Raw genomic sequence first — 43,218 nt, 5'->3', positions numbered from 1 at the left:
CTGGCTCTGGCTCTGGCTCTGGCTCTGGCTCTGGCTCTGGCTCTGGCTCTGGCTCTGGCTCTGGCTCTGGCTCTGGCTCTGGCTCTGGCTCTGGCTCTGGCTCTGGCTCTGGCTCTGGCTCTGGCTCTGGCTCTGGAGGAGTTATCACCTCAGCAGGGGTCTCTTCAACCACTTTTTCTTCAACAGGCGCCTCAATCAGCTCATCTTCAACAACCTCTTCAGCAAGAGCATTCACCTGTTCTTCAACAGGCGGCTCAGCTTCCTTTTTGCGCCCGAAAGAAAAGATTCGTTTAAAAAAACCTGGTTTTTTCTCAGCCATTCACAACCCTTATCATCACCACGCTTATGCGTTTGTGATTAATTCCCCGATTAATTCATTATGCGAGCGTCCAGTGATCTGAGCAGAGATAATTTCACCCTCATCACCACAATCCAAGCGCACAAGCGTAAATTGCTCAGTGCGGCCCAGCCGCGATCCATCATCAAAAGCCCGCTCAATCAAAACTTCCGCCCTTTGGCCAATAGCCCCATCAAGATGCTGATTCAACCGTTCAACCCCTTTTTCACGCAAACGCTTGGCGCGTTCTTTAATCACCGCGCCATTCACCTGCGGCATTTTGGCAGCAGGTGTGCCGGGGCGGGGCGAATAGGGGAAAATATGCAAATGAGTGAGCCCGCACTCATCAACGGTCTTTAATGAATTTTCAAACATGGCATCTGTCTCGGTTGGGAAGCCTGCAATAATATCGGCCCCATAAACAATATCAGAGCGCACACGGCGCACATCATCACAGAAGCGAATGGTGTCATCGCGCAGATGGCGACGCTTCATGCGCTTTAAAATCATATCGTCGCCCGATTGTAGAGAGAGATGAAGATGCGGCAAAAGACGGTGATCGCTGGCAATGGCCTCCATCAAGGGTTCATCCACTTCGATAGAATCAATCGAAGAAAGCCTCAAGCGCTCCAAATCACCCACTTCATTCAAAACCGTCTGCACCAAAGTGCCAAGGGTGGGTCTTCCCGGCAAATCCCCACCATAAGATGTAATATCCACGCCAGTAATCACCACCTCACGAAAACCATTACCCACAAGGCGCTTGATCTGATCAACAACGCCTCCCATTGGGACAGATCGTGAATTACCTCTACCATAAGGAATGATGCAAAACGTGCAGCGATGATCGCAACCCGTTTGAACCTGCACAAAGGCGCGGGTGCGGTCTCCCATCGCATCCACCATATGCGGCGCAGTTTCGCGCACACTCATAATATCATTGACGATGATTTTTTCTTCTGCGCTCACACCAAAATCAGGCAATTGCTGATAAGAGGCGCTTTGCAGCTTTTCCTCATTGCCAAGAACCGCATCTACCTCATCCATTCCCGCAAATGTTGCAGCTTCTGTTTGAGCGGCGCACCCGGTTACCAAAATACGGCGACCGGGATGATTGCGCTTTGCCTTGCGAATCGCTTGTCGTGCTTGACGCACGGCCTCACCAGTGACCGCACATGTATTGACCAGAAGCGTATTTTCAAGCCCAGCTTCTTTTGCCGCACGCATCATGACTTCGCTATCAAGCGTATTAAGCCTGCAGCCAAAAGTCATCACATCAAGGTCTGGTTTATCGCTCATCTCTTATAACTTTTGCGCCTATATGGTTTGGGCAAGAGCAAATGGATCATTGGTTTCCACCATTTCCCACTCAAGCGTATCAAGGCTGACAACGCCCACGGCCTCATAAGCCACAGGCCCCGTCATTAAAATACGGTCTTCATCTGTCCATTCTATGCTCAAGGTACCCCCAGGCAAATGCACATCCACTTTGCGACCAGTGCGGCCTGTACGTGCACTTGATGCTGCCGCCGCACAGGCAGCTGATCCACAGGCAAGCGTCAATCCAACACCTCGCTCCCAGACCTTCAAGTTCATCTCTGTATGTGAGATCACCTGCGCCACAGATATATTGGCGCGTTCTGGAAACAAGGGGTGATTTTCAAGCAAGGATCCAAATCGCTCAAGCTCATAGGACTCTACATCATTTTCGACCCAGAAAATCGCGTGAGGATTGCCGATATTTGCAACAGATGGAGAATGTAAAACAGGATCATCAATTGGCCCTACCTGTAATTCAACTTGACGGGTATCGCGGAACTCTTCTGCTAGAGGAATATCCTGCCAACCAAATTTAGGCACACCCATATCCACGGTCAAAAGCCCGTTATGATGACGTATAACATCCAAAACACCCATCGATGTTTCCAACCCTAATTGGTCACCCCCGGCCCCATTCAACAACACATCGGCCACACAGCGCGTACCATTGCCACAGGCCTCAGCCTCAGATCCATCAATATTATAGATTTTCACATAGGCACCCGTTCCAGATGTCGCGGAATTTTCAATCAACATCAATTGATCAAAATGCAACATATCATGTGCGCCCAAATTAGCCGCCATTTTCCCCGTGAATGGTTTTGATTGACCGCGCGCGTCTGCCACGAGAATTTTATTCCCCGCTCCGTTCATTTTAAAAAGTGGTATAGCATTGTCACTCATCGGTCTTCTCTAACAGCTAGCGTATAGATTTTAAGACTATATGGCGGAAAATAGTACAAATTACCAGAGTTTTAGTCCCACCAACCCCATTGCAGCACTCATAGACAACAAGACGATACATTCGTTTGAAAGAGCCACTTTCGGGGGCGGCGGATGTAATATTACCCGCTTAGTGAGCATTGGTTTTTGTTTCAAGCATCGTACGCATTTGCTGTAAAGCCGCATCCACTTTCAATTTAACCATCTTGCGGCCAATGGACTTACTTGCCTTTTGAGGGTTTCCCGACACGCCAGATGATGTCCCCTGTGGATTGACCACATAATATTTATGGACTGCGGAAGGGGCTATATAGAGCAGTTCAGAGGTATCACGCATCCCCGCATGATAGCCAATTTCTGCCTCAGAATATCCGGCTTCTTGCAAATAACTAAATTGCCCATTTTGCGCATAATAATCACCCACATGACCAACAATCACCTTTTCATCTTGCCAAAGCTCTGAAAGGTGCTTGGCAACTTTTTCTTGAGCTTTTTGATTGCCGCCGCTGTCACCAATAAAAAAGATATTTTTAAAACCATGGGCTTTCATGCTGCTTGCGGTGGCTTCAAGCACCTGTTCAAACACCGCCTCAGGTATACTGATGGTTCCAGCAAAGGCCATATGACCATCCGGCTTAGGCTCGATAGCGCCTTCCGGCACATAATCGATCACCGGCGCAACAAGAGTGTTACCAAGGGCCCGGGCAATTTTTTCTGCCGTATAGGTGATAACCATATTATGTTTTCCAAGCACAACATGCGGTCCATTTTGCTCAATACCACCTGTAGGAATGAGAATCGTGTCATAGCCATCATCAAGCGCCTTATCGACTTCCGTCCATGTTAATTGCGCAAGGTGAACGCTTAACAACTGGCTTTGTGCTAGCTGTCCGTTAATGCGGTCTGAAAAATTGTGATACCCAAGGAGCACCATGCAAAAGATAAGACCTGCTATTATTTTACGCCGAGGATTACCAAGCGCTTTCGATATAATCCCGCCAGCCCAGAGAAACGGCTTATAATAAATCTCAGCAATCGACTTAAATGGATTTGGTTCGTCATGATTCAGACCAAAAGTGAGTTTTTCAAAACCACGCGGAATATAATGACTACGACCCAACTGATCCCAAATCGAGAAAATAAGACCGAAATTACGATCAAAATGCTTCGGATCTGTGCTGTGATGAATCTGATGCTGAGCCGGACTAATCAAAATTTTGCTCAACCAAACCGGATAATTTAGCCAAATATGCGAATGGCGCAGGTTATAACCGGCAATATAAAACACGAAAACAATAATATTGAGGCCAAACAACGTCAGCGCCTGCGGCTTTTCTCCTGTGAGATAAAAAAGGCCCGCAAAGGCAAGTCCGCCCAAAAATGATGCAGTTAGTGCCGTGATAAACAAATCAACCGGATGCATCCGAAAGAGTGTAATCGGCGTCATTTTCTCAGCAGAATGATGTACCTTGTGGAATTCCCATAAAATTGGAATCGCATGCTGCGCCCGATGGCTGATGTAAACACCCAAATCGAGTGCAATAACACTCAAGATGGTATAAACAACAAGTCCGAGTTCATTAGTAATAATGGGTGCCTGCACTTCGCCAAAAACACTAGAAAGACCATTATTAAAAAACAACGCAAAACCATGCGTACCTATAAGGAACTGGGTCACCACGCCATAATAAACAATCGCGTTTATCGCGAAATATTTCACATCCTGCCAAGTGGAACGATGCAGATAGACGTCTTTATCAAATAAAAAAGCCAGAAAGCTTTTTTTAGGCGTTACCTCTATTTCTTCGTCATCCTCATCATGGCCATGATTGAACTGAAGATAAGCAACAAAGGCCAGTACGACCGCACAGACAAGATATAACCAATAAACACGGGAACTTGGTAAGAAAACAGATAGATATTGTCCGAGCGTATTTAACTGAATTTGTTCAAAATCCATAAGCAACAACCTTAAAAAGAATGTCGTCCATAGTAGTTATAAAATTGATAGATTCAGTTAATGCACTCCAGCAATAATTGATATCTCACGCTACAGGCGCCCTGCGCGAATGCTGATTGGCCAGCGAATACTCATCGTTCCATCATCACCCAAAATATCTTTTAAGTCCGCCGCAGCATTTTTCATAATATCACTACGCCCAGCCGCTTTCGCCCGTTTAGCCGCTGACCACGTCTCGCAATAATTGATAAAATGATCCACCCCCCATTCCCTCTCTATATTAAGGCGTGGCGTGGCAATTTTCTCAAATGGAAAATTAAAGTCCCGATATCCATTTTCTACATTTTCACGCCCCTTTGGCCAAAAAGAGTGAATATCCTCCCAATAAAGGCGGTTCACCCGCGCACTTGCCGGGCCTTCAACCTCAAAAACGCCATAGGTTACCAGCGCGATGGCAGCTCCCTCGCGCCCGATCCGTCGCGCCTCATTATAAAAGGCAGGCAGGTCAAACCAATGCGCAGCCTGAGCCGCTACAATCAAATCAGCGCAATTGTCCTGCACATCAATTTTTTCAGCTGATCCTATTTTATAAGTTATATTTGGTCGCTTCACCGCATTCTTAAGTTGATCAGAGCTCACATCACACCCCACGATCACCTCAAAATGGTCAGCCAAAAGTGCCGTAAGCTGTCCCGTACCACAACCCACATCAAGGGTAAGGCTCCTATTTGGCGAAATCTCAGCTAAAGATTCGGCAAGACTACTCGGATAGGTCGGACGATAAAGCGCATAATCGCAGCCGCCCTCCTGCCAATGACTTTTTTCCATAATTAGCTCCATAAAATTATACGACTTTCGTCGATTCAAGCATAAAACAAGCCGATTCGTGCAATAACAGGTAGTAACCTTATTGCGTCGACAAATTTGCTGTGCTACGAAAACGCGAATTTGCGAAAATGCTGTTTCATTTAGAGAAAAATATAAATTTTTCTTGTTAAAAAACAATTAGTTAATGATTTAGCCCTTCGCGAATATATGTTAAATTCAAACGAATAGGGTCCACGTGACTGCATCTTCTCCTCTTTCCGGCATTGCAGATCGATATGCAGGCGCATTATTTGAGCTTTGCACCAGTGCTGCTAAAATAAAAGCCGCTGAAAAAGATCTTAACGGTCTTGAAAAGGCGCTAGCAGAAAGCACCGACTTAACGCGCCTGATTGAAAGCCCGGTTTTTTCAAGCGACGATCAAATTAAAACCATCGACGCTATCTTGAAAAAAGCTAAAATGGGCGCCCTTACAGCTAACTTCATTCGTGTAGTTGCTTCAAATCGTCGCCTATTTGTATTGCCAACCATGATCGATAGTTTTCGTGATATGGTGGCGGAATCACGCGGCGAAGTTGCTGGTGATGTAACATCAGCAAAAAAATTAACCGCAGAACAGCGTAAAGAACTTAAAGCGGCACTCAAAGCCAAAATAGGCAAAGATGTGACGCTTAATGAAATTGTCGACCCATCCATTCTTGGTGGTCTCATCGTCAAGGTGGGCAGCCGGATGATCGACACGTCCATTCGGACAAAACTTAATTCCCTTAAAACGATGATGAAAGAGGTTGGCTGATGGAAATTCGGGCCGCGGAGATTTCCGCAATCCTCAAAGAGCAAATCGCAAATTTCGGCAAAGAAGCAGAAGTTTCTGAAGTCGGACAAGTGCTTTCCGTCGGTGACGGTATTGCCCGCGTTTATGGTCTTGATAATGTACAGGCCGGTGAGATGGTCGAATTCCCTGGTGGTATTCGAGGCATGGCACTTAACTTGGAAAGTGACAATGTTGGTGTCGTGATCTTCGGTGCTGACCGTGATATTAAAGAAGGCGATACCGTTAAGCGTACGGGCGCCATCGTGGATGTGCCTATCGGCAGAGGTCTTCTGGGTCGCGTTGTTGACGCTCTTGGAAACCCAATCGATGGCAAAGGTCCAATCGAAAGCGATACTCGCTCCCGTGTGGACGTGAAAGCGCCGGGCATTTTGCCACGCAAATCCGTACACGAACCAATGTCTACAGGTCTTAAAGCGATTGACGCCTTGATCCCAGTTGGTCGTGGTCAGCGCGAACTTGTTATTGGTGACCGCCAAACAGGTAAAACAGCGATTATTCTTGATACTTTCCTCAATCAGGCGCCTCTTAATGCGGGTGATGATGAAAGCAAGAAGCTTTACTGTATTTATGTTGCTGTTGGTCAAAAACGTTCAACTGTTGCTCAATTCGTGAAAATTCTCGAAGAGCGCGGCGCACTTGAATATTCAATCATCGTGGCAGCGACCGCCTCTGATCCGGCACCGATGCAGTATCTTGCACCGTTTACCGCTTCAACAATGGGTGAATATTTCCGTGATAACGGCATGCACGCTTTGATCGCCTATGACGATCTTTCCAAGCAAGCTGTTGCTTATCGCCAAATGTCACTTCTTCTTCGTCGTCCTCCTGGGCGTGAAGCGTACCCAGGTGACGTGTTTTATCTTCACTCTCGTTTGCTTGAGCGTTCTGCGAAACTGAACGAAGATAATGGTTCAGGTTCCATGACAGCGCTTCCTGTGATTGAAACACAGGGCAACGACGTGTCAGCCTTTATTCCGACAAATGTGATTTCGATTACAGATGGTCAGATCTTCCTTGAAACAGACTTGTTCTACCAAGGTATCCGCCCAGCCGTGAACGTTGGTTTGTCTGTGTCACGTGTGGGTTCATCGGCTCAAATTAAAGCCATGAAACAAGTCGCCGGCTCTATTAAAGGTGAATTGGCTCAATATCGTGAAATGGCTGCTTTTGCGCAGTTTGGTTCCGACCTAGATGCCGCAACACAGCGTTTGCTTAATCGCGGCGCACGTTTGACAGAACTTTTGAAACAGCCACAGTTCGCTCCGCTTAAAACGGAAGAGCAAGTTGCTGTGATCTATTCTGGCGTTAAAGGTTATCTTGATGATCTTGAAGTGTCACAAGTTGGCCCATTCGAGCAAGGTTTGCTGGCAAGCTTACGTGGTGAACATGCATCACTGCTCAATCAAATCCGTAAAGATGAGAAGCTGACAGATAAGAGCGAAGCGATGCTGAAAGATGCTATTGAAGCTTTCGCTAAAAGCTTTTCATAATTGAAATTAAAGCGCGGCCATAGCCGCGCTTTTATATCTATCATAAGGAATTAAGGGACCTCGATGGCGAACCTTAAGGATTTAAAAAACCGGATCGCGTCTGTTAAAGCAACGCAAAAGATCACGAAAGCCATGCAGATGGTGGCCGCTGCTAAATTGCGTAAAGCGCAAGAAGCAGCTGAAGCCGCACGTCCTTATGCCGAGCGCATGAGCAAAGTAATGGCAAATATTTCCGCAGGCGTTCAAGGCAACGACAATGCGCCGAAACTGATGGCTGGCACAGGTAAAGATGATGTCCATCTTCTTGTTGTTATGACAGCAGAACGCGGCCTTTGTGGTGGATTTAATTCATCAATCGCCCGTCTTGCACGCATGAAGGCAATGGAACTACAAGCCAGCGGCAAAACAGTGAAAATCTTGTGTGTTGGTAAAAAAGGCTTTGACGCACTGAGATTTCAATTCGGCGATATCATTATCGACACCGTTGATCTGCGCGAAATTAAACGCGTAGCCTTCAAAGATGCTGCCCCAATTGGCGCGCGCATTATCGATATGTTTGATAATATTGAATTTGATATTTGCACGATTTTCTATTCTGAATTCCAATCTGTTATCAGCCAAATTCCAACGGCTCAGCAGATTATTCCCGCCGAAGTGCCAGAAGCAACGGACGACGCGGAACAGGTTCATTATGAATATGAGCCGGAAGAAGAAGAAATTCTCGAAGACTTGCTGCCGCGCAATATTGCAATGCAGGTTTTCCGTGGCCTCCTAGAAAATGCCGCCTCAGAACAAGGCGCACGGATGAGTGCTATGGATAATGCCACACGTAATGCCGGTGAGATGATCGATAAACTAACGATCAGCTATAACCGTCAACGTCAGGCCCAGATTACTAAAGAATTGATCGAAATTATTTCCGGTGCAGAAGCACTCTAATCCGGGACCTTATAAGACCCATTAATGGCTCCATTAATGGATATGAGTTTGAAGACCGAAAGGGACGAAAAAATGGCTGGTAAAGCTGCAAAAGCAGACGGAAAAGTCACTCAGGTTATTGGCGCGGTTGTGGACGTTCAATTTGACGGACACCTACCCAAAATCCTGAACGCACTTGAAACAACAAATGGTGGCAATCGCCTTGTTTTGGAAGTCGCACAACACTTGGGTGAAAACACCGTGCGGACCATCGCGATGGACGCAACAGAAGGTCTTGTGCGCGGTCAAGAAGTAACCGACACAGGTGAACCGATCTTGGTTCCTGTTGGCGATGAAACACTTGGCCGCATCATGAACGTGATTGGTGAGCCGGTTGATGAAGCGGGCCCAATTAAAACAAAAGCAAAACGCGGTATCCACCAAGATGCGCCAGCCTATGTTGAGCAATCAACAGAAGCTGAAATCTTGGTTACAGGTATTAAAGTTGTTGACCTTCTGGCCCCTTACTCAAAAGGTGGTAAAATTGGTCTCTTCGGTGGTGCTGGTGTTGGTAAAACCGTTTTGATTATGGAATTGATCAACAACATCGCGAAAGCGCACGGTGGTTACTCTGTGTTTGCGGGCGTTGGTGAGCGTACACGTGAAGGTAATGACCTTTACTGGGAAATGGTCGAATCTGGTGTGAACAAAGAAGGCGGCGGCGAAGGTTCTAAAGCTGCCCTCGTTTACGGTCAGATGAATGAGCCTCCAGGAGCGCGTGCTCGTGTGGCTTTGACTGGTCTTACAATCGCGGAAGATTTCCGTGACAAAGGCCAAGACGTTTTGTTCTTCGTGGATAACATTTTCCGCTTTACACAGGCTGGTTCTGAGGTGTCTGCGCTTCTTGGGCGTATTCCATCTGCTGTGGGCTATCAGCCAACACTTGGTACCGATATGGGCGGCATGCAAGAGCGGATTACAACAACGACTAAAGGTTCAATTACATCTGTTCAGGCCGTTTATGTGCCAGCCGATGACTTGACTGACCCGGCGCCTGCCTCAACCTTCGCTCACTTGGATGCGACAACCGTGTTGAACCGTTCGATTGCTGAAAAAGGTATCTACCCTGCGGTTGATCCACTTGATTCAACATCACGTATTCTCGACCCATTGGTTGTTGGTGAAGAACACTATGAAGTTGCCCGTCAAGTTCAGGAAATTTTGCAGCGTTACAAAGCGCTACAAGACATCATCGCGATCTTGGGCATGGATGAGCTATCTGAAGAAGATAAAATGACTGTGGCGCGTGCTCGTAAGATTGAGCGCTTCCTGTCACAGCCATTCTTCGTGGCGGAAATCTTTACAGGCTCACCAGGTAAACTGGTACCACTAGAAGATACAATCAAAGGCTTTAAAGGTCTTGTGAACGGCGATTACGATCACCTACCTGAAGCTGCTTTCTATCTCGTTGGCGACATTGATGAAGCCATGGAAAAAGCACAGAAATTGGCCGCAGAAGCTGCCTAACTGAAAATGCATCCTTTGCTGGTTGAAAGATCAGCAGAGGTGCAAAACAAAGAGAACTTGAATGGCTAACGCTTTCACATTCGAACTCGTTTCACCAGAAAAGCTTGTCTTTTCAGGTAATGCAACTGAAGTTATGGTGCCCGGAACAGAGGGCTATTTTACGGTAATGAAAGACCATGCGCCTTTCATATCTACTGTAAAGCCTGGTGTTGTTGAGGCAAAACTGGAATCCGGCGAAGACATGAAAGTTTTCGTCCCCGGCGGTCTTGCCGATGTTTCCCCATCTGGCTTCACGCTACTTGCGGAACTTGCAACGCCTGTTGCTGATATCGATGCTGATTTTATCACAAGTCAAATTGATGCTGCCGAAGAAATATTGGCAAGCGCGAGCGATGAGAAAAAACAATCAGCCCAAGAAAAAGTAGATCAGCTCAAAGAAGTAAAAATGAGCCTTGGTCTTTAAGAGCCTTAAAATCTGATTTCTATCGCATATCAAGCCGAAAGAATATAATATCTGCTTGTAGGCGTCCCTTTGAACTTGGGCGATAAATAACCGCCCTAATTCATAAATCCTTTTTCCTGCAGCTGGCCGATAATGATATCAGCAGCCTCATCCGCAGACTGACTTACAGTGTTGATTGTAATTTCTGGATTTTCAGGCGCTTCATAAGGGCTGTCTATGCCCGTGAAGTTTTTAATCTCACCCGCTCTCGCCTTCTTATAAAGGCCCTTCACATCACGCTCTTCGGCAATAGATAAAGGTGTGTCGACAAAGATTTCAATGAACTGTCCATCCCCTATACGTTCACGCGCCATGTTACGCTCAGAACGAAAAGGCGAGATAAACGATACCAGGGTGATAAGACCGGCTTGTAGCATTAGTTGAGAGACCTCGCTGACACGGCGCACATTCTCCACTCGATCGGCTTCTGTAAAACCGAGATCTCGATTGAGACCATGACGGACATTATCGCCATCAAGCAACATCGTATGACGTCCCATAGCAAAGAGCTTCTTCTCCAAGGCATTGGCTATTGTAGATTTACCGGACCCAGAAAGTCCCGTAAACCATAGCACTGCTGGCAATTGATTTTTCTGTTCAGCGCGCGCCGCCTCATCCACATCGAGCGCTTGCCAATGAATATTAGCCGCCCGACGAAGCGCAAATTCAATAAACCCCACAGCCACAATTTGATTTGTCATCTGATCAATCAGATTAAAGGTCCCCGTTGAACGGTTCGCATTATAAGGATCAAAAGCAATTTTTTGATCAAGCGAAAGATTGCAAGAACCTATGGCATTCTTAACCAATGTATTGGCAACCAGTTTTTCTTGATTGGTGACATCCAGAACATAGCGCGGCGACGCAACATTTGCTTGTACTGTGCTTGCACAAGTTTCAAATAGATATGCCCGTCCCGGCAACATTTCATCTTCACTCAACCACACAAGAGTTGCGCGAAATTGATCAGAAACTTCGCAAGCATTGCCTTTATGGCAAAGAATACTACCCGGCGAGATATCAATTTGATTACTCAGGGTAATCTGAGCTAATTTCTGAGCCCGCGTAGGACTCCCGCCTTCACCAACATCATCAACGAGCACGATTGATTCAACACGACTGATCTCACTAGAAGGCAGGACCCTCACTTCATCACCTGGCTCTACACAGCCGGCCAGCATATGGCCTGAAAGACTGCAAAAATCACGATCAGATCTCTCCACAGTTTCGACACTCATCCGAAATGGTTTCGCGCTCGCCACATCATCAAAGCTGACCGCCTCTAAATGTTCCATAAGACTTGGACCTTGATACCAATCCATCATATGGCTCTTCTTAGCGACATTATCACCTTTGTCTAAGGACATAGGAATTGTCATAAGCCGAGCCTCATCAATGCCTAGCTCCTTAGCAAGTATTTGATGAGTTTTGACAATCTCTTCGAAGCTTTCTTGAGAGTAATCAACAAGGTCCATTTTGTTGATCACGAGCACCAGCTGCTGAATATTCAACAGGTTCATTACATACAAAATACGCCGTGTATTGCTTATCATTTCACAGCGCGCATCAATCATCAAAACACAAAGATCTGATACCAAGCCAGCCGCAATCATTTGTCCTGTTTGTTGTTCATCAACACTTACATTGGATACAATAAATCGTCTTTTCTCAGTTGAAAACGTCCTATGCAAAACATTTGGCATGATGTCATGCTCAGCCATTGGCGCAGAGTTGTCTGTTAATGCCTCTTTATTTTCATCAATAAATTGACCCAATAAGGATGAAAAAAATTTATCCCCCCATCCACATGTAATGCAGCGTAACAAGGGTTTATCTTGATCAATATCATTGTCACAGGGCTTGAGATTGTTCATTTATATTAGATTCCCATAATAAAGCTGATAAAAAATTCAATAATAGCTTCACAATCCATGGCTTAGTTTATTTATATATCATGGCAAGGAATGGTGTTCTAATTTACATTAATTAACACCCTAATACAGTCGATTAATGATTGCTTATACAATCACGTCAATCATCATAGAACCGAAACACAGCTAGACTTTAGCTAGAAACATTGGTTAGTAATACATAAAATAATATGGGTGCTTAAATTTTTATGCCATCAGAAAAAATCTCCACAATCACCCCTGTTATACTATGTGGCGGTTCCGGCACACGACTTTGGCCATTGTCCCGTCGCACAGCACCCAAACAATTTATGTCACTCGGTGAGGAACCAAGCTTATTTCAGCAAGCATTGAAACGTCTTGATGACAATGACATATACGGCCCACCTGTCATTTTAACCAACAGTGATTACCGCTTCCAAGTCGCCGAACAGGCACACCAAATAGGAGTTAAACTTTGCGGCATACTGTTGGAACCGACAGCTCGCAATACCGCGCCCGCAATAGCAGCCGCAGCTAAATATATTCAAACATTGAATCAAGCAGACCTTATCCACGTTCTACCATCCGATCATCTTATAGTGGATGATGAAGCCTTCCGTTCAGCGATCGAAACAGCCGCAAAAACTGCGATGAATGACTATCTCGTTACCTTCGGTATAAAACCAAGCGAACCCGCAACAGGCTATGGATATATCAAGGCTGGCGAAACACTCAACTCAGGCGCCCACCGTGTCGCAAAATTTATAGAAAAACCTCCTATTGAAAAAGCAAAAGTAATGCTCAGTGAAGGTGGCCATTCATGGAATTCTGGCATGTTCCTGTTTAAGACGGATGTTTTTTTAAGGGAACTTCAAGCCTTTGAACCAAACATTATCAAAGCAGTTAGTACAGCAGTTGACGAAGCCGTCATTGATCTAGATTTTGTTCGTCTTGATCCTGTTAGTTTTGACAAAAGCCCTAATATTTCTATTGATTATGCTTTATTTGAACGCACTCAGAAAGCTGCAGTGATACCCGCTGCCATCCAATGGTCGGATATTGGTTCTTGGAAATCTTTATGGGAAAACCGACCGGCAGATGAAAATGGCAATGTGGTAAGTGGCTCAGCAACTTTCAGTGAATCTAAAAACAATATGATAGTGACAGAAAGCCAACACGTGGCTCTTAATGGCGTATCAGACCTCACCGTGGTTGCTACAAATGATGCGCTTCTTATTTCAACGATGGAGCGATCTGAACAAGTAAAAGATATAGTAAGCTTACTCAAAGAAGACCCAGATACGCGAATTTTAACTGAAGAGCATAAAACAATCTACCGCCCATGGGGGGGATATACCTCTATACTCAATGGTGAACGGTACCAAGTAAAACGGCTCTTTGTAGCACCAGGCAAAAAACTCTCACTGCAAAAACACAAATACCGCTCAGAACATTGGGTAGTCGTGAGCGGTACTGCAGAAGTCACATTGGATGAAAAGCTCATCATACTTGTAGAAAACGAATCTGTATACATACCCCTTGGGGCGGTTCATCGCCTTGCCAATAATGAGGAAAAGCTTCTGGAGGTAATTGAAGTTCAGTCCGGCTCTTATCTCGGCGAAGATGACATCATACGTATTGAAGACGATTTTGGACGTGGGCGGACTTACTAAAATACCCACTTCTGAATTACAGCCTATGTGCTGGGTATTGAGCCTCTATCAATTGGCACTTGATAACCTTTCTGCACAGCTGGGCGCTCTTTAATCCGATTATACCAAGCAAGTACATTAGGATATTTCATAATATCAACCTTATGCCACTCAAAACGAGAGGCCCATGGCCAACAAGCCATATCCGCAATACTATAATCATCAACGATATAATCACGCCCCTCAAGACGTTTATCTAGAACGCCATAAAGCCGATTAGCCTCATTATGAAACCGTTCTTCTGCATAGTCAGATTTACCAGCATTAAAATGCAGAAAATGATGCCCTTGACCAAGGATTGGACCATATCCACCCATCTGCCACATCAACCATTCCACCACGCGCCAACGATCATCCCCACTAGCAGGTATAAACTTTGAATATTTATCGGCTAGATACATCATGATGGCGCCGGACTCCATCAATGTTAGTCCATTATCATGATCCACGATGGCTGGAATTTTATTATTAGGACTGATTTTCAAGAAATCCGGCTGAAACTGATCGTCCGAGCCTATGTCAATGGCGTGGGCGGTATAAGGCACACCCAGCTCTTCCAAAAGGATAGAAACCTTTCGTCCATTTGGTGTTGTCCATGTGTAAAGATCAATCATTTTAAAACCTCATACTAGATGAAAAAACAGCGCCTCCTTACAAGAAGCGCTGTTTCATTTACTAACCATATATGCCGCGTTGAAATCTAGATTGCCAAATATTCGCGGCGTAGATCTTCGTCATCAAGCACTTGCTGAGCCGTGCCTTCAAATACAATGTTTCCAGTGTCGAGAATCAAAGCACGGTCAGCGAGTTTTAAGGCTGCCACAGCATTTTGTTCCACAATAATGGTTGTAATACCAAGCTCTCTCACACCTTGGAGAATGCGCTCAATTTCCTGTACGATCACAGGCGCCAAACCTTCATATGGTTCATCAAGAAGCAGAAGCTTCAAATCCCGCGACAATGCCCGAGCAACTGCAAGCATTTGCTGCTCACCCCCAGACAATGTCGTAGCAACTTGTGTTTTACGCTCAGCAAGACGTGGAAAATGCTCGTAAACTCTCTCAATTTCCCAGCCAATGTGGCCATCAACCTGACTGAGGATCAAATTTTCCTCAACCGACAAACCACCGATGATACGGCGGTCCTCAGGTACCAATTGAATACCTGCACGTGAGGCTTGAAAAGACTTCATCGTGTGAACAGCTTCGCCATTCAAATAAATTTCGCCTTGTTTTAATTGCGGGTCATCAAGTCTAGCAATGGAACGTAATGTTGATGTTTTCCCAGCGCCATTACGGCCAAGCAAGGCTAGAATTTCACCTTCTTTAACATCAAAAGACACACCCTGAACGATGTAGCTTTCTCCGTAATACGAATGCATATCGCGTACCGAGAAATATGGCATCTCTTCAGTATTGTCCATCTGCTCTTTTGTAGGTTCAGCGTTCATTAATGAGCCCCCCCAAGATAGGCTTCCTGTACTTTTGGATTTCCACGTACTTCTTCAGGTGTTCCTTCAGCAATAATCATACCTTGGGCCAAAACAGAAATTTTATCAGCCAGCGAAAACACAACATGCATGTCATGCTCGATGATAACTTTGGTCATACCACGTTCTTTCAACTTTTTAAGAAGATCAATCGTGCGATTGGTATCATGTCGCGCCATGCCAGCAGTTGGTTCGTCAAGCAAAAGAAGCCTTGGTTTTTGAATCAAACCCATCGCAAGCTCAAGTCGCCGCTTGTTACCACGTGATAAGCTTGAAGCAATTGTATGACGCTCATCTAATAAATTAACATCTTCAAGAGTGTGTTCGGCCATTTCACGCAATTCAACTTCGCGCTCAAGACCACCCCATGCATTGAAGGTAAATGACCCATCACGCTTTGCGAGCGCTGGAAGCATCACATTGTGCAACAAACTCAAGTCCGGGAATATTTCCGGCGTTTGAAAAACACGAGCAACACCTAATTGATTGATGTCATGTGGTGAATGATTATCCAAAATTTCACCATCAAAAATAACATGGCCTTCATCAGGCTTGATGCGACCAACACATACATTGAGTAATGTTGATTTACCGGCGCCATTCGGCCCAATAATCGCGTGGACTGTACCTTCTTCAATTTGAAGATCGACATCACTAAGTGCCTTTAAGCCACCAAAACGTTTGCTTACATCAGCAACATTCAAAACTATATTATTTGTCGACATTTATTTACTCCGCCGGTTGGGCTTCGCCGGCAAGCGGCTTGTTATCGGTAGGTTTTTTACGGAAAAGCCCGATTAGACGACTCATTATTTCCATGATCCCACCGGGAACAAAAATCACGACAATCATAAACATTAAACCGAGGGTTAGCTCCCATCCTTCACCAACAAACAATGAGGTTATCCCAACAAAGAAATGCTGCAGTGTTTCCGGTAAGAAAGAGAACGTTGCTTCCAGAATTTGTTCATTGATTGATGAGAAAATCTGTTCCAAATATTTAATCAAACCGGCCCCTATAAGCGGTCCAATCAAAGTACCAACACCACCAAGGATGGTCATCAGTACCACAAGGCCAGACTCTGTCCATTGCATTCGTTCAGCACCAGCAAGTGGATCAGTCACGGCCAGAAGCGAACCTGCCAGACCCGCATACATACCAGATATAACAAAGGCCACAATCAAATAGGGGCGCGTGTTAATGCCTGTATAGTTCAAACGGTTCTGATTAGATTTAATCGCTCGCAGCATCAGCCCAAAATCAGATCTAAAGATGCGCAATGATATATAAAAAGCAATAATTAGAAGAATCGCACAGAAGTAGAATCCTTCCCAGCCACTCATCTTAAGCCCGAAAAAGTTTGAAATCGGCACGCTGGTTTCCGTGACGCCAAAAAACCCATCTACAACGCGAATATCGGCATCAAGAAGACTACGGCTTTCATCCGCTTTGGCCAAAGCCCGCACTTGAAGACCAGTTTCACCATTCGTTATAGGCGTCAGTACGGAATAAGCCAGACTGTAACACATCTGAGCAAAAGCCAGAGTTAGAATAGAGAAATAGATACCTGATCGGCGTAGACTTATAAAACCGATAACAACAGCAAATAATCCTGCAATTCCGATACTCAAAGCCATGGCCGGCACCACATTCATGGTGAACAGTTTAAACGACCAAACCGTTGCATAAGAGCCAACACCCAAGAAGGCAGCATGACCAAAAGACAGATAGCCTGTCAGACCAAACAAAATATTGAATCCTATGGCAAAAATTCCATAGATGGCAAATTTCTGCAACAGATCAGGATAGCCAGCACCAATCGGTGCAAAAATAATCGGGGCACACAAAACCACCGCTATGAAGACAAGCATTAAAAGCCGGTCATTTCGTTCTGAAGATAACATAATTAGTCCTCCATCACGCCAGCACGACCAAGTAGACCACGCGGCAGGGTTAGAAGAATCACAACAGCCACCAGATAAATGATAACCTGATCAATCCCCGGGAAGAAAACCCAGCTATCGATGAAATTCAAAATATTATAGAAAAAGCCTGAATGGTCGGCCGGATTTGGGAACACAAGCGAGGCATATGAGGCAACGGCCGCAAAACTCTGCATAATCCCAAGTAAAAAGCCTGAAAGAACAGCACCAGGTAGAGAGCCCATGCCACCAACCACAACAACCACAAAGGAAAGAACAAGAAAGTCCATACCCATTCGGTAATCAGGCGGCAATGTAGGCGTATACATAGCGCCTGCCAGACCAGCAACAACAGCGGCAAGACCAAAGATGACGGTGAAACGACGCTCAATATCTATCCCGAGAATGCCAACAGTTTCCCGATCATTCATACCTGCCCGCACAACCATCCCGTAAGTTGTAAATTGCAAGAAGCTGAATACGGCAGCAATGACGACAGCAGCAAAACCGAAGTAAATCAAACGCCACCATGGATAAACAAGATTTTCACTAACACCCAGCCATGTACCAATATTCGCGCTACCACTGACAATTTCAGGAGCTGATTGTGGCAATGGATTTGCACCAAAATAATGTTTCACTATTTCTTGTAAAACGATAGCAAGCCCGAATGTCACCAAAATCTGGTCTGCATGAGCACGTTTATAGAAGTGTTGGATCAGGCCACGCTCAACGATAATACCTACCAACAACATAAAGGGTATAACAAGAATGATCGATAGAGGCACTGAATAACTCGTAATGAGCGACCCCATTTCCTCACCAAACCATATGTCAACATAGGGAACAACTTCTGGTGGAGGGGCAAATCCTAGGCCTGTGTCTTCAGAAGGTTTTTCAACACCAAGCTGCAACATTTTGTTAAAAACAACAGCACAAAATGCACCTAGCATAAACAGTACACCGTGGGCAAAATTGACCACACCCAATGTACCAAAAACAAGCGTTAAACCCAGTGCAATCAAAGCATAGGCACCGCCCTTATCAAGCCCATTCAAGAGCTGAAGAAGGATAACGTCCATCTTATAGAACCTTAAATTTTAAAATGTGACATTTGTAAAATACAGGCTGTCCCACAAAGCCATAAAATCTCAAAACCGGCCGCCTTTATAAAGGCGGCCGGGTAACAGTTTAATGTTGCTTACGCACCATCGTTGTAAGGACCAAGATCGCCCTTAACATCAGGATCAGTATGAGCATACTCAACCTGCGCACGTGGTGTAACTTCCACAACTTCAAGAACGTCAAATTTCGATGTTGGGTTTTCTTTACCCTTCACAACGAGCACGTCTTTGAAACACTGGTGATCTTCAGCACGGTACTCAGTTGGACCATTGCCGAGGCCATCAAACTTGAAGCCTTCGAGAGCGGCGCCAACACCTGATGGTTTGAACGTACCAGCACGCTGACATGCATCAGCATAAAGCAGAGCCTGACAGTAAGTTGTATGAGCAGCCTGTGATGGCGGGAAGCCATACTTGGAACCAAATGATTTAACGAAAGCTTTTGAACCTTCGTCTTTCAAGGACCAATGCCAGTTTGTTGAACCGTAAATACCTTTAACGTTTTCACCAGCACCTTGAGCCATAAGGCGTGAGTACAATGGAACAACGATTGCAAAGTCTTTACCGTTTACTTGCTTGTCACGAAGACCAAACTGAACAGCTTGTGTCAGTGAGTTCACCATATCTTTGCCGTAGTGGTTCAACACGAGAACGTCAGCACCAGAATTCAACACTGGAGTGATGTACTGTGAGAAGTCACCAGCGCCAAGTGGTGTTTTAACAGCTGCTGCTGTATTCCAACCAATTTGCTCTGTGTACTTCTTGATTGAACCTTCTTGAGACCAACCCCAAGTGTAGTCAGCTGTAAGGTGATATGCTGTACGTTCTGTACCGAACTGGTTTTTCAACACTGGACCAAGTGCAGCACCTGTCATTTCTGTATTAAAGAAGTGACGGAAGCCGTTTGCACGACGGTCTTTACCAGTTGTGTCATTTGAGTGTGTCAGACCAGCCATAAAGATTACGCCAGCTTCCTGACATAGGCCTTGAACAGCAATAGCAACACCCGAAGATGAACCACCAGTAATCATAACAGCGCCATCTTTTTCAATCATGCGCTTCGCAGAAGCACGTGCCGCGTCAGATTTTGTCTGTGTGTCACCTGTTACAAAGGCAACTTTCTTGCCGTTGATGCCGCCTTTAAGCGCTTTTGATGAGAATGTGTTTAACATTCCGCCATCGCCTTCACCGTTGATATGCTCAACAGCAAGCTGATAAGCACGCAGTTCATCTGCACCCTCATCAGCATAAGCACCAGTTTGTGGCACGTTAAAACCAAATGTTACCGTGTCACCCTTAGGCTCATTGGTATAGGCATTGGCTGTGTTTGAAAAAAACATAGGTGTTGCAAGCGCTGAGCCGGCAACTGCACCCGTCTTCAAAATTGAACGACGGCTAATTTTTGATCGATTGTCAGTCATTAAGGATCCTCCCAAAAATGCAGCTTTCCTCCTGAAAGCCGCAGACAACCCGCACTATGAAGACTATTTTTGACACTTTTTAAGTTAAAGCAGCAAAAACACGGCGGGCGATACCTTATTATTAGAATCCTTCAGTCGCTTTCCACAATACAACTTTCTGTGCATGTGCGCTGCACAATAAATTTAATTAGCATTACAGCCAGGCTCGAACCCCGCCCTGAGCGGCAGTTTGTTCCAATGAATAGATGAAGCTTCATTTCAAAATATTGAAGGCCCTATGCAGGACGATTCTTCTCCAGCATGAACTGGCACCGCTTCAAGCTTCTTGACAAGGATGGGATATATTTCGTGAATGTCCCGCGCAAAAGCGCCAGATATCAAAATTAATGAAATGCACATAGCTAAAATAAATTTCAAAAATTCCCATAAAAATACGCCTCATTAGACTATGTTAAAATTTGTGGTTTTAGCAAATTTGTGATCGAATTTGGTTGTATCTGAGCCATTTTTAACCCATACACTCAACAGCCTATACTTTGATATGTGGGAGAGATTGGTAGCATTCACATGTTCACCAACGCCGAAGGAGCAACACCCCGGAAACTCTCAGGCAAAAGGACCGCATATTGCATCAGGCATCTGGAGAGAGGCAACATGTCACGTGTTGCCCACCGAAGGCGAAAGCGATTAGGCTGTGAAGCACGCAGTTTAATGCCAAACGCTCAGGTCCCAAGACAGAGGGGTTCGCTGGTCAGCACATGTTGGCCATCCGGATCAACTATGTGAGGAGGGACCTAAAATGCCTCAAGAAATGCAAAAAATTGCCGTCATCGGTGCCGGTATCACGGGTATCACCACGGCTTACTCTCTTTTAAATCGCGGCTTTGAAGTCACCGTATTTGACCGCAACCGTTATGCAGCCATGGAAACATCTTTCGCCAATGGTGGCCAGCTTTCAGCTTCTAATGCCGAGGTGTGGACAAGATGGTCGACAATCGGCAAAGGCATGAAGTGGATGTTCGAGCGCGGCGCTCCGCTGCTCGTTAATCCAAAACCAAGCTGGCACAAGTATTCATGGATGGCGGAATTCATGGCCAGCATCCCAGATTATGAGAAGAACACCATTGAAACCGTCCGCCTTGCAATTTCAGCGCGCGAGCATCTTAAAGCCCATGCCGAAAAAGAAGGCTTCAGTTTTGATTGCGAAGATCGCGGCATTCTTCATATCTATACGGATAAAAAAGAATTCGACCACGCAACACAGGTAAATAAGCTCTTAGCCAAAGGCGGACTTCAACGACGCGCCGTGACCCGTGAAGAAATCCGTGAGATTGAACCCAGCATCCATGGCGATCTTTATGCTGGCTACTACACCACAAGTGACTTCACCGGTGACATTCACCGTTATTCACGCGGCCTTTCAAAGGCCTGCGAAAAACGTGGGGTTCATTTCAATTATCACACAAAGGTCAGGGACATTAATCATCATAGTCAAGGCGTTACATTGAGTTTTACAAACGATGAAAGTGGTATCCAAAGACAAGATTTTGATGGTGTCATGATTTGCGCCGGTGTTCAAAGCAAACGACTGGCCAATATGGTTGGCGACCGTGTGAATATTTATCCAGTCAAAGGCTATTCCATCACCGTTGAGCTTGGCGACAAAGAGAGCCAAAAAGCAGCCCCATGGGTCAGCCTTTTAGATGACGAAGCTAAACTGGTTCTTTCCCGTCTTGGGGATGACCGTTTGCGCATAGCCGGCACTGCTGAATTTAATGGCTACAGCCTCGACATACGCGATGACCGCATAAAGCCGTTGATTAAATGGTGTGAACGGCTATTTCCAGATGTCTCAACCGAATATGCCGTGCCATGGGCAGGGCTTCGCCCAATGATGCCAAGCATGATGCCGAAAGTCGGTGCTGGCAAAAGGCCGGGAATTTTCTACAATACTGGTCACGGTCATCTTGGTTGGACATTGGGAGCTGCAACAGCTGAAATCGCCGCTGAAATCGTGCTTTCAAAAGCGCGATCAAATAAGCAAATATACTAAACGCATATTTTCAGTAATCACTTTGAAAAGAAATGGAGCGGGCGATGAGATTCGAACTCACGACCTAAACCTTGGCAAGGTTTCGCTCTACCCCTGAGCTACGCCCGCATCCATTGAGACCATCCATTTACTGCATGGTTCTTTCAAGAGGCTTATATGCCGAAAGCTATCTCACATTGCAAGCAGCTTTTTTGAAAATCTTGCAGCACAGCCACAATAAGATTATGAAGCGACTAATTAGATTGACAAACCCAAGACCAATAACCCTTAAATTAAGTTACTGCCTGCTGGCATGAACCAACGATCATGACTCTTGCTGATACTGGCAAAGTCTAAACTAACGGAGATCAGGAATGAGCGAATTCATGCAATATGGCACCGGACCAATAAATAGTGCGGGCGACAACCTGATTAAAGACACAACAACAGATACCTTTGTTGTTGATGTGATTGAAGAATCAAACAAACAGCCAGTCATGGTCGATTTCTGGGCCCCGTGGTGTGGGCCATGTAAACAATTAACCCCCATTATCGAAAAAGCAGTCAATGAAGCCGGCGGGCGGGTCAAACTGGTCAAAATGAACATTGACGACTATCCAGAAATTTCAAACCAAATGGGCGTTAAGTCAGTTCCAGCGGTCGTGGCATTCAAGGATGGTCGACCCGTTGATGGTTTTATGGGCGCCATACCGGAAACACAAATTAAAGAATTCATCGACAAAATTGCAGAACCCGCCGGACCATCGCAGGAAGATCTACATCTGGCAGAAGGTGAAAAACTGCTCGAGACAGATGACTTTAATGCGGCAGCTGGCCATTTCAGTGCCGTTTTGCAAATGGATAGAACAAATTTAGCCGCCCTTTCAGGTCTGGCGCGCTGCGCCCTTGGCCTTGGCGACAAAGAACAAGCAGAGAAAATTCTAGATATGATCCCGGAAGAAAGTCTGGAAAACCCCGCGATCAAAACAGTTGTTGCACAATTAATGCTTTTGAAAAAAGCCGAAGATACTGGTGAAATCGACACTCTAAGGGATAAAGTCACCAATAATGAAAATGATCATCAAGCACGATTTGATCTTGCAATTTCTCTTAATGCAGCGGGTCATCGTCAAGAAGCCGCCGATGCCCTACTTGAAATTTTTCGTCGTGACCGTACTTGGAATGATGAGAGTGCTCGAAAAGAGCTTTTGACTTTTTTCGAAGCTTGGGGACCAAAAGAACCAGCAACAAGCACATCACGCAGGAAGCTGTCTTCTTTGATGTTTTCGTAAACCCGTGCAAAGAATGCAAGCTTTCAAACAAATATGCGGGCCACGATAAAGGGATAATGGAAATGATGACTGGCAATAGAAACTACGAAGGCATCGATGACCTTCCAACATCTATACCTATTTTCCCCCTGACCGGTGCTTTATTACTTCCTCATGGACAAATGCCATTAAATATTTTCGAACCCCGCTATCTGGCAATGATCGATGCTGCAATAGCTGGTGATCGCGTGATCGGGATGGTTCAGCCATCGCTTAATGATGATAAAGCGGAAGACAGCGGACTGTGTAAAGTAGGCTGCGCAGGACGTATTGTTTCATTAAGCGAGACAGGAGATAATCGCTATCTTATCTCCCTAATTGGAATTTCACGCTTCACAGTCCAGCGCGAACTTAAAGTCACCACACCCTATCGACAAATCCTTGCAGACTGGAGACCCTATCAAAATGATCTCCAAACTGACAAAAGCGGAGATGACGTTGATCGTGATGGATTATTGAAAACGTTTAGGTCTTATCTTGATGTCAACAATTTAGAAGCTGATTGGGAAAGCATTGAAGAGACGCAAACGCATATTCTTGTTAATGCGCTTTCTATGATGAGCCCTTATGGTGCCGCAGAAAAACAGGCCTTACTAGAAGCGAACAATCTCAAGATACGCGCAGAGACTCTCATTGCCATTACTGAAATGTCGCTTGCCCAACAAGATACTAATGGCAACGCGATCCTCCAATAGTTTCACCTGAAATCACGAAAGCCGATCATGACTGATATATCAAAGACGAAAACACCTTTCATTGATCGCAAGCTATTGGAAATTCTTGTCTGCCCTTTAACAAAAGGAACGCTTGAATATAAATGCGTTGAACAGGAACTGATTAGCCATTCTGCAAAACTTGCCTATCCAATCCGTGATGGTATCCCCATCATGTTGCCGGATGAAGCGCGGACACTGGATGATAACGAGTGACTCCTCCAAGCCAAATAATAGCACCAGCTGGCGCCTTTTCATCGGATGAACGTGCCGCTGTTTATCGGGCCATTGAAACACGACGCGATGTACGCAATGAATTCCTGCCCGACCCTATACCCCAAGATGTCCTCACCCGCATTTTAAAAGCAGCCCATGCAGCCCCTTCCGTTGGCCTGATGCAGCCGTGGAATTTTATTCTATTGCGAACACTAGACGAAAGGCGCGCAGCGCATCAGTTGTTTGAAAAAGCAAACCTTGAGGCTGAAGAACAATTCACAAATGAGAAAAAGAAGCTTTACTCCAGCCTCAAACTTGAAGGCATTTTAAAAGCCCCTTTGAACATCTGTATAACCTGTGACCGCACACGCGGCGGCGATGTGGTTCTAGGTCGCACCCATCAAAATGATATGGACCTCTATTCAACCGTCTGTGCTGTCCAAAACTTATGGCTTGCAGCGCGCGCAGAAGGCGTTGGTGTAGGATGGGTCAGTATCTTCCATGAAGAAGAAATGAAAGACCTACTCCACATCCCCAAACATGTCTCAATCATTGCTTATTTATGTATAGGGCTTGTCAGTGAACTCTACACAAAACCAGAGTTAGAAGTAAAAGGTTGGGGAAAAAGACTGCAGCTAGAAGACCTTATATTTGAAGGACACTGGGATAATAAAAATGGCGAGAAAATCTGATAAACGCGAACGCCTCCTTGATGCTGCTGCCGAAGCTTTCTGGATAGATGGCTATGCCGCAACCTCTCTTGCTGACATAGCAGAGCGTTCTCAAGTGCCTGTTGGCAATATCTATTATTATTTTAAGACAAAAACCGCCATTGCAGAAGGTGTCGCAGATATTTTCCTTGAATCTTCTCTGCAATCACTGAGTAATATTGATATCACTTTTAATACCCCAGCAGAAAAATTGCGCGCCTTTATCTCGCTGCTCAAAGAAAGCGCAGTGCCACGTGCACAGCGCGGATGTCCTATCGCTAATGCCATTCGGGATTTTTCACCAAACGTGCCAAAAGCTGCCGAGAAAACAAATGAAGTCTTTGACACATTAATCGGTTGGATCAGCCAAGTTCTAAATAAGAGCGGCGACCGCAAGGCCATTCGTCACGCCCGAACAGCCATAACCCGCTGGCAAGGGGCGATTGTTCTTGCCCAAGGCGCGGGCGACCCCAAAATTCTGCTTGAGGCCCTCAATGAACTAGAAGCTGATTTGCTTCTATGGGCCAAAGCCGACAGTTAAACCATTAATCAATGTTATATGGCTTCCCCGACGAGAAGTTTTGGCTGGTTCGGCAGCGAGGTACCCGCCGCCTGTGAGATAAAATAAGATTTTACGCGTGGGAGGCGATCGACCACACCAAGTCCAATGGTGCGCATCAACCGCAAGGCATCACTTCGATTAGAAAACAGTCGATTTAAAACATCCGTGGTAAAACCCATCAACCATGTATCAAACCGGCGCCATTGCTCATAGCGCTCCAATACATCTTCCGTCCCAAAATCCTGCCCCAAACGATCCGCTTCTACAATCGTCTGCGCAAGGGCGGCCACATCTCTAAAACCGAGATTCAAACCTTGGCCCGCGATGGGATGAATACCGTGGGCAGCATCGCCCACAAGCGCGAAACGAGATTTCACAAAATTCTTAGCAAGCGTCAAACTCAAAGGATAGGCCCGCCTACCGCCAATGACCTCAAGCGCCCCCAGGTGATGACCAAACCGACGCTCCAGCTCCAGATCAAATACAAAATCATCCCCCGCAACCATCTTCGCCGCATCGCTTGTGCGTTCCGTCCATACCAACGATGAACGGTTTTCTGTCAGGGGCAAAATCGCAAAAGGACCGGCTGGCAAAAAATGCTCAACCGCTTGTCCATTGTGTGGCTTTTCATGTTTTACAGTCGTCACAATGCCAGATTGGCCATAATCCCAGTGCACCGTTTTGATGCCTGCTATGGAGCGTAAGCCAGATTTTACACCATCAGCACCAACAAGAAGTTTCGTACTGACTTCGCCACCCGACCTCAACCAAATATTCATATGCGCGGGCTTTTCTTCAAAATCCAAAACACTATCACCATAGCGAATATCAACACCAAGCTCACGCGCGCGCGCTTCAATCGCTCCAACCATCGCGCCATTCGGCACCATATGAGCGAAAGGCCTGCCCTCCTCAACAGCTTCAGCAAAAGTCAGATAAACAGGGCGCACAGCATCACCCGTTTTAGAATCTGTAATCACCATATCGTTGATTGGCTGGGCATGAGGGATCAATTTTTCCCAAACCCCCAATTGATCGAGCATTTTTTGTGCTGCAAGTGCAATTGCTGACGCCCGCATATCAACACCCTTGCGCTCAGATAGCGGTGGAGCTGGATCAGCCAATAAAACTGACAGATGCGGTGCGGCTGATTTGATGGCCAAAGCCGAGGAAAGCCCCACATAGCCACCACCTGCAATTACGATATCAAATTGTTCCATCAAAAAGCCTTTTAAACTTAATCTGCTTGTCTCACTTATATAAAGCTAACCTACACTGGGGACAATCTTTGTCTCTAAAATGGAGAACTTCAACGACAAACTCATTCTTTAACCTCTGGCCTTAGCCCCTGGCCTTGACCTCTAGGTCAATATTGCTATTTCCTTATCTAACCCAAATTTAAGGAGAGAATGATTTGTCCTATGGTGTTGATGATCTGTTGGAAATTCTCAATCTTGAAACCCTTGAACACAATCTTTTTCGTGGCAAAAGCCCGAATGTCGGATGGCAGCGGGTTTTTGGCGGTCAAGTAATCGGGCAAGCGCTTGTTGCAGCCTCTCGCACGGTTAAAGATCGCAGCGTTCATTCCTTACATTGTTATTTTATGCGACCGGGGGACCCCAAGGTTCCAATCATTTATGATGTCGATAAAATTCGTGATGGCCGAAGCTTCACAACCAGACGCGTGGTCGCAATCCAACACGGCAAACCTATCTTCTCCCTTTCCGCCTCTTTTCAAATTGCTGAAGACGGATATGACCATCAAATTGACATGCCGGATATTCCACAGCCGGAAGATCTACCAAATGAGGCAGAGCTCAAAGAAAAATATTTGGCTTTCGCGCCCCAAAACGTCAAAGACTACTGGAGCCGTCCACGCCCTATTGAGGTGAGGCCCGTATCACTTGAACATTATATCTCAAACAAAAAGCTTGAACCTGCCCAACATATCTGGATACGCACAACAAGCCCTGTCCCTGATGACCAGCTCCGCAGTTCTGCCGTCTTGGCTTATTTTTCAGATATGACATTACTGGACACATCACTATATGCCCATGGCACCAGTATTTTCGACCAACAATTACAAGTAGCAAGCCTCGATCACGCCATGTGGTTCCATCGCAAAGCCGATTTTTCAGATTGGATTTTATACACCCAGGACAGCCCAAGCGCTTCAGGAGCGCGGGGCTTCACACGTGGTTCCCTCTATACCCGTTCAGGCACATTAATTGCCTCCGTTGCCCAAGAAGGACTCATTCGCCGTCGGGAAGGCGAGGAAAATATACGCAGTTTTACAACACAGCAAGATCCCGAAATCACATCTGGCTAAAATTTAATCATCTTTTTTATAGCTGCACAATTATTAAACAAATATGTGACGTGGCGTTTATAGCATCTTGCCATGATGTATAAATATTCAGTTAATACAATAACTTATCTTTTTTCTCAAAACTGGCACAATCCTTGTAATCAATTTAGAGATTCGGACAATTTAATACCGGATTTGTAACACCCAACGGGGGAAACCGCAGTTAGAAGATATCTTCGTGTCTGCGAGATAAACAGGATAGTCAAATGAAAATCATTATGGCCATTGTTAAACCATTCAAACTCGATGACGTGCGCGAAGCGCTCACTGGGATCGGCGTTCAAGGTTTGACAGTTAGTGAAGTTAAAGGTTATGGGCGCCAAAAGGGGCATACAGAAATATATCGCGGAACAGAATATGCGGTAAGTTTCCTGCCAAAGATCAAGGTCGAAGTCGCTGTCAGTGATGACTTAGTAGATAAGGTCGTGGAAACGATCTCTTCATCTGCTCAAACAGGTCAAATCGGCGATGGCAAAATCTTTGTCTACAATCTCGAAACAGCTGTTCGTATTCGTACCGGCGAAACTGGTGGTGAGGCACTTTAACAACCTCACATCTTTTAGTATTTCAGTATATCAAGGAAATCAAAATGAAACTCTTATTCTCTCGTGCTAAGGCCTTACCTCTTGCCTTTGTGCTCAGCAGTGTCGCAGCACCTGCACTGGCACAAGATGCGCCAGCGGTTCACCCTGAAGTGGCCTATATCTTCAACACTCTTTTATTCCTAATCGGTGGCTTTCTGGTCATGTTCATGGCCGCAGGCTTTGCCATGTTGGAAGCTGGGCTTGTGCGTTCTAAAAACGTCTCAATGCAATGCCTGAAAAATATCGGCCTTTACTCAATCGCCGGCATTATGTTCTGGATTATCGGCTATAATCTTATGTACAATAATGTCGATGGCAGCTTCTTGCCTAATTTTGTTGGCAATCCAGGCGCCTATGGCTGGGATGCTGTCGGTGGCAACGCCCTCGACACAGGCTACTCAACGGCATCTGACTGGTTCTTCCAGATGGTTTTCGTGGCAGCAACCGCATCCATCGTTTCAGGCACCGTAGCTGAACGTGTTAAAATTTGGCCATTCTTCATCTTTACAGCCATTCTAACAGGTGTCTTCTACCCAATCACTGGCTCATGGCAGTGGGGCGGCGGCTGGCTTGCAGATATGGGCTTCTCTGATTTTGCTGGTTCAACAATCGTCCACTCTGTTGGTGGTTGGGCTGCTCTTGCTGGTGCCATCGTTATTGGCGCTCGTTATGGCAAATATGGAAAAGACGGATCTATCACAGTAATGCCTGGTTCTTCAATTCCGCTAGCAACCCTTGGAACATTCATTCTTTGGCTCGGTTGGTTTGGTTTCAACGGCGCATCACAGCTCGCTATGGGTTCAATTGGTGATGTATCAGATGTATCTCGCATCTTTGCCAATACAAATCTCGCTGCTGCCGGTGGTGTTGTTGCAACAATCATCCTGACACAACTTTTGTATAAAAAGATTGATGTCACAATGGCGCTCAATGGCGCTCTTGCAGGCCTCGTATCGATCACAGCCGAACCTCTTAATCCAACACCGTTGCTGGCAATCCTTATCGGTGGCGTTGGTGGTGTTATCGTTGTCTTCGCTGTACCTCTTCTCGATAAACTAAAAATCGATGACGTGGTTGGTGCCATCCCTGTCCACTTGTTTGCAGGTATTTGGGGTACACTCATCGTGCCACTGTCAAACTCTGATGCAAGCTACGGTATTCAGATTATTGGTATTATCTCTTATGGTATATTCACCTTTATTGCCTCATTCATTTTGTGGACAATCCTAAAGGTTACAATTGGCGTTCGCGCTTCTGATGAAGATCAGATGGTCGGACTCGATAAAGCAGAAATTGGTATAGAAGCCTATCCAGAATTTGGAATGTCTAGATAAATCTGCATTTCATTGAAACCATTAAACCCGGCTTTCGAGCCGGGTTTTTCTTTGCCTAAAACAATAATTCACATTTATACCGACAATCCAGTTTGCTTAATAAGAGATTAACCACCAACATTTAAACTCCGGTGAAATCTTTCATTCATTGAAGCAAACTGGGCAATCATGACAGACACCGCCAATTTTAATGACCTTTCCCATAAGCTTAGCAGCGGAAACTCTCTCAGCAAACTTGGCTGCCAAATTATTGGCTTATTGATTATCATAGCAAGTGTGCTGACCTGTATCGCCCTCGCCAGCTGGAATGTAGAAGACCCAAGCCTCACCCATGCAACCAGCCAGAGCAGTAGTAATTTGTTAGGCTTTATTGGCTCATCTCTCGCAGATATTTTGCTTCAATTCTTCGGTATAGCTGGCGTTATCTTAGCGCTTTTACCCGCAATCTGGGGTTGGCAAATGTTTCGGCTACGCCTTAGAAGAGTACGTTTAAAACAAATCACATACTTTTTTGTCATCATACTTCTAACGTCTGGTTTTGCCGCCTGTTTACCAGTTCCTGAAACATGGCCCATGCCAACCGGCTTAGGTGGAATTACTGGCAATGGCATCGTCGCCATTCCATTCCTATTTTTCAGCGATGCCCTCTCAGGTTATCTGTCACCCATACTCGCCATACTACTAGCCTTGCCTGTGCCTTTTTTATTCCCAAAAGCCTTTTATGTTGCCAAAATGCAAAAAGAAATTGTTGAAGCCCATGAGGTCAAAATTAGCAAAGCGGATCATAAAAAAATAGACAAGCCGAAAGAGGCTGTCGTTTTACCTATGATTTTAGGGGCGGTAACCCACACAGCTTATTCAATGCGGGCTAAGGCAAAACATCAACTCGCTAGCAGACGCACAAAAATGCAGCGTGAACATGTACCCCAGCACGATCTAACGATGGATGATGGCAAAAACTCAAGCCATTTATCAGGTGCCCTTTCCGCTCTTTCGACCCTCAAACGTAAACTTATAGATGAGCCCGTTGCCGATGACGGACTAGGTGAATATCTAGATGGTTCTGAAAACTTGGACAAACAATATGAAGAGCCCGCAGTTGTCGCACCAATCGCACCAGAAACAGCACAGCCCCAACCTCAAGGCATCGCAGCACCACAGCATGAAAAAATAGCCAACCCGTCAACATCGACACGCGTCTCACCACCCGCAGAAAAACCAAAACCTAGTAAAGCGGCACTTGCTCAAATACAAAAAAATCTCCCGGGCATTAAAGACCCTTCAGACTTTGAACTTCCACCGCTGCATCTTTTAACAGAAGCACCAGATGATATAGGCCAACATGGCCTATCAGAAGAAGCACTGGCACAAAATGCACAACTGCTTGAAGGCGTATTAGATGATTTTGGTGTTAAAGGCGAAATTGTCCATGTGCGCCCAGGTCCTGTTGTCACCCTTTATGAACTAGAACCAGCGCCTGGTATAAAATCATCCCGTGTTATCGGCCTTGCCGACGATATAGCCCGCTCAATGAGCGCTATTGCCGCTCGGGTCGCCGTTATTCCCGGTAAAAATGCAATCGGTATTGAATTGCCAAATGCTAAACGCGAAACAGTTTATTTTCATGAAAGCGTTGCTTCTGACACATTTGAAACTAACAAGGGCAAACTTCCTATCTGCCTTGGTAAAACGATTGGCGGCGAGCCCGTCATTGCCGATCTTGCCGGTATGCCACATTTGCTCGTGGCTGGTACAACAGGCTCTGGTAAATCGGTTGCCATTAACACGATGATCTTATCGCTTTTGTTCCGCATGACTCCGGAAGAATGCAAATTGATTATGATCGATCCAAAAATGCTAGAACTTTCGATCTATGACGGTATCCCACATCTTTTAACACCTGTTGTGACAGATCCCAAAAAAGCTGTTGTGGCCCTTAAATGGACAGTCCGGGAAATGGAAGATCGCTATCGCAAAATGTCAAAAGTCGGTGTGCGTAATATTGATGGTTTCAACACGCGCGTAAAACAAGCGGTAGAAAAAAATGAGCCAATTGTTCGCACAATCCAAACTGGTTATGATCAAGAAACTGGTGAAGCAATTTATGAACGCGAAGAACTAGATCTATCGCCCCTACCATATATCGTTGTTCTCATCGATGAGATGGCTGACTTGATGATGGTAGCAGGCAAAGATATTGAAGGCACTGTCCAACGCTTGGCACAAATGGCTCGTGCTGCAGGCATCCATGTAATCATGGCAACACAGCGCCCATCGGTGGATGTAATCACCGGTACAATCAAAGCTAACTTCCCAACCCGCATCTCTTTTCAAGTCACATCAAAAATCGACAGTCGCACTATTCTGGGAGAACAAGGCGCGGAACAACTGCTTGGTATGGGTGATATGCTTTATATGGCAGGCGGCGGTCGTATCCAGCGAGTTCATGGTCCTTTCGTATCCGATGAAGAGGTAGAAGAGATCGTCAACCACCTTAAAGATCAAGGTATTCCTCAATATTTGGGCGCCGTCACTGAAGACATTGAAGAAGACGAAGGCACATCATCAAATGATGGAAGTGGTAATGTGACTGATTCTTCCGATCCCTACGATCAAGCAGTAGCCATCGTTTTGCGCGACAAAAAAGCATCTACAAGCTACATCCAGCGCAGATTAGGTATTGGCTATAATCGGGCCGCAACCATCATTGAGCGCATGGAAGAAGAAGGTGTTGTCGGGCCTGCCAACCATGCGGGCAAACGTGAGATACTCGTGGGCAGTGATCCGGAAGACGACTTCAATTTTTCTGAATAAAGCAAACAAAGTTTAATCCGAATCATATGTTCATGATACAGTCAGCGACAACATTCTAATATAAGATACGGCTGACAGAGTTTTGCCACGAAACGAGCTTAAAACAAGCCCACAATAATGACTTCAAATGGAAAAATCATATGAGCATTCTCAAGCGTCATTCACCACACTATAATATGAGTCAAGCAAGCCTAAGGACGATACTAACCGTTGTCTTACTCACTCTCTCAACACTCATTATCCTCTCATCATTCAACACCATTGCTCATGCAGCACTTGATGATAACCAAAAGCGGGTATTGAAAAATATATCTGAGAAAATGAACAGCAATAAAACGCTGGCAGGTAATTTTATTCAAACAGGCCCCAATGGGGATACAGCCAAGGGTGATTTTTATCTCAATAAACCTGGTAAAATCCGCTTCAAATATAAAAAACCGGCAACAATCGATATAATTGCAGACGGAAAAAGTGTCGCTATTATTAATACAAAGCTTGAAACTCAAGACCTATTGCCCATCAAAAAGACACCGCTGCGTTACCTTCTACGTAAAAAGCTTAACTTAAACAAAATCAAAGGCATCAAAAATGTGGGCTTGTTAGGCAATGCAATTGTGGTCATCATCGAAGATCCTGAAGCTTTCAATGAAAGCCAATTACGCCTTTTCTTCCACAAAGACACATATGCGCTGGAACAATGGATTGTAACTGACGCCCAAGGTCTTGATACCTCTGTTCAACTTTTAGATACGAAGAAAAATACCAAATTGAAATCTGAATTGTTCAAAATCAAATATCCGGGCAGATAAATTAAACACCAAGAATCAAAAAGCCAGCGAATAAATCGCTGGCTTTTTTGTTTAGAACCATCATTCCCCATCGCAAGCCCTCAACCTTTCCGATAGTGTCGCAGAAAATTGCACTCTATGTCGGGACACACAATGACCACCTTCAAACTTATCACTTGGAATATAAACTCTGTGCGTTTACGGATGCCGCAGGTGGAAAGACTTTTGCTAGAACAAGAACCCGATGTTTTGTGCCTTCAAGAAACCAAATGTCCGAATGACAAATTTCCAGAAAATGCCTTCAAAAAAGCTGGATATCCTAACATCGCCAAACACGGCCAAAAAGGCTACCACGGTGTAGCTACCGTATCACGGCACCCTTTCACTGAAAGCTTTTCGCGTGATTTTTGCGAAATGGGCGACGCACGTCATATAGCAACGGATTTTAAAATCGGTCCTGGCATCCGAATTCATAATTTTTATGTTCCAGCTGGTGGCGATGAAGCTGACATCGATAAGAATCCTAAATTTGACCATAAAATGAAGTTTCTTAATGAAATGAATGAGTGGATAGGCGGCGAAGAATCCAACCGCCCCGCCATTCTTGTTGGCGATCTCAACATCGCGCCCTATGAAAGCGATGTGTGGTCACACAAGAAAATGCTGAAAGTCGTCAGTCACACACCTATTGAGACCGAGGGCCTTGAAGCAGTGAGAGCCAAGGGACGCTGGATAGACACGCAGCGTCTTCTTATACCAGAACCAGAAGAACTCTTTACATGGTGGAGTTATCGCTCACCCAATTGGGAAGCGGCGAATAAAGGCCGCAGGCTTGATCATATTTGGGCGACAGAACATCTTGATGGCACAATCGCCAGAACCAAGGTTCTCAAACATGCCAGAAGCTGGGAGAGACCTTCAGACCACGCCCCTGTATTGACTGAATTTGAGTTTTAGAAATAAGACTAATTACGACAACTTTGTTTAAATCAATTAATATAGTCCAATCGGGAAGCAACATTAGATAGAGATGATGCAACGCGCGTAATATCATCAGACAAATAATCTTGAACCCGTTGCGCGAGATCAGGATAATTAGTCATCGCCTTCATAAAGGTAGGGCGATCAAGCAGCATATAAGACAAATCACCAACTGCTTTAGCTGTAAAAGAGCGACGAATGTCTGAAATCAAAGCATAAGGATCAACAATTGATCCAGCTTTTAAACGTCTGCGCTCTTTCAATTCACCATTGACAAGTTCCATTTGCGATAAGGAACCGCCAGTAATGAGTAAGGCGCCAAGTGCTTGTTCCCCGTCAAAAAAAACAGTTTGCGCATCACTCAGTGATTCATGCTCAGCGTTAAACGCAATCAACCGCAAACACTCATCATCAAGAACACTTAAAAACGAAACACGCCTTAAGCGATCAATATCATCTGGTAAGCTCATTGCAGCCCCTGTTCATTGCGCGCTGATTCTAAGCAGCGAAGCAGCGCGCAGCCCATTATGGATTTAACTTATAACCACCACTTTCAGTCACAAGCAATTCTGCATTAGAGGGATCCCGCTCTATTTTTTGACGAAGGCGATAAATATGTGTTTCCAGTGTATGTGTTGTCACGCCGGAATTATATCCCCAAACCTCTTCAAGCAAAATATCTCGCGTGACTGGTTTATCGCCAACACGGTATAAATATTTCAAAATAGAGGTTTCTTTTTCAGTCAAGCGGACTTTAGCGCCAGTTTCATCTGACAAAACTTTGGCGCTGGGGCGAAAAACATAGGGGCCAATCGTGAAAGTCGCATCTTCACTTTGCTCATGCTGGCGCAATTGTGCGCGAATTCGAGCAAGCAGCACAGCAAACCGGAAAGGCTTCGTGACATAATCATTAGCACCAGCTTCAAGACCCAAAATAGTATCAGAATCAGTGTCATGTCCGGTTAGCATAATAATAGGTGCTTTAAAGCCACCTTTACGCAATATCTTAACAGCCTCACGACCATCCATATCAGGCAAGCCCACATCCATAATTAAAAGATCGCAGTGACCATCCCTCGCTGATTTAACACCTTTTGTCGCATTTTCCTGATGCTCAATATCAAATTCTTCATAAAGGCTAAGCTGCTCCACAAGCGCCTCACAAAGATCAGCATCATCATCAACAATCAAAATTTTCCGAGCGGTCATGTTTAAACTTTCTATTATTTTTATATCTATTTCAGCTTCAACTGAATAATTTTAAACTATAAGAGACAAAATCCGACAAAGGACTTTTAAGCTTTTTCACATCTCTGGTAAACTGCACTTATCACAGATATATGAGGTATTGCTATGAACATCGTGTACATAAGCTCTAACTGGAAATCACTTTCACATGGCAATTTTGTGATGGGCACGCGATCAAGCGCCATCATTGCACCCTGCGCCCTTGGTCGTAGCGGCATCAAAAGCATCAAACGCGAAGGAGACGGCGGCACCCCTATTGGGAGCTTCAAGGTTATAGAAGCTTATTATCGACCTGACCGAATAAGCCGCCCCAACACAAGCTTACCCCTCCATCCGATCGTTAAGAATCTTGGCTGGTGTGATGCTCCTAACGACAAAAACTATAATAGAAAGATCAGGTTACCCTATATCCCATCTCATGAACGGCTTATGCGTAAAGATCACCTTTATGATTTGATGGTTGTGCTTGATTACAATATTTCACAACGAAAGCGTGGCGCGGGAAGTGCTATATTTTTTCACCTCGCACACAAAGATTATCGGCCAACCGAAGGCTGTGTTGCCGTTCACAAGAATGTCATGCTCAGGTTTTTGGAACGTGCAAATTCGAACACGCGCTTCATCATCAAACAGTGATTTAATTCACAATTTCTACTGTTTAGCGCGCGAACCAAAGATCGCGCTGCCAACGCGCACGCAAGTCGCACCCGCTTTTATGGCTTGTTGATAGTCACAAGACATACCCATCGATAACTCTTCCAAACCATGTTTTGACGCCATTTCAGATAAAAGTTGAAAATGAGGCTCTGGGTTTGCATCAAAGGGCGGAATACACATAAGCCCCACCACATTCAATCCGTGATGCTCAATGCATCGAGCAATAAAGGCGTCTGCTTCTTTGGGTAAAACACCTGCCTTTTGAGGTTCCTGCCCTGTATTGACCTGAATATAAACATCCAGAATACGATCTTGTTTTTTCATTTCACTCGCAAGGTTTTTTGCAATTTTCTCACGGTCAACTGTGTGAATGACGTCGAAAAGTTCAACCGCGTCTGCTGCTTTATTTGATTGCAGTGGCCCGATTAAATGCAGCCGAGTATTAGGATATTTTTGCTTAAGGCCTGGCCATTTTTTCTGGCTTTCTTGAACCCTATTCTCCCCAAAATGACGATGTCCTGCCACCAGCGCCGGCTCGATATGATCGCCTTCAAATGTTTTCGAAACAGCAATGAGCGTCACTTCTTTCTCGCCCGATGACTCAGCTTTTATTGTGTCAAGAACGCTCAACAGTCTCTTGTCAACGTCACTCATTTTACTCTTCCTTTAGTCAAAACCCGCATCACCAACGACCAACAGCATCATTCTGTCGCAAAGCAATAGCCAATAAGGTTGACCAACTTCACATTTTCTGGTGAGTGTCACACCAATTATTCTATTCCACCTGTTTGAAAGTATAGTCCTAAAACAAATGGCACCTGAACGCTACAATCCACGTGATGCGGAACCTCGCTGGCAATCATATTGGTCTGAAAAGAAAATTTTCGAAACCGATAACAACGATTCACGACCAAAATACTATGTGCTGGAGATGTTTCCCTATCCATCGGGTCGCATTCATATGGGCCATGTACGCAATTATACGATGGGCGATGTGGTTGCGCGCTATAAACGCGCTAAGGGATTCAGCGTTCTCCATCCTATGGGCTGGGATGCCTTTGGAATGCCCGCTGAAAACGCGGCAATGCAAAACAATTCCCATCCAAAAGAATGGACCTATCAGAATATCGCAACCATGCGCGATCAGCTCAAGGTCATGGGACTATCTCTTGATTGGTCTCGAGAGTTTGCCACTTGCGATGTTGATTATTATCACCGCCAACAACAAATGTTTCTCGACTTCCTCGCTAAGGATTTGATTTATAGAAAAGAATCTAAAGTAAATTGGGACCCTGTTGATCACACCGTGCTTGCTAATGAGCAAGTTATCGATGGCTGCGGTTGGCGCTCTGGCGCACCTGTGGAACAGCGCGATTTAACGCAATGGTTTTTCAAAATCACTGACTTTAGTGAAGATCTGCTAGAAAAATTAGACACACTAGAAGATTGGCCTGAAAAAGTACGCCTCATGCAGCGCAACTGGATTGGAAAATCTGAAGGACTGCGTCTGCATTTTGAATTTGCTGGCCAAGCCCCTGAGAGCTCAAAAACACTAGAAGTCTTTACCACAAGACCAGACACATTGTTTGGTGCAAGCTTCATGGCAATTTCAGCACAACATCCTCTCGCTGCTGAATTAGCTAAATTAAATCAAGAACTTAGTGACTTCATAGACGAATGCCAGCGTATGGGAACAAGCCTTGCGGCTGTCGAAACTGCTGAGAAGAAAGGCTATGCAACAGGATACAGTGTTGCTCACCCATTCATTGAGGGGCACAAACTGCCAATCTATGTGGCGAATTTTGTCCTCATGGGATATGGCACTGGTGCTGTTTTTGGTTGTCCTGCCCATGACCAACGCGATCTCGATTTTGCCCGTGCTTATGATCTCCCCGTTAAACCTGTAGTCCTGCCGCATGGAGAAGATGCCGCAACATTTTCAATCGATACCGAGGCCAACACGAATGACGGCCTACTTTATAATTCAGACTTCCTTGATGGGCTAACAGTTGCACAGGCAAAAGAAGCAGTCGCAGCAAAGCTTGAAGGCACAATGCTTAATGGCGAACCGATAGCAAAGCGCCAAATCAACTACCGCCTTCGCGACTGGGGCATTTCACGTCAACGCTATTGGGGGTGCCCGATCCCAATCATACATTGTGATGAGTGTGGTGCCGTGCCTGTTAAATCAGATGATTTGCCCGTGAAGCTTCCTGATGATGTGACATTCGACAAGCCAGGAAACCCACTCGATCGCCATGAAAGCTGGGGTAAAGTTGCTTGCCCTTCATGCGGCAAGATGGCGAAACGTGAAACAGACACCATGGATACATTTGTTGATTCGTCATGGTATTTTGCCCGTTTCACCGATCCCAAAGCCAACACTCCCACCACACCAGAAATCGCGGATGCTTGGCTCCCTGTAGATCAATATATTGGCGGCATCGAACACGCGATATTGCATCTGCTTTATTCTCGTTTTTTCGCAAGAGCAATGAGTGTCGCAGGACATTTGAACACAGATGAACCATTCAAAGGCCTGTTTACACAGGGAATGGTAACCCACGAAACCTACAAAGCTCTTGATGGAGGCTGGAAGAATCCAACTGATCTGCGGTTTGAAGAAAATGACGGAAAACGCAAAGCCTTTGACCTTGAAACAGGTGAGGAAGTTGCAATTGGTGGCATCGAAAAAATGTCCAAATCGAAACGCAATACAGTGGATCCTACAGACATTTTGGAAACCTATGGAGCTGATACCGCCCGCTGGTTTATGCTTTCAGACACACCGCCTGAGCGTGATCTAGAATGGACCGCATCTGGTGCAGAAGGTGCGTTCCGATTTATTCAACGTATTTATCGTTTATTTGCTGACTATCAATCTCATGGTTTTGAAAAAAGTTTCGTACCCGAATCAATCGGAAGCAGTGCACTTAATATTCGCAAAGCTGCACATAAAGCAGTTCATTTAGTTGAAGGTGATATTGAAAAACTGGGCTTCAACCGCGCAGTTGCACGAGTTTATGAACTTGTGAACCTTCTGGCCAAAGAGAAACTCACTAAAGAATCTTCGGCTGATATGATCAGCGTATATGGTGAGGCGCTCAGTTTTCTCGCCTCCATCATCGCCCCTATGATACCCCATCTAGCTGAAGAGTGCTGGGCTTTGCTAGGTAATGATACCCCACTGGCACTCAGCGACTGGCCCTTGTATTCCCCTGATCTACTCGTTGAAAGCACCATTACGTTACCGATTCAAATCAATGGCAAAAAACGCGCAGATATTACGATTGCTGCTGATGCCAGCCAACAAGAAGTAGAAGCAGCCGTGCTTAAACTTGATCCTGTACAAAAAGCTTTAGATGGAAAACAGCCCCGCAAACTTATTGTTGTACCAAAACGCATAGTAAATGTGGTTATATAGGAAAATCCACAGCAAAATGAGGATAAGCATGCCGAAGATTGCCAACCCTACAGCGAGTATTTTATGCGTATTTCTATGCATATTTATGGCTTCGTGTCAGATACAGGCCTTACATTCTACTAGCCCACAAGCAACTGTGGACACTGATTCCATTCCGGCTGTCTTACGATCTATTGAAATTGATGACCCTAAAACCCGTTTTGATCAACTGGTGCGTAATGAACTTCAATTTGCTATCGCTGGTGGCTCAAAAAGAACGGGTGACCTGCCCTATACGCTTAGTCTGAGTAGCAGTAAATCCGTCCGCTCAATTGGTATCAGTGATGTTGACTTTGGACCGCGCGCTTTCTTCGTTACCATCTCATCTAAATATGTATTGCGCGATGTCCGCAAGGCCGCACCGCTTGCCCAAGGTTCACAACAAGGAACAGCAAGCTATGACCGAGTTGACCAGGAATTTACAAACATCCGCTCCGAACGTGACGCAGAAATACGAGCCGCAAAAGCTGCAGCCCTTCGAATACGTCAAGCTCTAGCGATTGCCATTGAAAAATCGCTTTAATATCGAGGATTTATTTTGCAGCTCAAGGCAAGAGATATTGATCAATACATAAATAATCCAAATCAATATAGCCCAGTCATCCTCGTCTATGGACCTGATCAAGGCTTGGTATCAGAACACTGCACGACATTGATAAAAAAGAAACTAGAAGGCAATGATGATCCCTTTGCCCTTCAATCTTTTGACTCTGATGAAATCGCTAATGATCCAGGGAAACTAGCCGACGAAGCATCTGCTATAGCTCTCTTTGGTGGCGATCGTGTCATACGACTAAGACTGAATAGCAATAGAATTATCACCAAATCCGTAAAAGCAGTTCTTGAGGCGCCCTCAGATACTACCACACTTATCATTGAAGCTGGTGATTTGAAGAAAACAAATCCTGTGCGCTCTTTAATTGAAAAATCCAAAAAAGCCATGACAATTCCGTGTTACGCAGACGACACACGAAGTCTTCAAACGCTCATACAAGATGAACTGGCAAAGGCCAATTTAAAAATATCTAATGAAGCAAGAGAAATGCTGCTTTCGCTCATTGGGGAAAATAGACAAACCACCCGCAATGAACTTCGCAAACTCACCCTTTACGCCCATGGAAGAACTGAAATCACTTTGAACGATGTTGAAGAGCTTATTGGTGATGCTGCCGCGTCTCTCAGCGATACAACCATCGATCTCACTATGAGCGGCAACACGAAAGAAGCCCTGACTAATTTTAATCGCAGCCTAACCATGGGTACAGCCGCATTCCAAACAGCGCATACATTACAACGACATTTAACGATGCTCCAATTGCTGCGCTATCAACTTACAAATGACAGTCAAATACGTGACATCATAGACCGTGCACGCCCGCCAATTCACTTCAAACGCAAAGCTATTATCACAACACAGCTTAATTTATGGGGCCCAGAAGACATAGTTCGAGCACAAGATCATCTCTTAACAGCCATAAAAGAAACGCGCCTCAAGCCACAGCTAGCGGACACAATCATTCATAGCGTGTTGATGAAACTTGGTCAAAATGCCGCACGCAATAAACGCAGAAGAAATTACAACTAAGCCTGTAAAAGTTTGATAATTTCATCAAGCTGTTCAAGCGTTTTGTAGCGAATACGAACTTCGCCGCGCTCACCGCTCCCTTTACCGTCAACAGAGACAATAAGCCCCAAATGATTGGTAAGTCGCTCTTCAAGTGCACGCGTATCGGCATCTTTTTCAGGCTTAGCACTACCTGCAGGTTGCCGTCCCGCAGATGTCGCCGACAGAGCTTCAGCATTCCGCACTGTTAATCCGCCTTGAACAATTTGCTCAGCAAGAACTTCAGGGTCCTTTGCTGTGATCAATGTCCGCGCATGCCCCGCTGTCAATTTACCCTCAGCAATGTAACTTCTGACAGAAGACGGAAGTTTCAATAAACGCACCATATTAGCTACATGCGATCGGCTTTTACCGATCACATCCGCGAGCTCTGCCTGACTATAATTATACTCTTGCGCCAATTGATCATAACCAAGCGCCTCCTCAATGGCATTGAGATCTGCACGCTGAACATTTTCAATAATGGCAATCTCAAGAGATTCCTTGTCGGAAACTTTGTGGATAAGTACGGGGATTTCGTGCAGCCCGGCCATTTGAGCCGCACGCCAACGGCGCTCACCTGCAATAATTTCATATTTATTTTGCTCACCGGATGGATCAGGGCGAACAATGATTGGCTGAAAAATACCGCGCTCTTTAATGGATGATGAAAGATCGCGAAGATCCTCCTGGGCAAAGGCCTTACGAGGGTTGTTAGGGTTTGGCGCCAAAAATTCAATAGGCACCCGGCGCTGATTACGTGCTGCCTCTAGCGCACCAGCTTCCTCTGTATGGATCTCACCAATAAGAGCTGCAAGCCCACGCCCTAATCGTTTCTGTCCCGAATCTTTTCTCTGTTCAGCATCCGCCATGCCATCAGTCCTATCTTTAATACTAAGCCGCCCGCAAAACACGTTCGCGCTGAATCACCTCCGAAGCAAGCTTCAAATAAGCCTGACTTCCTGAACATTTAAAATCATAAAGCAAAGCCGGCTTACCATAAGACGGCGCCTCAGAAACCCGAACATTACGCGGTATGACAGTTTTATAAACCGTATCACCCATATAATCGCGAACATCCGCCATTACCTGGCCAGAAAGATTATTACGACTGTCATACATCGTCAAAACGATGCCATGAATAGAAAGATCTGGATTTACAGACTGCTTTACCTGCTCAACAGTCGTTAAAAGCTGACTCAAACCTTCAAGCGCAAAAAACTCACACTGAAGTGGAACCAAAATAGAATCTGATGCCGCCATTGCATTAATGGTCAGCAAATTTAGCGAGGGAGGACAATCGATCAATATATAATCAAAAGCCACAGCTTCATTATCAACGACACCGCTACGAATACTATCACGAATACGGTAAGCACGATCTTCACGATCCGCTATCTCCATCTCAGCACCCAGCAAATCAAGAGTTGATGGCGCAACACTCAAACGAGGCACATCTGTTTGCACAACAATGTCAGAAAGCGCATTTTCACCAATAAGAACATGATATGTCGACAACTTACGAGACGCACGATCAACCCCAACACCTGTGCTGGCGTTACCTTGAGGATCCAAATCAACAATCAAAACCCGCTCA

General features: G+C 45.3%; 40 protein-coding genes, 1 tRNA gene and 1 riboswitch (1 of these 42 running past the window's edge). Of the genes, 22 read left to right on the top strand and 19 right to left on the bottom strand.

Annotated elements, in window-relative coordinates:
• The 5 genes from ABJ081_03380 to ABJ081_03360 all read right to left on the bottom strand — a co-directional run.
• Positions 1-319: signal recognition particle-docking protein FtsY (locus ABJ081_03380; protein MEP6355701.1), on the bottom strand; the 319-nt coding region annotated here is incomplete at its 3' end.
• A 24-nt stretch (positions 320-343) separates the two neighbouring features.
• The gene (mtaB, locus tag ABJ081_03375; protein MEP6355700.1) at positions 344-1,636 is read right to left on the bottom strand and encodes a tRNA (N(6)-L-threonylcarbamoyladenosine(37)-C(2))-methylthiotransferase MtaB; all 1,293 of its coding nucleotides are present in this window, start codon (positions 1,634-1,636) and stop codon (positions 344-346) included.
• Positions 1,637-1,654: 18 nt separating this feature from the next.
• On the bottom strand, positions 1,655-2,560 hold the full coding sequence (gene dapF, locus ABJ081_03370; GenBank protein MEP6355699.1) for a diaminopimelate epimerase: 906 nt from the start codon (positions 2,558-2,560) through the stop codon (positions 1,655-1,657).
• Positions 2,561-2,729: 169 nt separating this feature from the next.
• The gene (locus ABJ081_03365; GenBank protein MEP6355698.1) at positions 2,730-4,559 is read right to left on the bottom strand and encodes a creatininase family protein; all 1,830 of its coding nucleotides are present in this window, start codon (positions 4,557-4,559) and stop codon (positions 2,730-2,732) included.
• A 90-nt stretch (positions 4,560-4,649) separates the two neighbouring features.
• Complete coding sequence (locus ABJ081_03360; GenBank protein MEP6355697.1) at positions 4,650-5,387, bottom strand: class I SAM-dependent methyltransferase; 738 nt, start codon at positions 5,385-5,387, stop codon at positions 4,650-4,652.
• Between the two features lie 235 nt (positions 5,388-5,622).
• Between ABJ081_03360 and ABJ081_03355 the strand changes: the two genes are divergently transcribed.
• From ABJ081_03355 to ABJ081_03335, 5 genes are all read left to right on the top strand, one after another.
• On the top strand, positions 5,623-6,180 hold the full coding sequence (locus tag ABJ081_03355; GenBank protein ID MEP6355696.1) for a F0F1 ATP synthase subunit delta: 558 nt from the start codon (positions 5,623-5,625) through the stop codon (positions 6,178-6,180).
• Positions 6,180-7,709, top strand: a complete 1,530-nt coding sequence (gene atpA, locus ABJ081_03350; GenBank protein MEP6355695.1) for a F0F1 ATP synthase subunit alpha — start codon at positions 6,180-6,182, stop codon at positions 7,707-7,709. The genes ABJ081_03355 and atpA overlap by 1 nt, the downstream gene beginning before the upstream one ends.
• 63 nt (positions 7,710-7,772) lie before the next feature.
• On the top strand, positions 7,773-8,648 hold the full coding sequence (locus ABJ081_03345) for a F0F1 ATP synthase subunit gamma (GenBank protein MEP6355694.1): 876 nt from the start codon (positions 7,773-7,775) through the stop codon (positions 8,646-8,648).
• 42 nt (positions 8,649-8,690) lie between these two features.
• Positions 8,691-10,154 (top strand): F0F1 ATP synthase subunit beta, encoded by a 1,464-nt coding sequence (gene atpD / locus ABJ081_03340; GenBank protein MEP6355693.1) that lies wholly within the window; start codon positions 8,691-8,693, stop codon positions 10,152-10,154.
• 61 nt (positions 10,155-10,215) lie between these two features.
• Entirely contained in the window at positions 10,216-10,617 is a 402-nt protein-coding gene (locus tag ABJ081_03335) for a F0F1 ATP synthase subunit epsilon (protein MEP6355692.1), read from the top strand.
• Positions 10,618-10,712: 95 nt separating this feature from the next.
• Here the strand turns inward: ABJ081_03335 and cysC are convergent, their stop codons facing one another.
• Positions 10,713-12,530: an adenylyl-sulfate kinase gene (cysC, locus tag ABJ081_03330; GenBank protein MEP6355691.1), complete on the bottom strand. Its 1,818-nt coding sequence runs from the start codon at positions 12,528-12,530 to the stop codon at positions 10,713-10,715.
• Positions 12,531-12,775: 245 nt separating this feature from the next.
• On the opposite strand from cysC, the gene ABJ081_03325 reads away from it, so the two are divergent.
• Entirely contained in the window at positions 12,776-14,221 is a 1,446-nt protein-coding gene (locus ABJ081_03325; GenBank protein MEP6355690.1) for a mannose-1-phosphate guanylyltransferase/mannose-6-phosphate isomerase, read from the top strand.
• Between the two features lie 23 nt (positions 14,222-14,244).
• Here the strand turns inward: ABJ081_03325 and ABJ081_03320 are convergent, their stop codons facing one another.
• The 6 genes from ABJ081_03320 to ABJ081_03295 all read right to left on the bottom strand — a co-directional run bounded on the left by ABJ081_03320 (position 14,245) and on the right by ABJ081_03295 (position 20,217).
• On the bottom strand, positions 14,245-14,874 hold the full coding sequence (locus tag ABJ081_03320) for a glutathione S-transferase N-terminal domain-containing protein (GenBank protein MEP6355689.1): 630 nt from the start codon (positions 14,872-14,874) through the stop codon (positions 14,245-14,247).
• 86 nt (positions 14,875-14,960) lie between these two features.
• A complete protein-coding gene (locus ABJ081_03315) occupies positions 14,961-15,710 on the bottom strand; it encodes an ABC transporter ATP-binding protein (GenBank protein ID MEP6355688.1) in 750 nt (249 codons plus the stop codon).
• Positions 15,710-16,474 carry an ABC transporter ATP-binding protein gene (locus ABJ081_03310; protein ID MEP6355687.1) on the bottom strand — a complete coding sequence of 255 codons (765 nt, stop codon included), beginning with the start codon at positions 16,472-16,474 and terminating at the stop codon, positions 15,710-15,712. The genes ABJ081_03315 and ABJ081_03310 overlap by 1 nt, the downstream gene beginning before the upstream one ends.
• A gap of 4 nt (positions 16,475-16,478) precedes the next feature.
• Positions 16,479-17,657, bottom strand: coding sequence for a branched-chain amino acid ABC transporter permease (locus ABJ081_03305; protein MEP6355686.1), 1,179 nt, complete (start codon positions 17,655-17,657; stop codon positions 16,479-16,481).
• Positions 17,657-18,754, bottom strand: a complete 1,098-nt coding sequence (locus tag ABJ081_03300) for a branched-chain amino acid ABC transporter permease (protein ID MEP6355685.1) — start codon at positions 18,752-18,754, stop codon at positions 17,657-17,659. Before ABJ081_03300 ends, ABJ081_03305 begins: the two co-directional genes overlap by 1 nt.
• 119 nt (positions 18,755-18,873) lie before the next feature.
• A complete protein-coding gene (locus ABJ081_03295; protein ID MEP6355684.1) occupies positions 18,874-20,217 on the bottom strand; it encodes a substrate-binding protein in 1,344 nt (447 codons plus the stop codon).
• A gap of 534 nt (positions 20,218-20,751) precedes the next feature.
• Positions 20,752-20,849, top strand: a riboswitch (glycine riboswitch).
• Between the two features lie 179 nt (positions 20,850-21,028).
• Here ABJ081_03295 and ABJ081_03290 point away from each other — a divergent pair.
• Entirely contained in the window at positions 21,029-22,270 is a 1,242-nt protein-coding gene (locus tag ABJ081_03290) for a D-amino acid dehydrogenase (GenBank protein ID MEP6355683.1), read from the top strand.
• A 33-nt stretch (positions 22,271-22,303) separates the two neighbouring features.
• On the opposite strand, the gene ABJ081_03285 is transcribed toward ABJ081_03290, so the two are convergent.
• Positions 22,304-22,378 (bottom strand) — tRNA-Gly (locus tag ABJ081_03285).
• Between the two features lie 245 nt (positions 22,379-22,623).
• Between ABJ081_03285 and trxA the strand changes: the two genes are divergently transcribed.
• The 5 genes from trxA to ABJ081_03260 all read left to right on the top strand — a co-directional run bounded on the left by trxA (position 22,624) and on the right by ABJ081_03260 (position 25,760).
• A complete protein-coding gene (gene trxA, locus ABJ081_03280; GenBank protein MEP6355682.1) occupies positions 22,624-23,541 on the top strand; it encodes a thioredoxin in 918 nt (305 codons plus the stop codon).
• A gap of 62 nt (positions 23,542-23,603) precedes the next feature.
• Positions 23,604-24,275, top strand: coding sequence for an LON peptidase substrate-binding domain-containing protein (locus ABJ081_03275; protein ID MEP6355681.1), 672 nt, complete (start codon positions 23,604-23,606; stop codon positions 24,273-24,275).
• 27 nt (positions 24,276-24,302) lie between these two features.
• Positions 24,303-24,509 (top strand): Trm112 family protein, encoded by a 207-nt coding sequence (locus ABJ081_03270; GenBank protein MEP6355680.1) that lies wholly within the window; start codon positions 24,303-24,305, stop codon positions 24,507-24,509.
• Positions 24,506-25,201, top strand: coding sequence for a 5,6-dimethylbenzimidazole synthase (gene bluB, locus ABJ081_03265; GenBank protein MEP6355679.1), 696 nt, complete (start codon positions 24,506-24,508; stop codon positions 25,199-25,201). The genes ABJ081_03270 and bluB overlap by 4 nt, the downstream gene beginning before the upstream one ends.
• Entirely contained in the window at positions 25,185-25,760 is a 576-nt protein-coding gene (locus ABJ081_03260) for a TetR/AcrR family transcriptional regulator (GenBank protein MEP6355678.1), read from the top strand. Before bluB ends, ABJ081_03260 begins: the two co-directional genes overlap by 17 nt.
• A gap of 14 nt (positions 25,761-25,774) precedes the next feature.
• On the opposite strand, the gene ABJ081_03255 is transcribed toward ABJ081_03260, so the two are convergent.
• Positions 25,775-27,001 (bottom strand): ubiquinone biosynthesis hydroxylase, encoded by a 1,227-nt coding sequence (locus tag ABJ081_03255; protein MEP6355677.1) that lies wholly within the window; start codon positions 26,999-27,001, stop codon positions 25,775-25,777.
• Positions 27,002-27,195: 194 nt separating this feature from the next.
• Between ABJ081_03255 and tesB the strand changes: the two genes are divergently transcribed.
• The 6 genes from tesB (at position 27,196) to xth (ending at position 34,626) form a co-directional block, all read left to right on the top strand.
• Complete coding sequence (gene tesB, locus ABJ081_03250) at positions 27,196-28,110, top strand: acyl-CoA thioesterase II (GenBank protein MEP6355676.1); 915 nt, start codon at positions 27,196-27,198, stop codon at positions 28,108-28,110.
• 245 nt (positions 28,111-28,355) lie between these two features.
• Positions 28,356-28,694 carry a P-II family nitrogen regulator gene (locus tag ABJ081_03245; GenBank protein ID MEP6355675.1) on the top strand — a complete coding sequence of 113 codons (339 nt, stop codon included), beginning with the start codon at positions 28,356-28,358 and terminating at the stop codon, positions 28,692-28,694.
• Between the two features lie 44 nt (positions 28,695-28,738).
• On the top strand, positions 28,739-30,067 hold the full coding sequence (locus ABJ081_03240) for an ammonium transporter (protein ID MEP6355674.1): 1,329 nt from the start codon (positions 28,739-28,741) through the stop codon (positions 30,065-30,067).
• Between the two features lie 168 nt (positions 30,068-30,235).
• Positions 30,236-32,881, top strand: coding sequence for a DNA translocase FtsK (locus tag ABJ081_03235; GenBank protein MEP6355673.1), 2,646 nt, complete (start codon positions 30,236-30,238; stop codon positions 32,879-32,881).
• Positions 32,882-33,021: 140 nt separating this feature from the next.
• Positions 33,022-33,690 carry an outer-membrane lipoprotein carrier protein LolA gene (locus ABJ081_03230; protein ID MEP6355672.1) on the top strand — a complete coding sequence of 223 codons (669 nt, stop codon included), beginning with the start codon at positions 33,022-33,024 and terminating at the stop codon, positions 33,688-33,690.
• Positions 33,691-33,822: 132 nt separating this feature from the next.
• Positions 33,823-34,626 carry an exodeoxyribonuclease III gene (gene xth / locus ABJ081_03225; protein MEP6355671.1) on the top strand — a complete coding sequence of 268 codons (804 nt, stop codon included), beginning with the start codon at positions 33,823-33,825 and terminating at the stop codon, positions 34,624-34,626.
• A gap of 32 nt (positions 34,627-34,658) precedes the next feature.
• Here the strand turns inward: xth and ABJ081_03220 are convergent, their stop codons facing one another.
• Entirely contained in the window at positions 34,659-35,120 is a 462-nt protein-coding gene (locus ABJ081_03220) for a cyclic nucleotide-binding domain-containing protein (protein ID MEP6355670.1), read from the bottom strand.
• Positions 35,121-35,175: 55 nt separating this feature from the next.
• Positions 35,176-35,859: a response regulator transcription factor gene (locus ABJ081_03215; GenBank protein MEP6355669.1), complete on the bottom strand. Its 684-nt coding sequence runs from the start codon at positions 35,857-35,859 to the stop codon at positions 35,176-35,178.
• Between the two features lie 144 nt (positions 35,860-36,003).
• Here ABJ081_03215 and ABJ081_03210 point away from each other — a divergent pair, with 144 nt between their 5' ends.
• Complete coding sequence (locus ABJ081_03210; protein ID MEP6355668.1) at positions 36,004-36,534, top strand: L,D-transpeptidase family protein; 531 nt, start codon at positions 36,004-36,006, stop codon at positions 36,532-36,534.
• 15 nt (positions 36,535-36,549) lie between these two features.
• On the opposite strand, the gene ABJ081_03205 is transcribed toward ABJ081_03210, so the two are convergent.
• Positions 36,550-37,209, bottom strand: coding sequence for a YggS family pyridoxal phosphate-dependent enzyme (locus ABJ081_03205; GenBank protein ID MEP6355667.1), 660 nt, complete (start codon positions 37,207-37,209; stop codon positions 36,550-36,552).
• 157 nt (positions 37,210-37,366) lie between these two features.
• Between ABJ081_03205 and leuS the strand changes: the two genes are divergently transcribed.
• Genes leuS through holA form a run of 3 tightly spaced genes read left to right on the top strand, consistent with a single transcriptional unit; the run spans position 37,367 to position 41,603 of the window.
• Positions 37,367-39,979 carry a leucine--tRNA ligase gene (gene leuS / locus ABJ081_03200; GenBank protein MEP6355666.1) on the top strand — a complete coding sequence of 871 codons (2,613 nt, stop codon included), beginning with the start codon at positions 37,367-37,369 and terminating at the stop codon, positions 39,977-39,979.
• Positions 39,980-40,007: 28 nt separating this feature from the next.
• On the top strand, positions 40,008-40,541 hold the full coding sequence (lptE, locus tag ABJ081_03195; GenBank protein ID MEP6355665.1) for an LPS assembly lipoprotein LptE: 534 nt from the start codon (positions 40,008-40,010) through the stop codon (positions 40,539-40,541).
• Positions 40,542-40,556: 15 nt separating this feature from the next.
• Positions 40,557-41,603: a DNA polymerase III subunit delta gene (gene holA / locus ABJ081_03190; protein ID MEP6355664.1), complete on the top strand. Its 1,047-nt coding sequence runs from the start codon at positions 40,557-40,559 to the stop codon at positions 41,601-41,603.
• On the opposite strand, the gene ABJ081_03185 is transcribed toward holA, so the two are convergent.
• Positions 41,600-42,493 (bottom strand): ParB/RepB/Spo0J family partition protein, encoded by an 894-nt coding sequence (locus ABJ081_03185; GenBank protein MEP6355663.1) that lies wholly within the window; start codon positions 42,491-42,493, stop codon positions 41,600-41,602. The genes holA and ABJ081_03185 overlap by 4 nt on opposite strands.
• 22 nt (positions 42,494-42,515) lie before the next feature.
• On the bottom strand, positions 42,516-43,218 hold the 3' portion of the coding sequence (locus tag ABJ081_03180; GenBank protein ID MEP6355662.1) for a ParA family protein. 110 nt of this gene lie beyond the right edge of the window; only the last 703 of its 813 coding nucleotides appear in the window; its start codon lies off the right edge, out of view; the stop codon is at positions 42,516-42,518.

This window comes from Hyphomicrobiales bacterium (genome assembly GCA_039989895.1).
Taxonomy (GTDB): Bacteria; Pseudomonadota; Alphaproteobacteria; order Rhizobiales; family JACESI01; genus JACESI01.
This window is presented reverse-complemented; position numbering and strand designations above follow the sequence as displayed.

Excerpts from the sequence above, each read along its gene's own strand:
- mtaB (MEP6355700.1), bottom strand. The coding sequence starts at position 1,636 with ATGAGCGATAAACCAGACCTTGATGTGATGACTTTTGGCTGCAGGCTT.
- dapF (MEP6355699.1), bottom strand. The coding sequence starts at position 2,560 with ATGAGTGACAATGCTATACCACTTTTTAAAATGAACGGAGCGGGGAAT.
- ABJ081_03365 (MEP6355698.1), bottom strand. The coding sequence starts at position 4,559 with ATGGATTTTGAACAAATTCAGTTAAATACGCTCGGACAATATCTATCT.
- ABJ081_03360 (MEP6355697.1), bottom strand. The coding sequence starts at position 5,387 with ATGGAAAAAAGTCATTGGCAGGAGGGCGGCTGCGATTATGCGCTTTAT.
- atpA (MEP6355695.1), top strand. The coding sequence starts at position 6,180 with ATGGAAATTCGGGCCGCGGAGATTTCCGCAATCCTCAAAGAGCAAATC.
- ABJ081_03345 (MEP6355694.1), top strand. The coding sequence starts at position 7,773 with ATGGCGAACCTTAAGGATTTAAAAAACCGGATCGCGTCTGTTAAAGCA.
- atpD (MEP6355693.1), top strand. The coding sequence starts at position 8,691 with ATGAGTTTGAAGACCGAAAGGGACGAAAAAATGGCTGGTAAAGCTGCA.
- ABJ081_03335 (MEP6355692.1), top strand. The coding sequence starts at position 10,216 with ATGGCTAACGCTTTCACATTCGAACTCGTTTCACCAGAAAAGCTTGTC.
- cysC (MEP6355691.1), bottom strand. The coding sequence starts at position 12,530 with ATGAACAATCTCAAGCCCTGTGACAATGATATTGATCAAGATAAACCC.
- ABJ081_03325 (MEP6355690.1), top strand. The coding sequence starts at position 12,776 with ATGCCATCAGAAAAAATCTCCACAATCACCCCTGTTATACTATGTGGC.
- ABJ081_03320 (MEP6355689.1), bottom strand. The coding sequence starts at position 14,874 with ATGATTGATCTTTACACATGGACAACACCAAATGGACGAAAGGTTTCT.
- ABJ081_03315 (MEP6355688.1), bottom strand. The coding sequence starts at position 15,710 with ATGAACGCTGAACCTACAAAAGAGCAGATGGACAATACTGAAGAGATG.
- ABJ081_03310 (MEP6355687.1), bottom strand. The coding sequence starts at position 16,474 with ATGTCGACAAATAATATAGTTTTGAATGTTGCTGATGTAAGCAAACGT.
- ABJ081_03300 (MEP6355685.1), bottom strand. The coding sequence starts at position 18,754 with ATGGACGTTATCCTTCTTCAGCTCTTGAATGGGCTTGATAAGGGCGGT.
- ABJ081_03295 (MEP6355684.1), bottom strand. The coding sequence starts at position 20,217 with ATGACTGACAATCGATCAAAAATTAGCCGTCGTTCAATTTTGAAGACG.
- ABJ081_03290 (MEP6355683.1), top strand. The coding sequence starts at position 21,029 with ATGCAAAAAATTGCCGTCATCGGTGCCGGTATCACGGGTATCACCACG.
- trxA (MEP6355682.1), top strand. The coding sequence starts at position 22,624 with ATGAGCGAATTCATGCAATATGGCACCGGACCAATAAATAGTGCGGGC.
- ABJ081_03275 (MEP6355681.1), top strand. The coding sequence starts at position 23,604 with ATGATGACTGGCAATAGAAACTACGAAGGCATCGATGACCTTCCAACA.
- ABJ081_03270 (MEP6355680.1), top strand. The coding sequence starts at position 24,303 with ATGACTGATATATCAAAGACGAAAACACCTTTCATTGATCGCAAGCTA.
- ABJ081_03260 (MEP6355678.1), top strand. The coding sequence starts at position 25,185 with ATGGCGAGAAAATCTGATAAACGCGAACGCCTCCTTGATGCTGCTGCC.
- ABJ081_03255 (MEP6355677.1), bottom strand. The coding sequence starts at position 27,001 with ATGGAACAATTTGATATCGTAATTGCAGGTGGTGGCTATGTGGGGCTT.
- ABJ081_03245 (MEP6355675.1), top strand. The coding sequence starts at position 28,356 with ATGAAAATCATTATGGCCATTGTTAAACCATTCAAACTCGATGACGTG.
- ABJ081_03240 (MEP6355674.1), top strand. The coding sequence starts at position 28,739 with ATGAAACTCTTATTCTCTCGTGCTAAGGCCTTACCTCTTGCCTTTGTG.
- ABJ081_03235 (MEP6355673.1), top strand. The coding sequence starts at position 30,236 with ATGACAGACACCGCCAATTTTAATGACCTTTCCCATAAGCTTAGCAGC.
- ABJ081_03230 (MEP6355672.1), top strand. The coding sequence starts at position 33,022 with ATGAGCATTCTCAAGCGTCATTCACCACACTATAATATGAGTCAAGCA.
- xth (MEP6355671.1), top strand. The coding sequence starts at position 33,823 with ATGACCACCTTCAAACTTATCACTTGGAATATAAACTCTGTGCGTTTA.
- ABJ081_03220 (MEP6355670.1), bottom strand. The coding sequence starts at position 35,120 with ATGAGCTTACCAGATGATATTGATCGCTTAAGGCGTGTTTCGTTTTTA.
- ABJ081_03215 (MEP6355669.1), bottom strand. The coding sequence starts at position 35,859 with ATGACCGCTCGGAAAATTTTGATTGTTGATGATGATGCTGATCTTTGT.
- ABJ081_03210 (MEP6355668.1), top strand. The coding sequence starts at position 36,004 with ATGAACATCGTGTACATAAGCTCTAACTGGAAATCACTTTCACATGGC.
- ABJ081_03205 (MEP6355667.1), bottom strand. The coding sequence starts at position 37,209 with ATGAGTGACGTTGACAAGAGACTGTTGAGCGTTCTTGACACAATAAAA.
- leuS (MEP6355666.1), top strand. The coding sequence starts at position 37,367 with ATGGCACCTGAACGCTACAATCCACGTGATGCGGAACCTCGCTGGCAA.
- lptE (MEP6355665.1), top strand. The coding sequence starts at position 40,008 with ATGCCGAAGATTGCCAACCCTACAGCGAGTATTTTATGCGTATTTCTA.
- ABJ081_03185 (MEP6355663.1), bottom strand. The coding sequence starts at position 42,493 with ATGGCGGATGCTGAACAGAGAAAAGATTCGGGACAGAAACGATTAGGG.